Below are 56005 nucleotides of genomic sequence, written 5' to 3' on the forward strand. Positions count from 1 at the left end.
TCCGGGGAGCACGGCAAGTCCGCTCCCGACGGGGCCGGCACCACCGACGCGCACACCAAGCAGGCCGACGAGGGAGACCGCCAGTGATCCAGCAACGCGCCAACTTCGACTGGATGCTCAAGGAGCTCGCCGACGGCGTGCCCAACGTGCGCCAGGTCGTGGTGCTCTCCGCGGACGGTCTGCGCATCGCCCGGTACGGCGGCGACCCCGACGGCGCCGACCGGATCGCCGCCGCCTGCGCCGGACTCCAGTCCCTCGCCTCCGCCGTCGCCTCCGAGATCCCGGAGTCCAACGGCAAGATGAACATGGTCATCATCGAGGTCGACGGCGGCTTCTTCTATCTGATGGCCGCGGGCAAGGGCGCCTACCTCGCCGTCCTCGCCGATCCGTACGTCGACGCCGGTCTCGTCAGCCACCAGATGCGCGACCTCGTCATCCGCATCGGCGCCCACCTCACCAGCCCGCCCCGACGCAACGGGCAGACCGTATGAGTCCGCGCTCCCACGAGCCTGCCTTCAGCGACGAAGGAGCGCCGCCGCCCCGGCGCGAGCGCCGGTTCGCCAAGGACGGCGAGGGCCCCGCTCCGGAACAGCGGGACCCCAAAGCGCCCAAGGACCCCAGGGACCCCGAGCGGCTCTATGTGATCACCGGCGGCACCGACGGCACCGACCGTGCGACGCTCGACCTCGTCACCCTCATCGTCGCCCGCGCCGACCCTCCCGCCGCCGCGCCCCCCGAACAGACCGCCGTCCTGCGCATGTGCCGGACGCCGCTGTCCACGGCCGAGATCTCGGCCTACCTCAATCTGCCCTTCAGCGTGGTCACCGTGCTGCTCGGTGAGCTCCTCGCGGCCGAACTGGTCCACTCCCGCGCCCCGGTCATCCGGAGCAACGTCGCGGACCGTTCCCTCCTCGAAGCGGTGATGCATGGACTACAGAAGCTCTGACCCCGTCGGCGCCGCGGACCTGACCACCGGGGGGCTGCACATTCCCGGCCCGCGCGCCGAGGACCGGATGCCCGACACCGTCTCCTCCGCCGTGAAGATCGTCATCGTGGGCGGGTTCGGCGTCGGCAAGACCACCATGGTCGGCTCCGTCAGCGAGATCCGGCCGCTCACCACCGAAGAGACCATGACGCAGGCCGGGATCGGCGTCGACGACAACTATGGTTCCGACACGAAGACCGCCACCACCGTGGCCATGGACTTCGGCCGGATCAGCATCACCGAGGAGCTCGTCCTCTACCTCTTCGGCACCCCCGGCCAGGAACGCTTCTGGTTCCTGTGGAACGGGCTGTTCGAGGGCGCCCTCGGTGCCGTCGTCCTCATCGACACCCGGCGCCTCGAAGTCAGCTTCGACGTCATCGGGCGGCTCGAGGAGCGCGGCGTCCCCTTCGTCATCGCCAACAACGCCTTTCCCGACGGGCCCAGTTACCCCGTCGACGAACTGCGCGTCGCCCTCGATCTCGACCCCCAGGTGCCGATCGTCGAGTGCGACGCCCGGCGCCGCGCCTCCAGCCGCGACGTCCTTCTCACCCTCATGCGGTATCTGCACGAGATGGCGTTGCAGCACGTCTGAGGACCCCACCACGCAGTTCGGGGCCCCCGCAATCGGCTTTGCCTCCCACAACCGTTCGCCTCACCACCGGAGCGATCACCGTGACGCCTCCCCCCTCCTCGTCCTCCCAGGCCTTCGGGTTCGATCCGCTGCAGGATCCCCTGGGCGGGCCGCCACCAGGGTGTCCCGCCCACGCCCTCGGGCCCGACGGCGCCCGCCGGCTCTACGGGCCCGAGGCCGAGGCCGACCTCCCCGCCGTCTACGAGAAGCTCCGCGCCGAGCACGGCTCCGTCGCCCCCGCGCTCATCCACGACGACGTACGCGTCTGGGCCGTCCTCGGCCACGGCGAGAACCTCCACATGGTCCGCACCACCTCCCAGTACAACCGCGACGCCCGCGGCTGGACCGCCCTCAAGAACGGCACCGTCAAACCCACCCACCCCCTCGCCCCCGTCTTCAGCTGGCAGCCCATCTGCTCCATGGCCGAGGGCGCCGAACACCTCCGGCTGCGCGGCGCCGTCACCTACGCCCTCGAAGTCGTCGACCACCGCAGCCTGCGCCGCGCCGTCAACAAGGCCTGCCAGGAGATCATCAACCGGTTCTGCGAGCGCGGCTCCTGCGACATCGTCAGCGAGTACGCCGAACATCTGCCGATGATGACCCTGCTCGACGTCTTCGGTGCCTCCGAGGCCTACAGCGAGCGGTTCGTCCAAGCCGCCCGCGACATGATCAAAGGCACCGAGACGGCCATCGCCAGCAACGAATACATCATGGGCATCCTCATGGAGCTCACCGTCCGGCGCCGGGCCGCCCCCGAGGACGACTTCATCAGCCGCCTCGTCACCGCGCCCGCCGCTCTCAGCGACGACGAGGTCGGCCAGAACCTGCGGCTCGTCCTCATCGCCGCCTACGAGGCCACCGCCAACCTCATCGCCAACGTCCTGCGCACCGTCCTCACCGACCCGCGCTTCCGCGCCCAGCTCAACGGCGGGCAGATGACCGTCCCCGAAGCCGTCGAGCAGTCCCTCTGGGACGAGCCGCCCTTCAGCGCCATGGTCGCCTACTACGCCAAGGTCGACACCCGGCTCGGCGAGCAGCACGTCCGCGCCGGTGACGCCCTCATCTTCGGCATCGCGCCGGGCAACGTCGACCCCGCCGTGCGGCCCGATCCGACCCTGCACATGCAGGGCAACCGGTCCCACCTCGCCTTCGGGGGCGGGCCCCACGAATGCCCCGGGCAGGACATCGGGCGCGCCATCGCCGACATCGGGGTCGACGCGTTCCTCATGCGCCTGCCCGATGCCGAACTCTCCGTCGACGAGGAGCAGTTGCGGTGGCGGTCCACCATTCTGTCGCAGCATCTCGTCGCGCTGCCCGTGTCGTTCACGGCCCGCGCGCAGCAGGACGTCGTCGCCCGGCCGAGCATGGTGCCGCCGCCCCGGCCCGGGTGGCGGGTGTCCTCCGGTTCGAGCGAGGCCGCCGCTCCCGCCGAGGCCGTCTCCGAGCCCATCGTCGTCCCGCCGTCGCCGTCGGTGCCTCCGGCCGGTGGCGGGGCGCCCCCGGCCGGGGCCTGGCAGCGTCTCCTGCGGTGGTGGCGCGGCTACTGAGACCAGGTCTCGTACGACTCCCAGGCCTCCAGCTGCCGGTCGCTCACGAAACGGTGTTCCCGGTTCGTCACCGGGTCACTGAACTCCAGTGTGCGTGCCAGCAGTTGGAGCGGTCTGCGGTAGTCGTCCGGGGCGGTGGGCTCCGCGACGCGGGGGTAGAGCGGGTCGCCCAGGATCGGTGTGCCCAGGGAGTTCATATGGACGCGCAGTTGGTGGGTCCGGCCTGTACGGGGGGTCAGGTGGTACAGGCCCAGGGCGCCCTTGACGGCCTCCAGGTCGATTCCGGTCTCCGCGTTGGGGGCCGCGTCCGGGATTTCCTGTGCTGTCAGTACGCCCCTTTGTTTTTCGATTCTGCTGTGGATCGTCAGGGGGTAGGGCCTTGTGCTGCTTCTCGCTACCGCCTCGTAGGTCTTGGTGACCTTTCGGTCCCGGAACAGGGTTTGGTACTTCCCTCTGTCCTCCGGGCGTACCACGAAGAGCACCAGACCCGCGGTCAGGCGGTCCAGGCGGTGGGCCGGGCTCAGGGTTTCCATGCCTGTTTCCCTGCGCAGGCGGACCAGCGCCGTTTCCTTGATGTGGCTGCCGCGCGGTGTCGTCGCCAGGAAATGCGGCTTGTCCGCTACGAGGATGTGGGCGTCGCGGTACACGATGTTCAGCTCGAACGGGACCGCGGGTTCCGGGGTGACGTCCCTGTGGAACCAGACATGGGTGCCCGGGGTGTACGGCGTGGTGCGGGTGACCGGGGTGCCGGTCGCGTCCACGATCTGGCCCGTCTCGAGCATCGCGTCGATCCTGGCCGTGCCCGCGGGGGTCAGGCGGGCGATCAAGTGGTCCCTTGTCGTCGCCCAGGCGCCGTCCGCGGGCAGCCGTACGCGTACCGCGTCGATGCCGTCGCGTTGGGGGAGCGGGGAGGGTGGCGTGCGCCTGCGGTGTCTCATCTCGGGGTCAGCGTACGCAGGGAAGGGAGGGTGGCCGTCCGGGGTCCGGTCAGCGGCTTTCCGTCGTCTCCGACAGGTGTCGGAGCGGGCACGGTGCTGCTCGGGGCATGTCCGTGCTCGCCGTCTTGATGGCGTCGCCCGTTGCGTCGGGTCTGTCACCGCGCGCCGCTGTGCTGCGCGCGGACCTACCCCGGCCGGCCCTCCCTTCTCGTACGTGTCCGAACGCCGTCAGGGCCGCGGCGTCTCCTGCTCCGCCTCGACCTGGGCGTTCCAGTCGCGCTTCGACGCCTGCCAGCCGTCCTCGTTGTGGCCGAGCCGCCAGTAGCCGGAGATCGACAGGTCCTCGCGCGGGATCTGGCGGTCGATCCGCAGATGGCGGCGCAGCTCCTTCACGAAGCCCGCCTCGCCGTGCACGAAGGCTTGCGGCCTGCCCTCGGGGAAGTCCAGTTCGGTGACTGCCTTGATCAGGGCCTGGCCCACCGGGCGGCCCTGGCGGTGCAGCCAGGTGATCTCCGCCTGGGTGTCGATCTTCTGCTCTTCCTCGGGGCTCTCGATCTCCACGAAGACGTGGGCCTTCGCGCCCTGCGGCAGCGCCTCCAGGGCCGCCGCGACCGCGGGCAGCGCGCTCTCGTCGCCGACCAGGAGGTGCCAGTCCGCCTCGGCGTCCGGGGCGTAGGCGCCGCCCGGGCCCATGAAGTGGATCGTCTCGCCGGGCTTGACGTTCGCCGCCCAGGGGCCGGCCAGGCCCTCGTCGCCGTGGACCACGAAGTCGAGCGTCAGCTCGCGGGCGTGGGGGTTCCAGGCTCGTACCGTGTAGGTGCGGGTCACCGGCCACTGGTCGCGCGGCAGCTCTTCCCGGATGCGTTCCATGTCGAACGGCTCCGGGAGGGTCGCTCCCTTGGGCGCGAAGAGCAGCTTCACGTAGTGATCCGTGTATTCGAGCTCCGGGAGGTCCGCCAGTCCCTCGCCGCCCAATACCACTCGCTGCATGTGCGGCGTCAGTCGCTCGGTGCGCACGACCTGCGCCGAGCGGGCCTTACGGGGCTTGCGTGCGGGACGCTCGGCCATGTGTCGTCTCCCTCGATACTTAGTTAGGTAAGCCTAAGCTAGCATTTCAGGAGGAGAGAGTGGTGAGCAGGCGGTGCAAAGAACCGCCCAAGCCCCAGCGTGACCCCAAGTGGTCGAGGAGTTCGGGGTCGCGGGGTTGGCGGGGGAGCGCGGTGGTGGTCGTGGGGAGCTTCACGTCTGTTGCCACCTGTACCACCTTCGGGGCCACCTCCAGGTAGCCGTGTGCTTCTGTCAGGCGCTTGCGCTGGGCCGGTGTGAGTTTCGTGGCCGGGTCGTTCGCCGCCTCGATGATGCCGGTGAGCGTTCCGTACTGGGCCAGGAGCTTCGCCGCCGTCTTCTCGCCGATGCCGGGGACTCCGGGGAGGCCGTCGCTCGGGTCGCCGCGCAGCGTCGCCATGTCCGCGTAGCCCGAACCGTCCACCCCGTACTTCTCCCTCAGGAGCGCCTCGTCCGTGATCTGGAGGGTCCCTACCCCCTTGAGGGGGTACAGGACGCGGCGCTGCTTCGCGTCGTCCACCAGTTGGTAGAGGTCTCTGTCGCCCGTGACGATGTCGACCGGGGTGGTGGCCCGGGCGGTGTACGTGCCGATCACGTCGTCCGCCTCGTAGCCCTCCACGCCCACCCTCGCGATGCCCACCGCGTCCAGGACCGCCTCGATGATCGGCACCTGCGGCGAGAGCGTGTCCGGGATCTCCTCCGCGTCCGGGGTTCCGGCCGGCTTCTCCTCGGCCACCCGGTGGGCCTTGTAGGAGGGGATGAGGTCCACGCGCCACTGCGGGCGCCAGTCCGCGTCCATGCACGCCACCAGGTCCGTGGGGCGGTGGTCCTGGACGAGGCGGGCGATGAAATCGAGCAGCCCGCGCACCGCGTTCACCGGGGTGCCGTCCGGGGCCTTCACGGAGTCCGGGACTCCGAAGTACGCCCGGAAATACAGGGACGCGGTGTCTAGCAGCATCAGGCGCTGGGTTTTCTGGGTCACGCTCCGCATCATGCCGTACCGCACTGACAGTGACCGTGTGTGCCGTATCCGTGCGATTTCGATGACTGTGTGTGGGCTGGACCACTCTTTTGTTTGGTGTGCATAAGTTCGGGCAGGCGCCGCCACGGAGCGGACCCGGTCGCACGTTCAACTATTGAACGGTCGGCCGGACGACACGGGCAGACCCCGTACCGCACCACGGCCCGCCGGCGGGGGAGGCGGGCCGTCTTGGTTCGACCCGAGAGGTGTATGTGTCCAGGCTTGAAGCCGAAGACCTGTACAAGGTGTTCGGCAGACGACCCGATGAGGCGGTGGAGAAACTCCGCCGCGGAGCCGACCGTGAGGAACTGCGGGCCGACGGAACGACGGCGGCTGTGATCGACGCTTCCTTCACGGTCGAGCCCGGCCAGATCTTCGTCGTCATGGGTCTCTCGGGGTCCGGTAAGTCCACGCTTCTGCGGATGTTGAACGGGCTCCTCGAGCCTACGGCGGGACACGTCCGCTTCGACGGCGACGACCTCACCGAGCTGTCCCCGCGCGAGCTGCGCGAGGTCCGCTCCAAGAAGATCAGCATGGTCTTCCAGCACTTCGCCCTCTTCCCGCACCGCTCCGTCCTGGAGAACGCGGCCTACGGGCTCGAGGTGCAGGGCGTGGCGCGCGCCGAGCGCGAGAAGCGGGCCACCGAGGCCCTGCGTCTGGCGGGCCTCGAAGGGTGGGAGAAGTCCTTCCCCGACGAGCTGTCCGGTGGTATGCAGCAGCGTGTCGGTCTGGCGCGTGCGCTCGCGACCGATGCCGATCTGCTTCTGATGGACGAGTCGTTCAGCGCGCTCGACCCGCTGATCCGGCGCGACATGCAGGATCAGCTGCTCGATCTGCAGAAGACGCTCAAGAAGACGATCGTCTTCATCACGCATGACCTCAACGAGGCCATGCGGCTCGGTGATCGCATCGCCGTCATGCGCGATGGCCGTATCGTCCAGATCGGGGCCGCCGAGGACATTCTCGTCACTCCGGCCGACGACTACGTCGCCTCCTTCACGCAGGACGTCGACCGGTCGCGGGTGCTGACCGCGGGCGCCATCATGGGCACCCCCGCGGAGGGGTACCGGGCTTCCGACGCCCCGGCCGAGGTCGCCGAGGACACTCCGATCATCGAGCTGTTCACGCCCTGCTCCACCAGTGACATACCCGTCGCCGTCATAGGTGAGGACGGGAGTGTCGTCGGTGTCGTGCCGCGGGAGCGGTTGCTCGCCGTGCTCGGTGAGCCCATGAAGTCCGTCGAGAACAATCACCGCGAAGAGTCGCGGGACGCCGTTCCCGCCCCTCGCGGCGAAGGTGACGGTCCGGTCGAGAAGGTGAATGCCGGTGCCTAGGATTCCCTTCGGTGACTGGGTCAACGATGTGGTCGAGTGGCTGCTCAACCACATGGCCTGGCTCTTCGACTTCCTCAAGACCTGCTTCGACGGCGTCTACACGGGCATCAGCGATGTCCTGCAGGCGCCCGAGCCGCTGCTGCTCGTGGGCATCTTCGCCGTCATCGCCTTCTGGCTGCGCGGCACCCTGGCGGCCGTGCTGACCTTCGTCGGGCTGTGGTTCATCGACAACCTCGAGTTGTGGGACCACGCCATGCAGACCCTGTCGCTGGTCCTGGTCTCGACGCTCATCGCGCTCGTCATCGGCGTGCCGCTCGGTATCTGGGCCGCTCGGTCCAACCGGGTGAGCGGGGTGTTCCGGCCCGTTCTCGACCTCATGCAGACGCTGCCGGCGATGGTCTATCTGATCCCGGCCATCCTGTTCTTCGGCTCCGGCGCCCCCGCCGGCATCGTCGCCACCCTCATCTTCGCGGTGCCGCCGGGCGTCCGTATGACCGAGCTGGGCATCCGCCAGGTCGACAAGGAGCTGGTCGAGGCCGCCGACGCGTTCGGTACGAAGCCCAGCAACACCCTGCTGCGGGTGCAGCTGCCGCTCGCGCTGCCGACGATCATGGCCGGTGTCAACCAGGTCATCATGCTGGGCCTGTCCATGGCCGCCATCGCGGGCATGGTCGGCACCGAGGGTCTCGGTGCCGACGTCAACGAGGCCATCGGTCAGCTGAACGTCGGTCTGGGCGCCGAGTCCGGTATCGCCATCGTCATCCTGGCCATCTACCTCGACCGCATGACCAGCTCGCTCGGTCAGCAGGTCTCCCCGCTCGGCCGCCGCGCGCTCGCCAAGCTGCGCGCCGCGCACGGGCTGCAGATCTGGTCCTACCGGCCCCGGCCCGTGGTCGCCGTCGTGGGTGTGGTCGTGCTCGCGCTCGTCGCGGGCGGCATGGGGATCTTCGGTGGGTCCTCCACCTCGACCGCCTCCGACGACGGTACGAACGTCGGGCAGGGCAAGAAGCTCACCATCGGGTACATCCCCTGGGACGAGGGCGTCGCCTCCACCTACCTGTGGAAGGAGATCCTCGAGCAGCGCGGGTTCGAGGTCGAGGCCAAGCAGTTCGACGCCGGGCCGCTCTACACCTCGCTCGCCCAGGGCAGCGTCGACTTCGAGACCGACTCCTGGCTGCCGACCACGCACGCGCAGTACTGGAAGAAGTACGGCAAGGACCTCGAGGACCTCGGCGCCTGGTACGACGAGACGTCCCTGGAGCTGGCGGTGCCCGCCTACATGGACGGCATCGACTCCCTCGCCGACCTCAAGGGCAAGGGCGCCGAGTTCGGTGGCAAGATCACCGGCATCGAGGCCAGCGCCGGTGAGACCGGGCTGCTCAAGAGCAAGGTGCTCAAGGCGTACGGCCTCGACAAGGAGTACCGGGTCGTCGACAGCTCCACGCCGGCGATGCTGGCCGAGCTGAAGCGCGCGTACGCCAAGAAGAAGCCGATCGTCGTGCCGCTGTGGTCCCCGCACTGGGCGTACAACGACTACAAGCTGAAGAAGCTCGAGGACCCGAAGGGTGTCTGGGGCAAGGGCGACGGCGTGCACTCGCTGGCCCGCAAGGGCTTCGGCGGTGACAACCCCGAGGTCGCCAAGTGGCTCAAGGACTTCAAGATGAGCGAGAAGCAGCTCACGAGTCTCGAGGCCGAGATCAACAAGGCGGGCAAGGGCAAGCAGCAGGACGCCGTCAAGGCGTGGCTGAAGGCCAACCCGGGCGTCGTCGACAAGCTCGCCCCTGTCGAGAAGAAGGACAGCGGCAGCGACTCCAAGGACCCCGTGAACGTCGCCTGGTTCCCCTGGGACGAGGACGTCGCTGTCACGTACCTGTGGAAGAACGTCCTGGAGAGGCGCGGCTACAAGCTCAACCTGAAGCAGATGGACGTGGGCCCGGTCTACACCGGTCTCGCCAGCGGTGACCTCGACGTCAACTTCGACGCCTGGCTGCCGCACGCCCAGAGCAACTACTGGAACAAGAGCAAGGACAAGCTGGTCGACCTGGGCAGCTGGTACAGCCCGACCTCGCTCGAAGTAGCCGTCCCGTCGTACGTCAAGGGCGTCAAGTCCCTCGCGGACCTCAAGGGCAAGGCGGACACCTTCGACGGCCGGATCATCGGCATCGAGCCGGGCACCGGCGAGATGAACCTCCTGAAGAAGGACGTGCTCCCCGGCTATGGCCTCGACAAGGAGTACAAGGTCGTCGACGGCTCCACGCCCGCCATGCTGGCCGAGCTCAAGCGCGCCTACACCAAGAAGGAGCCGGTCGCCGTCGTGCTCTGGTCGCCGCACTGGGCGTACAGCGAGTACGAACTGACCAAGCTGGCCGACCCGAAGAAGAAGTTCGGCGAGGGCAACACGATCCGCACCATCGCCAACAAGGAGTTCCCCGGCGAGTACCCGCAGCTCACGAAGTGGTTCAAGAACTTCAAGATGAGCGAGGACGAGCTGGGCAGCCTCGAGGCCGAGATCAAGAAGCGCGGTCAGGGCCAGGAGGAGAAGGCCGTCTCCGCGTGGCTCGAGACGCACCAGGACGTCGAGAAGCGGATGACCGCTTCCTGACGGCCGGCACCCCTCGCGGGTGAACGGGTGAACGAAAGGGTGGGTTCCGCCGTAGCAGAGGCTGCGGGGGGACCCACCTTCCGTTCGTTCCGTGACCCGGGGCGTCCTGATCGTGACCCACCGCTTACCGCGCTCGCATGAAACCGCCGGACGAACATGCGTAGGGTGCATTCAAACGAGCAGAGCAATGCGGTGGGAGGGAGCGGACCCATGGACGAGCACAAGGAGACACTGCGCGTGGGCGCGGCTGTCCGGCGCCGGCGCCGGACGCTCGAACTGACCCTCTCCGCCGTCGCCGAGCGCAGCGGCCTGTCCGTGCCCTTCCTCAGCCAGGTGGAGAACGAGCGGGCCCGGCCCAGCCAGCGCTCCCTGGAGAAGGTCGCCGACGCCCTCGGCACCACCGCCGTCGAACTCCTCGCCGCCGCCGATCCCGCCCGCACCGTCGACCTCGTACGCGCCGACGACACGAGCGTCGAGGACGGCAAGGACCCCGTCGTACGGTCCCTCGTGCGCGGGCACCATCAGATGCACGCCCAGGAGTTCGTGGGGGACCATGATCCGGGGCGCGAGTTCCAGCTCCGCAATGACGTCCTCATGCATGTCAGCGAAGGCGCCGTCGAGGTCGAGGCCGAGGGGCGCGCCTACCGGCTCGTGCGCGGCGACACCTTGTACCTGACCGGTGGCGTACGGCACCGGTGGCGGGCGACCGTGGCCGAGGCGCGGGTCCTCGTGGTGGCGGTCGCCGAGCACATCGACGCGGTCGACGAGCCCGGTCCGAAGTAGCCGCCCGTCGTGCGGGTGGTGTCCCTGGTCCCGTCGCTGACCGAAGCCGTCGCGGTGTCTTCGCCGGGCGTCCTGGTGGGGGCCACCGACTGGTGCGGTCATCCCGCGGGGCTCGATGTCGCTCGTGTCGGTGGCACCAAGAATCCTGATGTGCCGGCCGTCCTTGCCCTCCGTCCCGATCTTGTCCTCGCCAACGAGGAGGAGAATCGGCGGCCGGATCTGGAGGCTCTGCGCGCCGCCGGGGTCGAGGTGCTTGTCACTGTCGTGCGTGAACTGGACGACGCCTGGGGGGAGTTGGAGCGCCTTCTGGTTGCCTGTGGGGTCCGTTCACGGCCGCGCTGGCTCGATGAGGCCGAGGGCGCGTGGTCGGCGGTTGTCCCCCGCGAGCCGCCGGTGCGGGGTGTCGTGCCCATCTGGCGGCGGCCCTGGATGGTGCTCGGGCGCGACACCTTCGCCGGTGATCTGCTCGCCCGGCTCGGCGTCGAGAACGTCTACGCCGGTCATGCCGAGCGGTATCCGCGAATCCCGCTCGATGAGCTGCGCGTTGTCGGGGCGGATGTCGTGGTGCTGCCCGATGAGCCGTACCGGTTCACCGCCGATGACGGGCCCGAGGCGTTCGGTGTTCCCGCCGCGCTCGTCAGCGGGCGCCATCTGACCTGGTACGGGCCCTCGCTGGGGGAGGCGGTGCGGGTGCTCTCCGCCGGCCTGCGCGCCGCGTACGGGCGGTGAGTCAGGCCCGTACCGGGGTGGGCGGTGCCGGCAGGCGGCCGTTCAGTACCCCTCGTGTCGTGTGCAGCGCCGCCACCGCCCAGGCCGCCACCAGGACCACGTAGAGCGCCACGGCGAGTACGTCGAAGACCGGCAGGCCCGTGTGGGCGGCCAGGCCCTCCGCGCCCGTCACGCAGGTGCCGACCGGGAACGTGAACGCCCACCACGTCATCGAGAAGCGCATGCCGCCGCGGAGCGCCCGCGCCACCATGGCCACGGCGAGGGCCAGCCACAGGAGGGCGAAGCCCGTCACGGGGACGCCGTAGAGGATCGCGAACGCCGTGAAGCCGTCGGCGTAGGAGGCGGGGAGGACGCCGGGCGCCGCGTCCGCGAACTTGTTCGCCGCCGTCGTCGACTGGCCCAGCGGGCCCAGGACCAGGAAGAGCGCCGGGGTCAGGGCCAGGGGGAGCGGGCCCGTCGTCACCAGGCGGGCGAAGATCAGCGGCAGCATGACGAGGGTCGCCAGCAGGCTCATGCCGAACATCGCGTAGCAGGCGAGGAGCAGGGTCTGCTGCCATGCGCCGGGGGGCAGGTGGGGCAGGAGCAGTGGGCCGAGCGCGGCGGACACCATGGGCGCCACGACCGGCAGCAACCATACGGGCGAGGCCTCGCCCGGCTCGATACGGTGCCTCGCCACCATCAGGTACGGGACCGCCACCGCCGCTGTCAGGCCGGTCAGCGTGCCGACTGTGAACAGCACCGTGTCGATCGCGAGTGCCGCTTCCGCGCCGATCCAGTCCTGCCCCACGAGCATCGTGCCGCCGCCGACCGCGAGGAGCGCCATCGGCAGGCAGCCGTAGAACGGGGCCGTCGCCGGGTCGAGCAGGTGTGCCCGTGCCTGGTCGCGGTGGTGGGTCCAGTGCAGGGCCCTCGCGGTGAGCACGGCCAGGAGTGCGGCGAAGGAGAGCGCCCAGATCGCCGCGCACGCCGTTCGCAGGCCGGGGAAGCTCAGCGGCAGGGTCGCGCCCGCGTTGGCGACGATGGCGGTGCCCATGACCGCGGCGTACCAGTTCGGGCCCAGGTGGCGGACGGTGGCCCAGCGGGCTGCCGAGACGGCGGTGGGGGCGGGCGCGGGGTGGGCGGCGGTGAGCATGTAGTCACCGTCGCGTGCGGGCACCGGGCCCACCAGGGACGTTGTCACTATGGGGGCATAAGCTGCCTTTATGAGCAGCAAGGAGCGCAGCGAGTCCACGGACCCGACGCAGCCGCCGCCGGGGATGCTCGCGCATCGCGTCCCGGACCTCGGCGCCCTCGAGCTCCTGCTGGCCGTGGCCCGGCTCGGGAGTCTCGGGGCCGCCGCGCGCGAGCTCGGCATCACGCAGCCCGCCGCCAGCAGCCGGATCCGGTCGATGGAGCGGCAGCTCGGCCTCGCCCTCGTCGACCGTTCGCCGCGCGGGTCCCGGCTCACCGCGACGGGCGCCCTGGTCACCGACTGGGCGCGGCGCGTCGTGGAGGCGGCCGAGGAGTTCGACGCCGGGGCGCAGGCGCTGCGCGACCGGCGGGACTCGCGGCTGCGGGTCGCCGCCAGCATGACGATCGCCGAGTATCTGCTGCCGCGCTGGCTGATCGCGCTGCGGGCGGCCCGGCCCGACACCGCGGTGTCGTTGCTCGCCGGCAACTCCGCGGCGGTCGCCGAGCGGTTGCTCGCGGGCGAGGCGGATCTGGGGTTCGTGGAGGGGCTCTCGGTTCCGGCGGGGCTCGACGCGACCGTCATCGCACATGATCATTTGATTGTCGTGGCCGCGCCCAGCCATCCCTGGGTCCGGCGGCGCCGGCCGCTCGCGGCGGAGGAGCTTGCCGCTACGCCGCTCATTCTGCGGGAGGAGGGGTCCGGGACCCGGCAGGTGCTCGACGCGGCGCTCGGTGGGCTTGCCCGGCCGCTCATCGAGTTGTCCTCGACCACCGCGGTCAAGGCGGCCGCGGTCAGTGGGGCCGGGCCCTCCGTGCTGAGTGAGCTGGCCGTGGGGGAGGAGCTGTCCGCGCGGCGGCTCGTCCGGATTCCGTTGGAGGGGGCGCCTCCGCTTGCGCGGGATCTGCGGGCGGTGTGGCCCTCGGGGCATCTTCCGGTGGGGCCGGCCAGGGATTTGCTGGGGCTTACGCGGTCCGCTTGAGCGGCATTCAGGTGGCGGGCATTTAGGTGGCGGGCATTTAGGTGGCGGGCATTCAGGTGGCGGGCGGGGTCCGGGGCTCGGGTCACGGGGCTCTGCCCCGGGCCCCGCTCCTCAATCGCCGGAGGGGCTTGGTTTGGGCGGGCGGGCTTGGTTTGGTTCGAGGGGGTTGTTCGGTCTCGGTCAGAAACCGTGCGGGGCCGACGCCGCCCGTACCAGGCCCTTCGTCACCCGTGCGTCCTCGCCCATTTCCGGGTGCCACTGCACGCCCATGACCCATGTCATGCCGGGCAGCTCCACCGCCTCGACCGTGCCGTCCGCCGCGTAGGCCGAGGCGACCAGGCCCCGGCCCAGGCGGTCGACCGCCTGGTGGTGGTAGGTCGGGACCTCCGACGGATCCGGCACCAGGTCGCCGTAGCGGGTGCCGGGGACCGGGGTCACGGTGTGGCGGCCGAACGTGCCGACCTCCTTCACATGGCCGTCCAGGTGCTGCGTCAGCGTCCCGCCGAGCGCCACGTTCAGGAGCTGCATGCCCCGGCAGACCCCGAGCAGCGGGGTGCCGGAAGTCATCGCGGCGCGGATCAGGGCCAGCTCCCAGGTGTCGCGCTCCGTCGCGGCCGGGCCCGTACGCGGGTCGCGCTCGGCGCCGTAGCGGTCGGGGTCCACGTCGGGGCCGCCCGCGACGATCACGCCGTCGAGCCGCGCCACCACCGACGGGGCCTGGGCGGCGGCGTCGGGCGGCAGCATGACGGCGATGCCGCCCGAGCTCTGTACCAGTTGCGGGTAGCCGGCCGGGAGCAGCGCCGCGGGCAGCTCCCACACGCCCCACCGGGTCTGCTTCTCCAGATAGGTGCTGATGCCTATCAGCGGCCTCACCATGGTGCCGTGCTCCCCAACCTCGGTCGTGCTTCGTGCGGTGCGGTCCTCTCCGGCCCGGCCGGCCTCGCAGCGTACGAGATCGTGGCTCCCCTTACAGCGGCGTTCAGCATGCGGGCACCCCGCCGGGCCGAGGGGCGAGTACCAATGGGACAGAGCCAGACCTTTGTCAGGTCAAGAAGCCGCGCAGCAGCGCCGCCGTGCCGCCGCAGTGCTCACGCGTCATCTCCCGCGCGCCGTCCGCGTCCCCGTCGAGCACCGCCTCCACCAGCGCGGTGTGCTGGCGCTGGGAGTGCTCCAGGTTCCGTACGAGCAGGGGGATGCAGTCGAGGAGGTCGTTGACCGTGGCGCGGACCGCCGCGTACCGGGCGGCGAGGGACGGGGAGCCGCACAGTCCGGCGAGGGTGAGGTGGAAAAGGGTGTCCTGGCGGCGGTAGTCCGCGAGCGGCGCGTCATGCGTGGCGGCGAGCGCCGTGCGCAGCCGCGCGGCCCCTTCGTCGTCGAGGGCGTGCGCCGCGCACAGCCCTGCCGCGCCCACCTCCAGGACCTCCCTGAAGCGCAGGACGTCCTCGATGTCGACGCCCTTGACGCGGCGCCGCAGCTCGTCCTCGCCGGCCGCGCCGGAGCGCCGTAGGACGAATGTGCCGCCGTAGCGTCCGCGCCGCGACTCCACCAGGCCCTGCTCCTGCAGGACCTTCAGGACCTCGCGCAAGGTGACCCGGCTGATGCCGAGGCGGTCCGCCAACTCCCGCTCCGACGGCAGCCGTTCGCCGCCCGGGACGAGCCCGAGCCGGACGACCTGGAGTATCTGCTCGAGCGCCTCCTCGAACCCGTTGCCCGCCCGGACCGGGCGCAGCACCGTCCCGAGGCCGCCCTCGCCGCCCGTGTGCGCCATACGGACCGGTCCCCTTCCCAAGCAATGGTCTGCCGCAATACCTTATGGCTCCCGGCCGACCCGGGGGACCCCCAAGGCCCCCGGGATCCAAGGAGGTTTCTTCCGTGGCAGACCGCACATCCCCGCTCGGCGTGGAAGAACTGCACGCCCTCGTCGCGGGCGGCGAGATCGACACCGTCGTGCTCGCCTTCCCCGACATGCAGGGGCGGCTCCAGGGCAAGCGGTTCGCCGCCCGCTTCTTCCTCGACGAAGTCCTGCACCACGGCACCGAGGGCTGCAACTACCTGCTCGCCGTCGACGCCGAGATGAACACCGTCGACGGCTACGCCATGTCGTCCTGGGACCGCGGCTACGGCGACTTCGCCATGCGCCCCGACCTCTCCACCCTGCGCCGCATCCCCTGGCACCCGGGCACCGCCCTGCTCATCGCCGACCTCGCCTGGGAGGACGGCTCGCCCGTCGTCGCCGCGCCCCGGCAGATCCTGCGCCGCCAGCTCGGCCGTCTCGCCGAGCACGGCCTGCGTGCCCAGGCCGGTACCGAGCTGGAGTTCATCGTCTTCAAGGACACCTACGAGCAGGCCTGGGACGCGAACTACCGCGGCCTGACCCCGGCCAACCAGTACAACATCGACTACTCCGTCCTCGGCACCGGCCGTATCGAGCCCCTCCTGCGCCGCATCCGCAACGAGATGGCGGGCGCGGGCCTCACCGTCGAGTCCGCCAAGGGCGAGTGCAACCCGGGCCAGCACGAGATCGCCTTCCGCTACGACGAGGCCCTCACCACCTGCGACCAGCACGCCATCTACAAGACGGGCGCCAAGGAGATCGCCGCGCAGGAAGGCGCCTCGCTCACCTTCATGGCCAAGTACAACGAGCGCGAGGGCAACTCCTGCCACATCCACCTCTCGCTCACCGACGAGGACGGTACGAGCGTGATGGCGGGCCCGGACGGGATGTCCGCGACCATGCGCCACTTCCTGGCCGGACAGCTCGCCGCCCTGCGCGACTTCTCCCTCCTCTACGCCCCGCACATCAACTCCTACAAGCGGTTCCAGCCGGGTTCGTTCGCCCCGACCGCCGTCGCCTGGGGCCACGACAACCGCACTTGCGCCCTGCGCGTCGTCGGCCACGGCCCCTCGCTCCGCTTCGAGAACCGGCTCCCCGGCGGCGACGTCAACCCGCACCTCGCCGTCGCGGGCCTCGTCGCGGCCGGTCTGTACGGCATCGAGCACAAGCTCGGCCTCCCCGAACCCTGCGCGGGCAACGCCTACGACGCCGGGTACGAGCACGTCCCCACCACCCTGCGCGAGGCCGCCGAGCTCTGGGAGAACAGCCCCATCGCCGTGGCCGCCTTCGGCGACGAGGTCGTCGCCCACTACCGCAACATGGCCCGGGTCGAGACCGATGCCTTCGACGCCGCGGTGACCGACTGGGAGCTGCGCCGCTCCTTCGAACGCATGTGAGGATCGCCCCGTTGTCACTCCCGTTGTCCCAGACAGCACTTGAGGTGCTCGACCCCGCGACCGAAGACCTCGTCGCGACCGTCCCCGCCGCCACCCCCGAGGACATCGACACCGCCGTCGCACGCGCCGCCCGCGCCCAGCGTTCCTGGGCGGCCACCGCCCCCGCCGACCGGGCCCGGCTCCTGCGCCGCTTCGCCGACATCGTCGACCGACACGTCGAGGAACTCGCCCGGTTGGAGGTCCGCGAGGCCGGGCACCTCATCGGCGACGCCCGCTGGGAAGCCGGCAACGTACGCGATCTGCTGCTCTACGCCGCAGGCGGCGCCGAGCGGCTCAACGGGGCGCAGATCCCCGTACCCGGCGGTTGGAACGTCACCTTCCACGAACCCCTCGGCGTCGTCGGCGTCATCGCCCCCTGGAACTTCCCCATGCCGATCGCCGCATGGGGCACGGCCCCCGCGCTCGCGGCAGGCAACGCCGTCGTCCTCAAGCCCGCCGAGACCACTCCGCTGACCGCGCTCCGCCTCGCCGAACTCGCCCTGGAGGCCGGTCTGCCCGAAGGGCTCTTCCAGGTCGTGCCCGGTCGCGGGAGCGTCGCGGGCCGCGCCCTCGTCGACCACCCGGACGTCGCCAAGATCGTCTTCACGGGGTCCACGCGCACCGGCCGCGAGGTCATGCAGCGGTGCGCCGCCCAGGTCAAGCCCGTCACCCTCGAACTGGGCGGCAAGAGCCCCAACATCGTCTTCGCCGACGCGGACCTCACGCCGGCCCTCGACCCGTTCTCCTTCCTCGACAACTCGGGGCAGGACTGCTGCGCCCGCACCCGCGTCCTCGTCCAGGAGTCGGTGTACGAGGAGTGCGCGGCGCTGCTCACGGAGGCGATCGGAGCCGTCGTCGTCGGCGCTCCGCTCGACGAGAAGACGCAGATGGGGCCGCTCATCTCGCGTCGACAGCTCGACCGCGTACGGGGCATGGTGCCCGACGCCGCCGACGGCATCCGGGGCAGCGCGCCCACCGGCCCCGGGTTCTGGTTCCCGCCGACCGTGCTGACCGGCGAGGCGGCCGGCTCCCCGGCGGCCACCGAGGAGATCTTCGGGCCCGTCGCCGTCCTGCTCCCGTTCACCGACGAGCAGGACGCGATCCGCCTCGCCAACGCCACCCCGTACGGGCTCGCCGGGTCGCTCTGGACCCGGGACCTGGGGCGCGCCCTGCGGGTGTCCGCCGCCGTCCGCGCCGGGAACCTGTCCGTGAACTCCCACTCGGCCGTCCGCTACTGGACCCCGTTCGGCGGCGTCAAACAGTCGGGGCTCGGGCGCGAGCTGGGGCCGGACGCGCTGACCGCCTTCACCGAGACCAAGAACGTCTTCATCAGCATGGAGGGCCCTTCCCAGTGACCGGATCGCAGTCGCAGGAGAACATCTGCCGCCGTCTCGTCGGCCGCACCGCCGTCGTCACCGGCGCCGGGAGCGGCATCGGCCTCGCCACCGCCCGCCGCCTCGCCTCCGAGGGCGCCCACGTCGTCTGCGGCGACATCGACGAGGCGACGGGCAAGAAGGCGGCCGAGGACGTCGGCGGCACCTTCGTGCGGGTCGACGTCGTCGACGCCGAGCAGGTGGAGGCGCTGTTCAAGGCCGCGTACGACACCTACGGCTCCGTCGACATCGCCTTCAACAACGCGGGCATCTCACCGCCCGACGACGACTCCATCCTCGACACGGGCCTGGAGGCGTGGAAGCGCGTCCAGGACGTGAACCTCACCTCCGTGTACCTGTGCTGCAAGGCGGCGATCCCGTACATGCGGCGCCAGGGCAGGGGCTCCATCATCAACACCGCGTCGTTCGTCGCGCGGATGGGCGCCGCCACCTCTCAGATCTCGTACACCGCCTCCAAGGGCGGCGTCCTCGCCATGTCGCGCGAGCTGGGCGTGCAGTTCGCGCGGGAGGGCATCCGGGTGAACGCCCTGTGCCCGGGCCCGGTGAACACCCCGCTCCTCCAGGAACTGTTCGCCAAGGACCCGGAGCGCGCCGCGCGCCGCCTCGTGCACATTCCGGTCGGGCGGTTCGCCGAGGCCGACGAGATCGCGGCCGCCGTCGCCTTCCTCGCCAGCGACGACGCGGCGTTCGTGAACGCCACCGACTTCCTTGTCGACGGCGGCATTTCGGGCGCGTACGTCACGCCTCTGTAGGGGACACGCCAGGTAGGTGTACGGTCCCCGAATGCGTAACAGAAATGTTGCCGCGTGGACCTCGGCCGTGGTCACCTCCCTGGTGGCCGCGGCTCTCGTCTCTCCTGCGGCCGCCGCCACGTCCGCGTCCCCCGCCACGCCCCGGGCCTGCCCGCAGCTGTCGAAGAAGCTGCCGTGGTACGGGCACAACCGCGCCAGGCTCCAGCGCATGATCGACGAACGGGGCACCTGCGACGGCCATCGCGGGCCGCGTCCGGTCGCCGCGTTCGACTGGGACAACACCGTCTCCAAGAACGACGTCACCGACGCGACCATCGCCTGGTCCCTCAAGCACGACAAGATCCTGCGCCCCGCGAGCTGGAAGAAGACCAGCAAGTGGCTGACGGACGACGCCGACAAGGCGCTCACCGCCGCCTGCGGCACCCGCGTCCCCGTCGGCTCCCCGCTGCCGACCTCCACCGACACCGACTGCACCGACGAGATCTTCAACATCCGCGAGTCCGGCAGGACGATGAGCGGCGCCGCCGCCTTCGCGGGCGACTGGAACCACCGCCGCACCGTCCCCCAGTATGCCTGGGTACCGCAGCTGTTCGCCGGGCACACCGTCCCCGAGCTGGAGTCCTACGCGGCCGCCGCCCGCAAGGAGGCCCTCGCCGCACCGGTCGGCGCCACCCAGAAGCTGGGCACGCACACCATCCCCGGCTACGCCCGCTACTACGAGCAGCAGCGCGACCTCATCCGTACGCTCCAGAAGGCCGGCTTCGACGTCTACATCGTCTCCGCAGGATCCGAGCCGGTGACCGAGGTCTGGTCGCGCGGCGTCGGCATCGACCGGAAGCACACCGTCGCGATCCGCTCCGTACTGGACCGCGAGGGCCGCATCACCACGTACAACGAGGGCTGCGGCGGGATCGGCAGGACCCAGGGCGAGGCCATCCCGTACATCGACGGCAAACGCTGCTGGATCAACCAGGAGATCTACGGTGTGAAGGGCAAGGCCGCCTGGAACAAGCAGAGTTCCGGCAAGCGCATCGCGCTCGGCGGCGGTGACGCCGACACCGACGTGACCTTCGTCGGCGACGCGACCGGCGCCCACCTCGTCCTCAACCGGAACAAGAACGAGATCATGTGCCGCGCCTACGACAACGCCGACGGACGCTGGGTCGCCAACCCCATGTTCATCGAGCCGCTGCCGCAGAAGCCGGGCACGTACCCCTGCTCGACCGCGGCCTACAACCTGCCGGAGGGCGGATTCGGCCCGCTGCACCGGGAGGACGGCTCGGTCGTGCCCGATCAGGTCGACTCGGTGCACTGACCCACGGGCCGGGCCCGTGCGCCCTACAGTGCCGGGATGAGCGTGACACCGCCGCCCGGCTGGTACCCGGACCCGCACGCCCCGGCCACCGAACGCTGGTGGGACGGGGCGGCGTGGACCGAGGCCCGCAGACGGCCGGTGCCGCCGGTGCCCGCCCCGGCCCCGGGCGGCGGCGGCCGTGCCAAGGTCGTCGCCGTCGCCGCGGCCGGGACCGTGCTGGTCACGGCCATCGTCGCGGGCGTCGTCGGGGTGCTCACGGATGACGGGGGCGGGGACGCGGGCGGGGCCGGGGCACGCAACGGGCCCACGGCGCGCCCCGCTTCGTCGTCCGCGCCCTCCGCGGCGCCGTCCCCGTCCTCGTCCTCGTCCCCGTCCTCGTCCTCGTCCGAGGACCCCTCCCGCGTCACCGACCAGCTCAACGGGGTGACCCTGCCCGTCGTCCCCGGCTGGCAGAAGGCCGAGAACGTCGCCGACGGCGACGTCCTCCTCACCACCCCGCGCACCTACACCTGCCCCTACGACGAGGGCCTGTGCCGCCGCGGCACCGTCGCCACGCGCACCGTGACCGGTGTGCCCGCCGGGGCCACCCTGAAGTCCCTGGCCGGGCAGGACGTCTCCGACACCGCCGACCTCGCGTACGACACCAACGCCGTCGGACAGCGGCCGTTCGGCGGGATCACCGCCCACAAGGTCGTCGCCGCGCGGCAGGTCGCGGTCGCCGGACGCGCGGGCTTCCTCGTCCGGTGGAGGGTCACGACCGCCGAGGGCCCCGGCGGCTACGTCCAGTCCGCCGTCTTCCCGTCCAGCGTCGGCTCCGAGTCGCTCGTCGCCGTGCGCTGCACCCTGGACGTGAGCGACGCGGCCCCGCCGCTCTCCGACCTCGACAGAATCGTCGAGGGCATCCGCCCGGCGGGCGCGGCGGGCGGCGGCGGGGGAGTGGGCAGCAGCCTGGGCCCGCCGCCGTCACCGTGACGCGTGACGGGGCCGGTCAGAGGAAGGTGTACCCCTCACCGCGGTACGTGGGCACGGTCTCGGCGACCGCGTCCCCCTCCACGAGGTGCAACGCCTCGAACCGCTCGCACAGTTCACCGGCCTTCGCGTGCCGGAACCACACCTTGTCACCGATGAGCAGATCGTCGGCGGCCGACCCGAGCAGCGGCGTCTGCACTTCGCCGGGCCCCTCCTGGGCGTCGTAGCGCAGCCCCTCCGGCAGATACGGCACCGGGAGCCGGTCCGGGCCCGCCGCGCCCGACGCCGGGTAGCCGCCGCCGAGCACCGTGACGACGCCGACACCGGGCCTGCGCACGACCGGCTGTGCGAACAGCGCGGCCGGACGCCCGCTGAAGGAGGTGTAGTTGTCGAAGAGACGCGGCACGTAGAGCCCCGAACCGGCGGCGATCTCGGTGACCGAGTCCTCGGCGGCGGTGTGCTGGACGCTGCCGGTCCCGCCGCCGTTCACGAACTCCAGGTCGGGCGCGACCGCGCGGACGGCCCGCACCACCTCGGCACGGCGCACGGCCAGCTCCTTGCGCGCCGCGGCCTGCATCACCCGGATCGCCCGCGACCGCAGCGGACGCCCCGCCAGCGCGTCGCCGACCCCGGCCACATGCCCCTCGTACGCCATGATGCCGACGAGCCGGAACCCGGGCCTGCGCCCCACCGACCGGGCCAGCTCGGCGAGTTGGGCCGGGGTACGCAGCGGCGAACGCAGGGCGCCGATCCGCACCCGCCCGCCGAGCACCTGCCACGAGGTGTCGAGCTCCAGACACACCCGGATCTCTTCACGCCCCCCGTCCCTGGCGCCGTCGATCAACTGCAACTGCGCCGGATCGTCGATCATCACGGTCACCGCGGCGGCCAGCTTGGGGTCGTGCGCCAGCTCGGCGTAGGCGGCCCGGTCGGCCGACGGATACGCGAGCAGTACGTCCTCGAACCCGGAGCGCGCCAGCCAGATCGACTCCGCGAGCGTGAACGACATGATCCCGGCGAACCCGTCCCGGGCGAGGACCCGCTCCAGCAGGGCCCGGCACCGTACGGACTTGCTGGCCACCCGGATCGGCTTCCCGGCGGCACGGCGCAGAAGATCGTCGGCGTTGGCGTCGAAGGCGTCCAGGTCCACGAGCGCCAGCGGGGCGTCGAGGTGTGCGGTGGCCCGGTCGAAGCGGGCCCGGTCGGCGGCGCGCGGTGTCATGGACGCAGCCTGCCAGACCCGATTACCGCAGGGTAGAGGGACGTTCCGGGCAGATCGGCCGCGCGCGCGGACTGTGTGACCCGGTCCATGGGCGGGCCCGTTAGAGTGACGCGCACGCAGGCTGAGGAAACGGGGAGGCATGAGCACGGAAGCCCGCAGCGTCCCGCCGCGCCCCTCGACCCCCCCACGCCCGGCCCAGCCCCCCGCGACGCCACCGATGCCGTCATCCCCACCCCCGCCGTCCCCGTCCTCCCGCCTCCCGGACACCCCGCCATCACCGTCGGCTGCCCACCCGGGAACCCGAGCGACACCCCTCTCACCCGAGACAGGCCCGGCCAGGGGCGCGGGGAACGGCGCGAGCAACCACGACGGCGCCGCACGGGCGAACAACACGACAGCCCCCCGGCCGATGCCCCTCCCGCCTGAGGCAGGCCCGGCCAGGGGCGCGGGGAACGGCGCGAGCAACCACGACGGCGCCGCACCCGCCACGAACACGACGTCCCCCCACGGCGCGTTCGCGCACCAGAACGAAACCACCACCCGCCTACGCCCGATCCCCCCGACCATGGCCCCGCCCCCGCCCCCGGCCCCACCGACAACCCCGCCGGCCCGGAGGCTTGTGGCCACAGTCGACCTCACCCCGAACCCGGACACGGCCGGCAGGCCCTTCGTACGGTTCGCCCGCCCCGAGCACTACGACGACAGCACCACCCGCCTCCGCCCCATCGGCACCCGCCTGCGCCCCCGCGCGGCCGCCGCCGCGGCCTGCCTCGTCCTCGGCCTGGGCCTGATCGGCGGCGCGGCCACCGGCACCCTTCTGACCGTGGACGACGGCGACGCCGCCGTCTCCGCGCAGAGCGCCTACCGCGACGCCGCCGAACTGTGGCACGCCATCCCCGTCGACCAGCTCTTCCCCCGCACCCTGAACGGCGAGGGCGCGGGCCCCGGCGGAGCCGACCGCACCTGGACCCGGATCGGCGTCGCCCCCGACAGCGACTGCAAGGACGCCTTCGACCCGCTGCTGAAGAAGGCGCTGCGCCCCGCGGGCTGCCTGCGCCTGCTGCGGGCGACTTACACGGACGCGACCCGGTCCAGCGTCACGACCGTAGGCCTGCTGTTCACGGGCGCCGACGCCGAGACGGCCAAGTCGCTGCGCACCCGGTTCACCGAGGAGGGCCTGGACCGCCGCACCGACCTGCTGCCCCGCCCGTACGCCGTCCCCGGCACCGACGCCGCCCATTTCGGCGACGCCCAGCGCGCGTCCTGGACGCTCAACGTCCTCACCGACGCCCCGGTCGTCGTCTACGCGGTGAGCGGCTTCGCCGACGGCCGCACCGTCGCCGACCCGCAGCCCGCCGCCGAGGCCATGAAGACGGACGCCACGACCGCCCCCGCCCAGGCGGGCCTCGGCCACGAGGCGCAGGGCGTCGCCGACCGGGTCGAACGCGGGCTGCGCAAGGCCGTCCAGAAGTCCACGGAGCAGACGTCATGAACCGCCTTCGCCGGATCGCCGCCCTCACCGGCGCCGCGGCCCTCGCCCTGCTCCCGGCCGCCGCCGCGCACGCCGACTCGGTCCGCGCCCAGCAGTGGGGCCTCAGCGCCCTGCACACCCAGGAGGCGTGGCGCACGACGAAGGGCGCGGGCGTCACCGTCGCGGTCCTGGACACCGGCGTCGACGACCAGCACCCCGACCTCGCGGGCAACGTCCTGGCGGGCAAGGACCTCATAGGCTTCGGCGCCGGACGGGGCGACGCCTCCTGGGCCCACCACGGCACCGCCATAGCGGGCATCATCGCGGGCCACGGGCACGGCGCGGGCAACGGCGACGGCGTCATCGGCATCGCCCCGGAAGCGAAGATCCTCCCCGTCCGCGTGATCCTGGAGGACGGCGACAGCTCCCGCGCGAAGGCCCGCGAGACCCGCGGCGACGCCCTCGCCGAAGGCATCCGCTGGGCCGCGGACAACGGCGCCGACGTCATCAACCTCTCCCTGGGCGACGACTCCCCGACCGCCCACGCCGAGGCGGGCGAGGACGAGGCCGTCCAGTACGCCCTGAAGAAAGGTGTCTCCGTCGTCGCCTCCGCGGGCAACGGCGGCAAGAAGGGCGACCACATCTCCTACCCGGCGGCCTACCCGGGCGTCATCTCCGCCACGGCCGTCGACTCGGGGGGCAGCCGCGCGGACTTCTCCACCCGCCGCTGGTACGCCAGCGTCGCCGCGCCCGGCCGCTCCATCGTCACCGCCGACCCCGACCGCAAGTACTACTCGGCGTGGGGCACCAGCGCCGCCTCCGCGTTCGTCTCGGGCGCCGTCGCCCTGGTCCGCGCCGCGCACCCGGGCCTGAGCCCCGCCCAGATCAAGCAGCTCATGGAGGACACGGCCGGGGACCCGCCGGCCGGGGGCCGCGACGACTCGCGCGGCTTCGGCATGGTCGACCCGGCCGCCGCGATCACCGCGGGCGCGAAGCTGAAACCGCAGAGCCTGACCTCGGCCTCGTACGGCGAGAAGTACTTCGGCCCGGGCCCTGACGACCCGGACGACACCGAACCGGCGGGCTGGGTCGCCCCCGTCGCCTACGTCCTGGGCGCCCTGCTCCTGGGAGCGGCGTTCCACCTGTGGCGCACCCACCGCCTCAGCCGCCGCCGCTGACCACCGCCTCAGCCGCAGCCTCAGCCTCAGTCGCTGTCGCTGTCGCTGTCGCCGACGACCTTCACCGCCGCCTTCGCCACGTCCTCCACCAGCGAGATCCCGTCGTCCTTGGTGGTGCTCCCGTCGGACACCACGGCGACCAGGTACCGCTTCCCGGCCACGCTGACCCGCCCCACGCTGTTGATGTCCCACAGCTCGGTGGTGGACCGCCGCAGCCAGCCGTTCTTCAGCTCGGTGGTGGTCCCGGCCGAGGCCGCCGCGGAGACGCCCCACGCCTGATCGGCCTCTACGCCGCCCATCAGCTCCTGCACGTACGCGCGCGACGCCGCGCTCAGCACCGAGTCGCCGACGCCGAACACCTGCCTGAGCAGGACGAGCTGATCGGCGGCCGTGGTCTGGGTGAGGCCCCACAGCGGTCCTTCGCCGCCTGTGGTGCCGGTCAGGCCGAGGCGCTCGTTGGCCGCGCCGAGGCCGTCCGCGCCGCCGATCGTGTTCCACAGGGCGGTCGTCGCGTCGTTGTCGCTGCGCTCGATCATCGCGGTGGCGTACGTCTTCTCCTGGGCGGTCAGCGCCCGGCCCTCGTCCTGCGCCATCAGCAGCAGCGCGGCGAGCACGTCCACCTTCACGATGCTCGCGGTGTCGTACGTCCCGTCGCCGGACGCGTACGAGGCGCTCGTCCCGCCGGCCACGTCGAGCACGGCCACGGACACCTCGCCGTCGTGCTCGCCGGTCACCGCGCGCACGGCCTCGGCGAGCTGGGTGTCCCGGTCCACGGAGCTCCTCTCGGGGGCGGCCTCCGAGGTCGTCGAGGTGGTCGAGACCTTGGAGACGAGCGCGGCCGCGTCGTGCGCCTGCGCCTTCACATAGACCGTAGTGCCGGCGGTGGCGGCGAGGAGCACCGCCGACGCGACGGCGGCATGGAGGGCAGGCCGCCTGCGACCGGTTCCGCGGGGTTCATGAGACGCGTGGGACATGAGGCCGATGCTGCGGCGCCGTCCTGTGCGGACCATGAGCCGCACCTCAGGGTCTGCTGAGAATGTGCCCCCGGCGGCTCGGTAGGGTCGGTGACCGTGGCGAACAAGAACATTCCCGACCCCGGCTTCTCCGACGACGACGGCACCGCGGACCCGCGCCTGGCCGAAGCCCTGACCGCCTGGGAGAAGGACCGCACGGCCCACGGCCCGGTCCTGGAGGCGCTGAAGGGGGCCCGCCTCCTGGTCCCCGTCGTCGCCGTCCTGGGAGAGGTGGAGGAGGACGAGAACGGCTTGCGCCGCGAGAAGACCAGCGACATGGCCGTCCCCACCCTCAAGGCGGGCAGCCGCACCGCGCTCCCCGCCTTCACCTCCACCCGCTCCCTGGCGCTGTGGGACCCCGAGGCCCGCCCGGTCGCCGTCCCGCTGCACCAGGCGCTCCAGGCCGCCGCCCACGAGAAGGCCGACACCGTCGTCCTCGACCTCGCGGGCCCGGTCCCGTACGAGATCACGGGCGCCGCGCTCTACGCCCTCGCCGAGGGCCGCACCACCGCCGACCCGCTGGCCGACCCCGCGGTCACCGGCGCCGTGCGCGCCGCGGTCGCCGCCGAGCCCGCCGTGCACCGCGCCCACCTGGGTCCAGGACCGGCGGACGGCGTTCTCGCCCTGGTCCTCGCGCCCGGCGCCGACCCGGCGACGACGGCCCGCGCCGTGGCCGGGCGCATCGCCGCCGACGAAACACTGAGGGCCCGCCTGGTGCGCGGCCTCGACCTGGCACTTCTGCCGGCCGAGGCGACGCCGCCGGGCGAGCCCCTCTTCGTACGGGAGAGCTGAGCGGGCTAGCCGTAGATGGCGCCCGTGTACTTCTCGCCCGGGCCCTGGCCGGGCTCGTCCGGGACGAGCGACGCCTCGCGGAACGCCAGCTGGAGCGACTTCAGGCCGTCGCGCAGCGGCGCCGCGTGGAACGAGCTGATCTCCGTGGCGCTGCCGTCGAGCAGGCCGGCCAGGGCGTGGATCAGCTTGCGGGCCTCGTCCAGGTCCTTGTGGGCGTCGCCCTCCTCGGTCAGGCCCAGCTTCACCGCGGCGGCGCTCATCAGGTTCACCGCGACCGTCACGATGACCTCGACGGCGGGCACCTCGGCGATGTCGCGGGTCAGCGCGTCGTAGTCGGGCGTCTCAGGGGCAGCGGACGAAGAGGCTGCGGGGGTGGGCTCACTCATGCCCCACACGATATGCCGCCCGCGCCGCACCGCCGTCCGCGCACCCGGTTGGGCCCATCCCCCAAGTGCTGCTAACCTTGTGTAACGACCGGCCGGACACCCACGTCCTCGCCCAGCGAGCGATCTGAGTACCCGGCCCACAAGTGGAGGCTCCGATCTCCCACCCGACCACCCTCACGGGCGGCGGGTCACCGGTCAGGCGGTCCCCATCGTTCCGTACGGACGATGGAGCCGTCCGAGTCTGCGCCCCGCGGTCCACCGTGGCGGTGCTCCGGTAGTTCTTGGAGCCCCGCATGTGTACCGTCCGGGGCATTTTTTGTGCGTCGGCGCGGTTGGTAGTCATCAGAAGATACGCGGCGGTCCGCCAGGCCGTCGCGTGGTGCTAACCGAGGAGGATCCATCAGCGCCGAGCCCCGCATCAACGACCGGATTCGCGTTCCCGAAGTGCGTCTTGTCGGTCCCAGCGGCGAGCAGGTCGGGATTGTTCCGCTTGCCAAGGCCCTTGAGCTCGCTCAGGAGTACGACCTCGACCTGGTCGAGGTGGCGGCGACAGCCCGTCCGCCCGTCTGCAAGCTCATGGACTACGGCAAGTTCAAGTACGAGTCGGCCATGAAGGCCCGTGAGGCGCGCAAGAACCAGGCGCACACGGTCATCAAGGAGATGAAGCTCCGGCCGAAGATCGACCCGCACGACTATGACACCAAGAAGGGTCACGTCGTCCGGTTCCTCAAGCAGGGCGACAAGGTCAAGATCACGATCATGTTCCGTGGTCGCGAGCAGTCCCGGCCGGAGCTCGGCTACCGACTGCTGCAGCGTCTCGCGAACGACGTCGAGGACCTCGGTTTCGTGGAGTCGAACCCGAAGCAGGACGGCCGAAACATGATCATGGTCCTCGGTCCGCACAAGAAGAAGACCGAGGCGATGGCCGAGGCCCGCGAGGCGCAGGCCGCCCGCAAGGCCGACGCGAAGGCCAACCCCGGCAAGTCGCAGAACGCGGCCGAGGGCGAAGCCGCCATCGAGGACGCCGAGGCGCCCGCCGAAACCCCCGCCGAGGCACCTGCCGAGGCATGATCCGACGGCGTACAGCCTGTGCGCCCCGGATACCCACTGACACAACTGACGTTCCCACACGGCCGGTCCGGGCCCGCGGCACGGACCGGCCGGGGACGCCACTGACGAGGAGAGAACGGCGCTATGCCGAAGAACAAGTCGCACAGCGGTGCCAGCAAGCGCTTCAAGATCACCGGCTCCGGCAAGGTGCTCCGTGAGCGCGCCGGCAAGCGCCACCTGCTCGAGCACAAGTCGTCCCGCGTGACGCGCCGCCTCACCGGCAACGCCGAGATGGCCCCGGGCGACGCCGCGAAGATCAAGAAGCTTCTCGGCAAGTGACCTGCCGGCGCTTCGGCGCCGCGCACGTCGGCTGAACCGGGACCTATTCGAATTCGGGCCGGGTGAGTACCACCCCGGCCCCGCTACAAGGAGTTAACAAGTGGCACGCGTCAAGCGCGCAGTCAACGCGCACAAGAAGCGTCGGGCGATCCTCGAGCAGGCCAGCGGCTACCGCGGTCAGCGTTCGCGTCTGTACCGCAAGGCCAAGGAGCAGGTCACCCACTCCCTGGTCTACAACTACAACGACCGCAAGAAGCGCAAGGGCGACTTCCGTCAGCTGTGGATCCAGCGCATCAACGCCGCTGCCCGCCAGAACGGCATGACGTACAACCGCCTCATCCAGGGTCTGAAGGCCGCCAACATCGAGGTGGACCGCAAGATCCTCGCGGAGCTGGCCGTCAACGACGCGAACGCCTTCGCGGCGCTCGTCGAGGTTGCGCAGAAGGCGCTGCCCGCGGATGTCAACGCGCCCAAGGCCGCGGCCTGACACTCCGCTGAGCCGGTGTAATCGGACCCGCAGGTCAGCTGGCCTGCGGGTCCGATGCGTTCGGCCTTCCGTCTGCCATCGTCTGTCGTGTGCCGTGCGCCGGTCGTACGTGGCTGGTCGCGCAGTTCCCCGCGCCCCTTCCGGGGCGCTCTCCTCCCAGGTGAGTTCTCATGGTTGCCGCTCCTGAACCGATCTCCCCCAAGTCGCCCCGGGTCTCCGCTGCCCGGCGGCTTGCCAAGCGGAACTTCCGGGGGAAGGAGCGGCTGTTCCTCGCCGAGGGGCCGCAGGCCGTGCGGGAGGCCGCCGCGCACGGGGCGCTGGTCGAGATGTTCGCCACCGCCGACGCCGCGGAGCGCTACGCCGGCATCGTCGCCGAGGCCCGCGCGATCGACGCCCGGGTGCACCTCGCCCACGAGGACGTCATCGCCGACATCTCCACGACCGTGACCCCGCAGGGGCTCGTCGGCATCTGCCGCTTCCTGGACACGCCGTTCGAGGAGATCCTCGCCGCCCGGCCCAGGCTCGTCGCCGTACTCGCCCACGTACGGGACCCCGGCAACGCCGGGACCGTGCTGCGGTGCGCCGACGCCGCGGGCGCCGAGGCCGTCGTGCTCACGGACGCCTCCGTCGACCTCTACAACCCCAAGGCCGTACGGGCGTCGGTCGGCTCCCTGTTCCATCTGCCGGTGGCCGTGGGCGTCCCCGTCGAGCAGGCCGTCGCCCGGCTCAAGGACGCGGGCGTACGCATCCTCGCCGCCGACGGAGCGGGCGAGGACGACCTCGACGACGAGCTGGACAAGGGCACCATGGGCACCCCGACGGCCTGGGTCTTCGGCAACGAGGCGTGGGGGCTGCCGGAGGAGACCCGCGCCCTTGCCGACGCCGTCGTCCGCGTCCCCATCCACGGCAAGGCCGAGAGCCTCAACCTCGCCACGGCCGCCGCCGTCTGCCTCTACGCCTCCGCGCGCGCCCAGCGCGCCCCCGGCGGGTGCCGGCACTGAGCCCCCGAGGCGTCCGCGGTGACTGGTAGTCGGTCACTCGTGACTAGTAGGGTGGCGAACTCGGGGCCCACTGCGCCGTTTCGAGAGGTGGGGTACGGGGAGATGACGGTCCGCACCAGCAGGACAGCAGGGGTGAGCACACCCCCTGGGGCCCTCACGCCCGGTCCCGCCGGAGCCGGCCTGACCCCCGACGACCTGCCCGACGGACTCGTCGTCGCCGACGAGAGCGGCCACGTCGTCTGCTTCAACCTCGCCGCCGAACGCATCACCGCCGTGCCCGCCGCCCGCGCCCTCGGAGCGCCCCTCGACCGCGCGCTGCCCCTGGAGGACCTGGAGGGGCGGCGCTGGTGGCAGCTGACCGACCCGTACGGCGGGCTCGCCACGCGCGTCGGGCAGCCCGAGCGGAATCTGCTTCTGCCGGGTGGGCGTGAGGTCTTGGTCAGCGCCCGTTACGTACGCACCCGGCCCACCGGGCCCGTCCGCCGCGTCGTCGTCTCGCTCCGCGACACCGAGGCCCGGCGCAGGACCGAGCGCAGCCACGCCGAGCTGATCGCCATCGTCGCCCACGAGCTGCGCTCCCCGCTGACCAGCGTCAAGGGGTTCACCGCGACGCTGCTCGCGAAGTGGGAGCGGTTCACCGACGAGCAGAAGCGGCTGATGCTGGAGACCGTCGACGCCGACGCCAACCGCGTCACGCGGCTGATCACCGAGCTGCTCGACATCTCCCGCATCGACTCGGGCCGCCTGGAGCTGCGCCGCCAGCCCGTCGACATCGGCGCCGCCGTCTCCCGGCACATCCAGGCCCATGTCGCCTCGGGCCAGAGCGCCGACCGGTTCCTGCTCCGCGTGCGCCAGCCGCTGCCCGATCTGTGGGCCGACCCGGACAAGGTCGACCAGGTGCTGAGCAACCTGCTGGAAAACGCGGTGCGGCACGGCGAGGGAACCGTCACCATTGACGTGGAGCCCTCCACGACGGCCAGGGAATCGACCTCGGTCACCGTCAGCGACGAGGGCCCGGGCATTCCGGAGGAGTCCATGAACCGCGTCTTCACCCGCTTCTGGCGGGGCAGCAAGCGCGGCGGCACCGGGCTCGGCCTCTACATCGTCAAGGGCATCGTCGAGGCCCACGGCGGCACCATCACCGTCGGCCGGGCGCCCGGTGGCGGCGCCCGCTTCCGATTTACGTTGCCCGTGGCGGCCCCGGCGTACCTCAGCGCCTGAGCATCGGCCCCCACGGGCGCATTCACACACGTCACCCCCGTTAGACTCGTCCTTTGGCACATTGCGTCTCCACGTCCGGACGAGTCATGGACCACGAGTCCTGGACGGGGCCATCCGCCAGCCAATCGGAAGTACGGGAAGAGATGTCGGCACCGAACAAGTCGTACGACCCTGTCGAGGTCGAGGCACTGAAACCGGAAGAGATCGAGCGCGTGCAAGGCGAGGCGCTCGCCGCCTTCGCCGCCGCGGACTCGCTCGAGGCGCTTCAGGAGGCCAAGGTCGCGCACACCGGCGGGACGTCGCCGCTGTCGCTCGCCAACCGCGAGATCGGCGCGCTGCCCCCGCAGGCCAAGGCCGCCGCGGGCAAGCTCGTGGGCCAGGCCCGCGCCGCCGTCGGCCGGGGCCTCGCCGCCCGCCAGGCCGAGCTGGAGGCCGAGCGCGACGCGCGCGTCCTGGTCGAGGAGGCCGTGGACGTCACGCTGCCCTACGACCGCACCCCGGCCGGCGCCCGCCACCCGCTGACGACCATGATGGAGCGCGTCGCCGACGTCTTCGTATCCATGGGGTACGAGGTCGCGGAGGGCCCCGAGGTCGAGGCGGAGTGGTTCAATTTCGACGCCCTGAACTTCACGCCGGACCACCCGGCGCGGCAGATGCAGGACACCTTCTTCGTCAAGGGCCCCGAGGGGACCGAGGGCGACGAGTCCGGTGTCGTACTCCGGACGCACACCTCTCCCGTGCAGGCCCGCACGCTGCTCGACCGTGAGCCGCCCGTCTACGTCGTCTGCCCGGGGCGTGTCTTCCGCACCGACGAGCTGGACGCCACGCACACCCCGGTCTTCCACCAGATCGAGCTGCTCGCGGTGGACGAGGGCCTGACCATGGCCGACCTGAAGGGCACCCTCGACCACATGGTCAAGGCGCTCTTCGGAGCCGACATGAAGACGCGCCTGCGCCCGAACTACTTCCCCTTCACCGAGCCGTCCGCCGAGATGGACATGGTCTGCTACGTGTGCCGTGGCGAGTCCGTGGGCAACCCGGACCGTCCGTGCCGCACCTGCGGCAGCGAGGGCTGGATCGAGCTGGGCGGCTGCGGCATGGTCAACCCGCGCGTGCTGACCGCGTGCGGCGTCGACCCCGAGAAGTACAGCGGATTCGCCTTCGGGTTCGGCATCGAACGGATGCTGATGTTCCGCCACAACGTCGAAGACATGCGAGACATGGTCGAGGGTGACGTCCGTTTCACCCGGCCGTTCGGGATGGAGATCTGATGCGGGTCCCGCTTTCCTGGCTGCGGGAGTACGTCGACCTCCCCGCCACCGAGACCGGCCGTGACGTGCAGGCCAAGCTGGTCGGCGTCGGCCTCGAGGTGGAGACCGTCGAGCAGCTCGGCGCCGACCTCAAGGGCCCCCTCGTCGTCGGCCAGGTGCTGACCATCGAGGAGCTTGAGGGCTTCAAGAAGCCGATCCGGTTCTGCACCGTCGACGTCGGCACCGCCAACGGCACGGGTGAGCCGCAGGAGATCGTCTGCGGCGCCCGGAACTTCCAGGTCGGCGACAAGGTCGTCGTCGTGCTGCCCGGCGCCGAGCTGCCCGGCGGCTTCGCGATCGCCGCGCGCAAGACGTACGGCAAGACCTCGCACGGCATGATCTGCTCCACCGACGAGCTGGGCATGGGCGACGACGGCACGCACGGCATCATCGTGCTGCCGCCGGAGCACGAGGCGGGCACCGACGCCATCGAGCTGCTCCAGCTCGTCGACGAGGTGCTCGACATCGCCGTCACCCCGGACCGCGGCTACTGCCTCTCCATGCGCGGCATCGCCCGCGAGACCGCCACCGCGTACGGGCTCGCGCTGCGCGACCCGGCGCTCCTGGACGTGCCCGCGCCGAACGCGCACGGCTACCCGGTCAAGGTCTCCGACCCGATGGCCTGCGACCGCTTCACCGCCCGCACGGTCACCGGGCTCAGCCCCGAGGCGCGCTCGCCGATCTGGCTCCAGCGCCGCCTGCAGAAGGCCGGCATGCGCCCGATCTCGCTCGCCGTCGACGTCACCAACTACGTGATGCTGGAGCTCGGCCAGCCGCTGCACGCCTACGACCGCTCGCTCATCCAGGGCGCGATCGGCGTACGCCGCGCGCAGCCCGGCGAGAAGCTCAAGACCCTCGACGGCGCCGAGCGCACCCTCGACGCCGAGGACCTCGTCATCACGGACGACCGGGGCCCGATCGGTCTCGCCGGTGTCATGGGCGGCGCGAACACCGAGATCGCGGACCATGAGGAGGGCGCCGGGACCACCGACGTCGTCATCGAGGCCGCGCACTTCGACGCGCTGACCATCGCCCGCGCCTCGCGCCGCCACAAGCTGTCCTCCGAGGCCGCCAAGCGCTTCGAGCGCGGCACCGACCCGCAGGCCACCGCCGCGGCGGCGCAGCGCGTCGTCGACCTGCTCGTGCTGCTCGCGGGCGGCACCGCCGAGCAGGGCGTCACCGAGGTCATCGCGCCCGGCGCCCCGCGCACCATCACCATCCCGGCCGACCACCCGGACAAGGTGGCGGGTGTCGCCTACGGCCGCGAGACCGTGGTGCGCCGCCTTCAGGAAGTCGGCTGCGACGTCTACGGGCAGGACGCCCTCACGGTCACCGTGCCGTCCTGGCGCCCCGACCTCACCGACCCGAACGACCTGGCCGAAGAGGTCATCCGCCTGGAGGGCTACGAGAACCTGCCCTCCACGCTGCCGAAGCCCCCGGCGGGCCGCGGTCTGACCGAGCGCCAGCGCACGCACCGCCGCGTGGGCCGCGTTCTGGCCGGCGCCGGTTACGTCGAGGCGCTGAGCTACCCGTTCATCGGCGCGTCCGTCTTCGACCAGCTCGGTCTGGAGAAGGACGACCCGAAGCGCCGCGTCGTCACCCTCGTCAACCCGCTCTCCGACGAGGAGCCCGCCCTCCGTACGACGCTGCTCCCGGGCCTCCTGGCCGCGCTGCGCCGCAACGACGGGCGCGGCAGCCACGACCTGGCGCTCTTCGAGACGGGCCTGGTCTTCCACCCGCAGGACGAGCTGCGCGTCGCCACGCGCCTGGGCGTGGACCGGCGGCCCACCGAGGACGAGATCGCGTCCCTCACGGCCGCGCTCCCGAACCAGCCCCGGCACGCCGCGGTCGCCCTCGCGGGCGCCCGTGAGCAGACCGGCTGGTGGGGCAAGGGCACCCCGGCGACCTGGGCCGACGCCGTCGAGGCGGCGCGCGTGGTCGCCCACGAGACGGGCACCGAACTGACCGTCGAGCAGGGCCAGTACGGGCCGTGGCACCCCGGCCGGTGCGCCGCCCTGTACGTCACGGTCGACGGTGCCAAGACGCTCGTCGGGCACGCCGGTGAGCTGCACCCGCGCGTCGTCAAGGCGCTCGGCCTGCCCGCCCGCACCAGCGCGATGGAGCTGAACCTCGACCTCGTCGAGGAGGCCGGCGCAGGTGTCGTGCGGGCGCCGCGGATCTCGACGTTCCCCGTCGCCACCCAGGACGTCGCGCTCGTCGTCGACAAGGACGTCCCGGCCACGACCGTCGAGGACGCGCTGCGCGCGGGCGCCGGTGAACTCCTGGAGTCGCTGCGCCTCTTCGACGTGTACGAGAACGCGGAGCAGCTCGGCGAGGGCAGGAAGTCCCTGGCCTACGCGCTGCGCTTCCGTGCCGCCGACCGCACCCTGACGGTCGACGAGGCCAGCGCGGCCCGTGACGCGGCGGTCGCGCAGGCGGCCGAGAGGACGGGCGCGGTGCTGCGCGGCGCGTAAGCGGTGCGTGCACGGCTCCAGTGAGGGGCGCATCCGGGACCACCGGATGTGCCCCTCACTCGTTCGGGTGAAGACCGCCCATGAGGCGACCGGTTCGAGGGCAGGCGTCGTGAGAACCGCCGCCGGGCCGTCCGGCGTGCGCGCTTGCACACAGGCCGAGGGGGCCGTCGGCATGATGATGCGGAGCAGGACCAGAGCGCCCACCCGGACCACCTTCCGTACCCGGTTACGGCGCGCGGCGCTGCTCGCTCTGCCCACGCTGTGGGGCGGCGGCGCCGTCACCTGGGAGCTGACCTGCCCGCTCGCGCAGCAGAACAGTCTGGGCGCGCGGATCGTCAGCAGCGCGGTGTTCTTCCTGGTCGGCAGCGGGCTGATCTTCCACGTACGGCAGGGCCTGCTGCGGGAACTGCGGGAGGTCAGGGCCGTCGCGGGCGCCGCTCAGTCCGTGCTCCTGCGGCCGCTGCCCGCGCGGCTCGACGGGTTCGCGCTCGCCGCGGGCCAGCTCTCCGCGGACCGCGCCGCCAGCATCGGCGGCGACCTGTACGACGTCGTCTCCACCGACCACGGCGTCCGGGTGGTCATGGGCGACGTCCGCGGCCACGGGCTCGGCGCGCTCGCCGGGGTCGGCGCCGTCCTCGGCAGCTTCCGCGAAGCCGCCCACGACGAGGCCGAACTCGCCGGTGTGCTGCGGCGGCTGGAGCGGGCCCACGGCCGCCATCTGCGCCGGCACGCGGGCGACGAACACCCGGCCGCCCCGGACGAGAAGCCCGACTGCGCCCTCGCCGAGGAGTTCGTGACCGTACTGCTCCTGGAGATCCGACGGGACGGCACCGTGTACGCCCTCAACTGCGGCCACCCCTGGCCGTACCTGCTGCGGCCGGGCGCCGTGCGCTGCGCCGAACCGCTGACCGGCGGCGAGCCGATGCCACCGGTCGGCATGTTCCCGCTGCCCGCCGATCTCGCCCCCGCCCGGTGCGGACGGATCGCGCCGGGGGAGGGGCTGCTCCTGCACACCGACGGCATCGAGGACGCCCGCGACGCTCATGGCCGGTTCTTCCCCCTTCAGGAGGAGCTCCGGGCCACGGTGCGCCGCCGCAGGACGATCGTGCCGGAGGCCGTCATCCGCGCCGTGTACGGCCGCCTGCTCGGCCACGCGGGCGGGCCCCCCGGTGACGACGCGGCCCTGGTCGTCCTGTGCAACGAGCGAAGGCGCGTCCCCGTCCAGCACACGGAGCCCGCCGGGCGCTGCGCGCAGCGGGTCCACTGAGGGTTCGTCGCCGGGCGCCTCGCCGGGCGCCGTCCGCCCGCCGCAGAGCTGTGGGCAGGCGAGCGGGCGGACGGCGCGTGATCGGACCGCCGTCTGGAACGAGGGGGAGCCGGCGGTCCGGTCGGCCTCTTGCGAGGCAGTTCAGTCAAGCGGGTGGGAACCGGCCGGAACAGAGGGCGGACGTCATGGAGTTGAGCATTCCGTTCACACCCCGTGTGAAGGCGCCGGGACTACGCTGGGCAGTACCGAGCCTACGGAGGGCATCCATGCAGCCCAACACCCTGCTCGACGCGATACTCGACGAGGCCGGGATCTCCCACGCGGGCCTCGCGGCCCACGTGAACCACGCGGGCCGCGCCCGTGGACTGGCGCTGCGCTACGAGCACACCGCCGTCGCCCGCTGGCTGAAGGGCCAGCGCCCGCGCGGCCAGGTCCCCGACCTGATCTGCGAAGTGCTCAGCGGGCGCCTCCAGCGCCACGTCACCCTCGACGACATCGGCCTCGGCATCCCCGGCGAACCGGCCGCCCCGCACGCCTCCTCGCTCTCCGGCTTCGTGGAGCGGGCCACCGCGGTCTGGCGCTCCGACGAACAGCAGCGCCGGCACATACTCGACGCCCCCGCGGTCACCGGCACCCCCGCCGTCATGCCCGTATGGGAGTGGGAGAACCCGCCGGAGGACACCGACGTCTCGCGCGGCGGACGCCATGTCGTCAGCCCCGCGGACATCGAGATGATGCGCTCCGCCCGCACCCACTACGAGCAGATGTACCGCAAGGCGGGCGGCATCGCGACACGGACCCGGATCGTCGGCTTCCTCAACGCCGAGGCGACACCGCTGCTGCGCGGCAGCTACACCGACGCCACCGGGCGCCAGCTGCACCGGGCCACCGGCGGGCTCGTCGCCATCGCGGGCATCTGCGCCTACGACTCCGACGCGCACGGTCTGGCCCAGCGCTACTTCCACCAGGCGCTGCGGCTCGCGAAAGCCAGTGGGGACAGGGGGCTCGGGGCCTACGTGATAGCGCTCCTGGTGAACCAGTCGCTGCACATGCGCGAGCACCGGCAGGCCGTCGCCTTCGCCGAGGCCGCGCTGCGCGCCGCCGGGCGGCACATCACCCCGGCGCTCGCCTCCGATCTGTATGCCATGCAGGCGAAGGCGTACGCCCACCTCGGCGACGGTACGAGCGCGCTGGAGTGCATCCGGCGTGCCGAGTCCGCGGCCGACCGCATCCGGCGGGGGCACGAACCGGACGAGACGGGTTACGTACAGCCAGGGTTCGTCAACGTACAGGTCGCGGAGGCGCTGTTGAGCCTCGGCGACTACGCGGGCGCCCGGGAGCACGCCACCGAGGCCGTGCACACCCCGGCGCACGACCGCGGCCGGGTGCACCGGCTCGCGGTGCTCAGCCAGATCCAGCTCAGACAGGGCAACACCGAACAGGCCGTCGCCACCGCCGTCGAGATGGCCGAGGCCGCGCGGGGGATGGAGTCTCAGCGCCTGCGCGACAGACTCCGGATGGTCCGCGAGCACCTGATGCGCAGCGGCTGCGCCGGCACGGCCGAGGCCGCCGAGTTGATCGACGGGGCGCTGCGCGTACCACTCTGAGCCCTCACCGGGGAGCCCGGGTCCGCCACTGCTGCGATATTGCCAGCAACTCGGCGGAAGGTGGCAGAACCGTGCAGTGGACGAAACAAAACGAACAAACTGTGTACGAAAACAGGTGGTTCACCGTCAACCTGGCGGACGTCGAACTACCGGACGGCCGACACCTCGACCACTTCCTCATCCGGCTGCGGCCGGTGGCGGTGGCCACCGTGGTGAACGAGGCCAACGAGGTGCTGCTGCTGTGGCGGCACCGCTTCATCACCGACAGCTGGGGGTGGGAACTGGCCGCGGGCGTCGTCGAGGACGGCGAGGACATCGCGGTCGCGGCCGCGAGGGAGTTGGAGGAGGAGACCGGCTGGCGACCGGGACCTCTGCGGCACCTGATGAGCGTCGAGCCGTCCAACGGCCTCACGGACGCCCGGCACCACATCTACTGGACCGACGAGGGAACATACCTCGGCCACCCCCAGGACGACTTCGAATCGGACCGCAGGGAATGGGTCCACCTCAAGCTCGTCCCCGACATGATCGCTCGTGGAGAGGTCCCGGCCGCCAATATGGCGGCCGCGCTACTGCTCCTGCACCATCTCCGGCTCGGCTAGCGCCTCCCGCGCGCTAATGCCCGACCGCCTGCCAGATCGCGATGGCCAGGGCCCCGATCGCCGTCAGCGCGGCGACTGCGGGCAAAGGCCATCGGGTGTGCTCCAACGCGCTGATCCGCGAGCTCAGATCGTCCTGATCCTTGACGGTCTGGTCGTCACGGTGAGCGAGAAGGGTGAGTTGGCCGTCGATCCGAGTCAGACCTACCTCGAAGACACGGCGTAACTCAGCGAGTTCCTCCGGGACCACGGAATACTCCGGGTCGGTGGTCACTGATCCGCTCCTTTCTGTAGTCGTCTCATCCCTGATGTACGCAACAAAAGTGAACTCGCCAGGTGGGCGCGGCGACAGCGTGTGCGAAAGGCATATGCGGGTCACCCTCGCACTCCCCGTGCGAACGCAGTGGGCCCGGTGCTCCGAAGAGCACCGGGCCCACTGACGAACACGGAGTGTGTTCGGGCTCGCCTGATCAGCTGTAGGTGTAGAACCCCGAACCGGTCTTGCGGCCGAGCCGCCCGGCGTCGACCATCCGCTGCAGCAGCGGCGGAGCGGCGTACAGCGGCTCCTTGTACTCCGCGTACATCGAGTCCGCGATCGAGGCGATGGTGTCGAGCCCGATGAGGTCCGACAGCTTGAGCGGGCCCATCGGGTGGGCGCAGCCCAGCTCCATGCCGTTGTCGATGTCCTCGCGGCTGGCGATCCCGGACTCGAACATCCGGATGGAGGAGAGCAGGTACGGCACGAGCAGCGCGTTCACCACGAACCCGGAGCGGTCCTGGGCGCGGATCGCGTGCTTGCCGAGGATCTTCTCCACCAGGACCTGGGCGCGGCTGATGGTGCCCTCGGACGTGGTGAGCGCCGGGATCAGCTCGACCAGCTTCTGCACGGGCGCCGGGTTGAAGAAGTGGATGCCGATGACGTGGTCGGGACGGGACGTCGCCACGGCCAGCTTCACCAGCGGGATGGACGAGGTGTTCGAGGCGAGAATCGCGTCGGGGCGCGTCACGACCTGGTCGAGGACCTGGAAGATCTCCGTCTTGACCTGCTCGTTCTCCACGACCGCCTCGATGACGAGGTCCCGGTCGGCGAACTCGCCGAGGTCCGTGGTGAAGGTGAGCCGCTCCTGTGTCTCCGCCAGCTCGGCCTCGGTGATCTTGCCGCGCTCGGCCGCCTTGGCGAGCGAGTTGAGCAGCCGGGTCCGCCCGATCTCCAGGGCCTCGCCGGTGGTCTCGGCCACCATCACGTCCAGGCCGCTGCGGGCGCACACCTCGGCGATGCCGGCCCCCATCTGGCCACAGCCCACCACGCCCACGCGTGTGATGTCAGTCAAGGCGTCCGTCACCTCGTGCCTTTCGCTGTTTCGTCCGGGGCCGCCGGCAGGCAGAATCCTCCCGGGCCTTGTCGGAGCTGCACGTTACCCCGTACCCCTGGGGCTGGTGGAGCCCGGGTTAACGCCTGTTCATCCAGGAACTACCGTGACACACGACATCGGGGGGAACCATGGGACGTATCTCACGCCGCGCCTTCGCTCTCGGCGCCGGGCTCGCACTGGCCGGCCTCACCGCCGGCGACGCCGTCGCGGGCGGCGGGCACCGGCACCACCGCCCCCGGCACGACATGCGCGGCATGTGGCTGGCGACCGTCGCCAACCGGGACTGGCCCTCGCGCCCCGGGCTCACCGCCGACCAGCAGCGCGCCGAGCTGCTCGCGCACCTGGACACGGCCGTACGCCGCAAGCTGAACGCGGTGATCTTCCAGGTGCGGCCCACCGCCGACGCCCTGTGGCCGTCCCCGCACGAGCCGTGGTCGCAGGTGCTCACCGGGGTCCAGGGCCAGGACCCGGGCTGGGACCCGCTCGGCACCGCCGTGCGCGAGGCCCATCGCCGCGGGCTCGGACTGCACGCCTGGTTCAACCCGTACCGCGTCGCCAACCACACCGACCCGAGCCGCCTGGTCGAGACGCACCCGGCGCGCGTCCACCCCGACTGGGTCGTCCCGTACGGCGGGAAGCTGTACTACAACCCCGGGCTCCCCGAGGTCAGGCGGTTCGTGCAGGAAGCCATGCTCGACGCGGTCGGGAAGTACGACATCGACGCCGTCCACTTCGACGACTACTTCTACCCGTATCCGGTCGCGGGCCAGACCTTCGACGACGACGCGGCGTACGCGAAGTACGGCGGCGGGTTCGCGGACCGGGCGGCCTGGCGGCGCGACAACATCGACCGCCTGGTGCACGAGATGGCGGGGCGGATCAAGCGGACCCGGCGCGGGACCCGGTTCGGGATCAGCCCCTTCGGAGTGTGGCGCAACCGGGCCACCGACCCGGAGGGCTCGGACACCACGGCCGGGGTGCAGACCTACGACGACCTGCACGCGGACACCCGCAAGTGGGTGCGCGAGGGCTGGATCGACCACGTCGTGCCGCAGGTGTACTGGAATCTCGGCTTCCCCGCCGCCGACTACGCGAAGCTCGTGCCCTGGTGGGCGGAGACCGTGCGCGGCACGGGCGTCGACCTGTACATCGGCGAGGCCCTCTACAAGGCGGGCGATCCGGCCCAGCCCGCCGCCTGGCAGGACCCCGCCGAACTGTCCCGGCACCTCACCTTCGCGGGACAGTTCCCCGAGACGCGCGGGCATGTCTACTTCTCCGCGAAGGAGGTCGCCCAGGACAGGATCGGCGCCATGGCACGGGCCGTCGCGGACCATTACGGCCGGTTCTAGGACGGGCTCGCCGGGCCCCGGAGGCCCCGGCTCACTCCTCGCGGCCGGTGACCGGCTGGACCACCGCGTCGGGGCCCGGGGACATGATGGCCTCGTGGCCGTCCTCGAAGCGGACGCGGAACGGGGGACCGCCGTCGGCGCCGAGCACTTCGATGATCTGCGCGACCCGGTCGTGCTGACCGACGATCCGGCCGTGCATGAGCAGCCGATCGCCCACGGTTGCGTGCATCAGGAGTGACCCCCTCGCCGTGCCCGTATGTTGCGGCAAGTCTACGGCGAGGCAGGGGAGTTGGGACCCCGGACGTTCGGTCAGCCGCGGGACCGCTGGGTGACCGCGATGCACACCAGGACCGCGACCGCGGTGAGCGGCGCCGCGACCGTCAGCGACTCGCCGAGCAGGAGCACCGACCACACGAGCGTCAACAGGGGCTGTGCGAGCTGGAGTTGACTGGCCTTCGGGATGCCGATCAGGCTCATGCCCTTGTACCAGACGACCAGGCCGAGGAACTGCGAGCCCGCCGCCACCCACAGCAGACCCGCGACCGCGTGCCCGGTCAGCCGCACCGGCTCGGACGCCAGCGCGATCGCCGTACCCGCCACGGCGAGCGGCAGGCACAGGACGAGCGCCCAGGCGATGACCTGCCAGCCCGGCATGGCCGAGGCGAGCCGGCCGCCCTCGGTGTAACCGGCCGCGCAGATCAGCAGCGCCCCGAACAGGTACAGATCGGCCCGGGTGAGGGCGCCCCCGCTCTGCTGCACCGTGAACGCGATCACCGCCGCCGCGCCCGCGCACGCCGCGATCCAGAAGGCGCGGGAGGGCCGGGCCCCGGTGCGCAGCGAGGAGAACACGGCCGTGGTCAGCGGCAGCAGGCCCACGACGACCGCCGAGTGCGCCGTCGTCGCCGACCGCAGGGCCAGCGTGGTCAGCATCGGGAAGCCCAGGACCACACCCGCGCCGACGACGGCGAGGCCCGCCCAGTGGCGCCGTGCCGGGACGGGAACGCGCAGTACGAGCAGGCTGCCGCCCGCGATGAGCGCCGCGAGCACGCTGCGGACGGCCACGAGCGACCAGGGGCCGAACCCCTCGAGGCCCCAGGCGGTGGCGGGAAAGGTGAGGGAGAAGGCGAGAACGCCGAGCGCGGCGAGCACCGTGCCGGACGCGGCGGCCCGCTGTCGTACCGGGGCGCCGGCTGCTTCCGGTTCTCCGGAGGCGGTGACTGCTGTCGGTTCTCCGGAGGTGGTGACTGCTATCGGGGGAGTGGTGGTAGCGCTATCCTGTGTCCTCATGCAAGAGCGTAGCAGCGTAGGTGAACTGGCGAAACGGTTGCGGCACGAGCTGAACCGCTACTCGGAAGGTGAGAAGCTGCCGTCGAGCCGGGCGCTCGTCGAGCGGTTCCGGGTCAGCCCGGTCACCGTCTCGCGCGCGCTCGCACAGCTCGCCGGCGAAGGGCTCGTGGTGACCCGCCCGGGGGCCGGTGCCTTCAAGGCCGCCCCGCGCGCCGCCGCCCCCGTAGGCGACACGTCCTGGCAGGAAGTGGCCCTCAGCGCCGACTCCGCCACCGAGACGGTGCCGCGCTCGGTGGACGCCTCGGGGGTGCTCGTCACGCTGGCCGCGGCGCAGCCCGGCGTCATCGAGTTCAACGGCGGCTACCTGCACGAGGTGCTGCAACCGGTCGGCGCGATGTCCGCCGCGCTCGCCCGTGCGGGGCGCCGCCCCGGCGCCTGGAACCGGCCGCCCGTCGACGGCGTGCCCGAGCTGCGCGACTGGTTCGCGCGCGGCATCGGCGGCGCCATCACCGGCGCCGAGGTCCTGGTCACCTCAGGCGGCCAGTCCGCCCTGGCCACCGCGTTGCGGGCGCTCGCCCCGCCCGGCGCCCCCGTCCTGGTCGAGTCGCCCACCTACCCCGGCATGCTGGCGCTCGCGCGGGCGGCGGGACTGCGCCCCGTACCCGTCCCCGTCGACCGGGACGGCGTCCGCCCCGAGCTGCTCGCGCAGGCGTTCCGGGCCAGCGGGGCCCGCCTTTTCGTGTGCCAGCCGCTGTTCCAGAACCCGACCGGCGCGGTGCTCAGCGCCGAACGCCGCCCCGAGGTGCTGCGCATCGCGCGCGAGGCCGGGGCCTTCGTCGTCGAGGACGACTTCGTGCGCCGCCTCGTGCACGAGGACTCGGGGCCGCTGCCGCCCCCGCTCGCGAGCGACGACCCGGACGGTGTCGTCGTGCATGTCTGCTCGCTCACCAAGGCGACCTCGCCGAGCCTGCGCATCGGCTGCCTCGCCGCCCGCGGCCCCGTCCTGGAACGGCTGCGCGCCATCCAGGTCGTCGACCACTTCTTCGTCCCGCGCCCCTTGCAGGAGGCCACGCTCGAACTCGTCGGCGCACCGGCCTGGCCGCGCCATCTGCGCACCGTGGCACGGGAGTTGCGGGCCCGCAGGGACGCGCTGGCAGCCGCGCTCGCCGCCCGCCTGCCCGAGCTGGCCGTGGACCACGTCCCGGCCGGCGGCTACCACCTGTGGGCGCGCCTTCCCGACGGCACCGACGAGCGCGGGCTCGCCGCGGGCGCCCTGCGGGCGGGCGTCGCCGTGGCCCCGGGGCGCGCGTACTTCGCGGCCGAGCCCCCGGCCCCGTACCTGCGGCTGAGCTTCGTGGCGGTGGCCGGCGCGGGCGAGATCACCGAGGGCGTGCGGCGGCTGGCGGCAGCCTTCGGTAGTCCGTGCTGAGGACGAGGTCCTTCGCCGGCCCCCGCACCCGCCACACCGTCCGCCAGCTGTCGGCGCCGTACACCTCGAACTCGCCCCGGTAGAGATCCGCCGAGCAGGGGTGGTCGGCGATGTGACGGCCGCTACGCAGGTCGAGGCCGTGGAAGAAGCGGCCGTCCGGGAAGTGGACGGCCGCGGTGCCGGGCGTCTCGCCCGGCAGGTAGCGCAGGGTCCGCTCGGCGGGGCGGGTGACGCCGCGCCACTCGAAGGCGCCGGACTCGAAGTGCAGCAGCCCGCCGCCGTCCTCCGCCGTGAACGCCGTGGTCCCGGTGAACGTACCGGTCGCGTCCTCGGCGAGATCGCGCACGGTCCGCTGCGCGCGCCAGCTTCCGGTCAGGAACGCCAACGCGTCGGAAACCGGCCAGAGTCCGCCCGTCACACCCATCACTCCCGTACACCTTTGCGCGAACCGTTGACGCGCGTACCGCCGCTTCCTATCTTGCCGTTCGCAGTTTAGGACGTCGTACGAAATCTCGAACCGAACCGCCCGTGATCAGGCTACGGACAAGGGGTGCACGCATGACGCGAGGACGACGACGCACACGCTGGAGGACCGGGCTCGGCGCCGCGGTCGGCTTCCTGCTCGCCGGGACCGCCGTACTGCCGCCGACAGCGGCCGCCGACGGGGCCGAGGCGGGCGGGGTGACCGACTACACCGTCACCGTCGACCCGACCCGCACGGGCGCGGCCATCGACGACACCATGTACGGCGTCTTCTTCGAGGACATCAACCGGGCCGCCGACGGCGGGCTCTACGCCGAGCTGGTCCAGAACCGCTCCTTCGAGTACTCGACCGCCGATAACGCCGCGTACACCCCGCTCACCGCCTGGACCACCAGCGGCGCGGCCCGCACCGTCGACGACGACGGCCGCCTGAACGCCCGCAACCGCACCTACCTGGACCTCGGCGCCGGAGCCTCCGTCACCAACTCCGGGTACGGCACCGGCATCACCGTCCGCAAGGGCGCCCGCTACGACTTCTCGGTCTGGGCCCGCGCCGACTCCGCGCTCACCGTCACCCTCGCCGACGCGGACGGCGCCCTGGCCGCGCCCAGGCGTGTGACGACGCGGGGCGGCTGGGCCAGGTACACGGCGACGTTCACCGCCACGCGCGCGAGCACGACGGGTCGCCTCTCCGTCGCCACCGGCCGGGCCGCCGCGCTCGACATGGTGTCGCTCTTCCCTCGTGATACGTACAACGGCCGCACGAACGGCCTGCGCAAGGACCTCGCCGAGAAGATCGCCGCCCTGAAGCCCGGTTTCGTACGCTTCCCCGGCGGCTGCCTCGTCAACACCGGCTCCATGGAGGGCTACGACGCGGCCTCCGGCTATCAGCGCAAGCGCGCGTACCAGTGGAAGGACACGATCGGCCCGGTCGAGCAGCGCGCCACCAACGCCAACTTCTGGGGCTACAACCAGAGCTACGGCCTCGGCTACTACGAGTACTTCCAGTTCAGCGAGGACATCGGCGCGATGCCGCTGCCCGTCGTGCCCGCCCTTGTCACCGGCTGCGGCCAGAACAGGGCCACCGACGACGAGGCGCTGCTCGAGCGGCACATCCAGGACACGCTCGACCTCATCGAGTTCGCCAACGGGCCGGTCACGAGCGAGTGGGGCAGGAAGCGCGCCCGGATGGGCCACCCGAAACCCTTCCACCTCACGCACCTCGAAGTCGGCAACGAGGAGAACCTGCCCGAGCAGTTCTTCGCCCGTTTCAAGGAGTTCCGCGCGGCTGTGGAGGCGCGCCACCCCGACGTCACCGTCATCTCCAACTCCGGGCCCGACGACAGCGGCACCACCTTCGACACGGCGTGGAAGCTCAACAAGGACGCCGACGTCGCCATGGTCGACGAGCACTACTACAACAGCCCGCAGTGGTTCCTCCAGAACAACGACCGCTACGACTCCTACGACCGCGGCGGCCCCGAGGTCTTCCTCGGCGAGTACGCCTCCGGCGGCGACACCTTCGCCAACGCCCTGGCGGAAGGCGCGTACATGACGGGCCTGGAGCGCAACGCCGACATCGTCAAGCTGGCCTCCTACGCCCCGCTGCTCGCCCGTGAGGACACCGTCCAGTGGCGGCCCGACATGATCTGGTTCGACGACCAGAAGGCGTGGGGCTCCGCCTCCTACGAGGTGCAGAAGCTGTTCATGCGCAACGTCGGCGACCGGGTCGTCCCGTCCACCGCCACGGCCACGCCCGCCACGACCGCGCCCATCAGCGGCGCCGTCGGCCTGTCGACCTGGGCGACCAGCGCCGCCTACGACGACGTGCGCGTCACCGGCGCCGACGGCGCGGGCCTGCTGGCCGACGACTTCAGCGGCGACGCCTCGCAGTGGACGACCTCCGGAAGCGGCAGCTGGAGCGTCCAGGACGGCCAGTACGTACAGAGCGACGAAGCCGCCGAGAACACCATGGTCACCGCGGGCGACCCGGCCTGGCACGACTACGACCTGCACGTGAAGGCCACGAAGAAGGCCGGCAAGGAGGGCTTCCTCGTCGCGTTCGGCGTCCAGGACACCGGCAATTACTACTGGTGGAACCTGGGCGGCTGGAACAACACCCAGACCGCAGTCGAGCAGGCCGTGAACGGCGGCAAGTCGACCCTCGTCGCCAAGCCGGGCTCGATCGAGACCGGCCGCGCCTACGACATCGACATCAAGGTGCGCGGCCACCAGGTCACCCTGTACCTCGACGGCCAGGAATGGGCCTCGTTCGAGGACGACAAGCCCGCCGAGCCGTTCCGCCAGGTCGTCACGCGCGACAAGAAGACCGGCGACCTGATCGTCAAGGTCGTGAACGCGCAGGATGCCCAGGCCCGTACGCGGGTGGACCTCGGCGGTGCGAACGTCGCGAGGTCCGCGGCCGTGACCACGCTCGCCGCGGCGCCCAACGCCACGAACACCGCGACCGAGACGCCGGTGGCCCCTGTGACCTCCACGTTCGCGGGGGTCGCCGACACCTTCACGTATACGTTCCCGGCGAACTCGGTGACGTTCCTGCGCATCGAACAGCGCTGAGCAGGTACGCGTAGGGCCGCCCCTTCTCCTCGATGGTCCACTTGATTGCATAAACGTGCACCACGACGTATAGTCATGCCATCGAGGAGGAGGGTTCCATGGCGGTACGCGCTGCGGTTGCGGGAGCGAGTGGGTACGCGGGCGGCGAAGTGCTGCGCCTGCTGCTCGCCCACCCCGAGGTGGAGATCGGCGCCCTGACGGGCAACTCGAACGCGGGGCAGCGGCTCGGCGCGCTGCAGCCACACCTGCGCCCGCTCGCCGGCCGCGTCCTCCAGGAAACCACCCCCGAGGTACTCGCCGGGCACGATGTCGTCTTCCTCGCGCTGCCGCACGGGCAGTCCGCGGCCGTCGCCGAACAGCTCGGCCCGGACGTCCTCGTCGTCGACATGGGCGCCGACTTCCGGCTGAAGGACGCGGCGGACTGGGAGAAGTTCTACGGCAGCCCGCACGCCGGGACCTGGCCCTACGGGCTGCCCGAGCTACCGGGCGGCCGCGCCGCGCTGGAGGGGACCAAGCGCATCGCGGTCCCCGGCTGCTACCCCACCGCCGTCTCCCTCGCCCTCTTCCCCGCCTACGGGGCGGGGCTCGTGGAGAGCGAGGCCGTCGTCGTCGCCGCGTCCGGCACCTCCGGCGCGGGCAAGGCGGCCAAGCCCCACCTCCTCGGCAGCGAGGTCATGGGGAACATGACGCCCTACGGCGTCGGCGGCGGGCACCGGCACACCCCCGAGATGATCCAGAACCTCAGCGCGGCCGCCGGGGAGCGGGTCTCCGTCTCCTTCACGCCGACGCTCGCGCCGATGCCGCGCGGCATCCTCGCCACGTGCAGCGCCAAGGCCGCCCCGGGCGTCACCGCCGAGACCGTACGCGCCGCGTACGAGAAGGCGTACGCCGACGAGCCGTTCGTGGAGCTGCTGCCCGAGGGGCAGTGGCCCGCCACGGCCGCCGTGTACGGGTCGAACGCCGTGCAGATCCAGATCGCGTACGACGAGGCGGCCGGCCGCGTCATCGTCATCAGCGCCATCGACAACCTCACCAAGGGCACCGCCGGCGGCGCCCTGCAGTCCATGAACATCGCCCTGGGTCTGGATGAGACCACGGGGCTCTCGACGATCGGAGTCGCGCCGTGAGTGTGACGGCAGCCAAGGGGTTCCAGGCCGCGGGCATCGCCGCCGGGATCAAGGAGAGCGGGAACCCGGACCTGGCCCTCGTGGTCAACCGCGGCCCCCGCCTGGCCGCCGCGGGCGTCTTCACCTCCAACCGCGTCAAGGCCGCCCCCGTCCTCTGGTCCGAGCAGGTCCTCAAGGGCGGCCTCGTCTCGGCCGTCGTCCTCAACTCCGGCGGCGCCAACGCCTGTACGGGGCCGAAGGGCTTCCAGGACACGCACGCCACCGCGGAGAAGGCCGCCGAGGTCCTCGGCCTGAACGCGGGGGAGGTGGCCGTCGCCTCCACCGGCCTCATCGGCGTCCTGCTCCCCATGGACAGACTGCTCCCCGGGATCGACATCGCCGCGGGCAAGCTCTCCGAGCACGGCGGCGAGAAGGCCGCCATCGCCATCAAGACCACCGACACCGTGCACAAGACCGCCGTGTACGAGGGGGCCGGCTGGACCGTCGGCGGCATGGCCAAGGGCGCGGGCATGCTCGCCCCCGGCCTCGCCACGATGCTCGTCGTCCTCACCACCGACGCCGACCTCGACAGCGAGACCCTGGACAAGGCGCTGCGCGACGCCACCCGCCTCACCTTCGACCGGGTCGACTCCGACGGCTGCATGTCCACCAACGACACGGTGCTGCTGCTCGCCTCCGGTGCCGCCGGAGTGACGCCCGAGTACGCCGAGTTCGCCGAAGCCGTCCGCACCGTCTGCGACGACCTCGGCCGCCAGCTCATCGGCGACGCCGAGGGCGCCAGCAAGGACATCAAGGTCGAGGTCGTCAACGCGGCGAGCGAGGAGGACGCCGTGGAGGTGGGCCGCTCCATCGCCCGCAACAACCTCCTCAAGTGCGCCATCCACGGCGAGGACCCCAACTGGGGCCGCGTCCTGTCCGCCATCGGCACCACGAAGGCCGCCTTCGAACCGGACCGGTTGAACGTCGCGATCAACGGCGTATGGGTCTGCAAGAACGGCGGCGTCGGCGAGGACCGCGACAAGGTCGACATGCGCTTCCGCGAGGTCACCGTCACCGCCGACCTCGCCGCCGGCACCGAGACGGCCACCATCTGGACGAACGACCTGACCGCCGACTACGTCCACGAGAACAGCGCGTACTCGTCATGAGCGGGACCCAGGCCCAGAAGGGGTCTCAGGAGCAGCCCACCGCGCGGAAGCACACCGCGCTGCCCAAGGCCCGCACCCTCATCGAGGCGCTGCCCTGGCTGACCCGCCACCACGGCAAGACCGTCGTCATCAAGTTCGGCGGGAACGCGATGGTGGACGAGGAGCTGAAAGCCGCCTTCGCGCAGGACGTCGTCTTCCTGCACCACGCCGGGCTCAAGCCCGTCGTCGTGCACGGCGGCGGCCCGCAGATCAGCAAGGCGCTCGACCGGCACGGCATCGTCAGCGAGTTCAAGGCGGGCCTGCGCGTCACCACCGAGGACGCCATGGACGTCGTACGGATGGTGCTCGCCGGACAGGTCCAGCGCGAGCTCGTCGGCCTGCTCAACCAGCACGGCCCGCTCGCCGTCGGCCTCACCGGCGAGGACGCGCACACCATCACCGCCACCAAGCACCAGCCCCGCATCGAGGGCGAGCTGGTCGACATCGGCCGCGTCGGCGAGATCACCGAGATCGACACCGGCGCCATCGAGGCCCTGCTCGCCGACGGCCGCATCCCGGTCGTCTCCTCGATCGCCCGCTCCCAGGACGACCACCATGTCTACAACGTCAATGCTGATACGGCGGCTGCGGCACTCGCTGCTGCGCTGGACGCCGAGACGCTGATGGTCCTGACCGACGTCGAGGGCCTCTACGAGGACTGGCCCCACTCCGACGAGGTCATCAGCCGGCTCACCGCCACCGAACTCGAGAAGCTGCTCCCCGACCTGGCGAGCGGCATGGTGCCGAAGATGGAGGGCTGCCTGTACGCCGTGCGCAACGGCGTGCACACCGCCCGCGTCATCGACGGCCGGGTCCAGCACTCGATCCTGCTGGAGATTTTCACGGACGAAGGCATCGGCACGATGGTCGTGCCGGACGCGGAGGGGGAGACCGAGGTATGAGCGAGCACGCCAAGAACGCAGCTCTGACGTCACGCTGGCAGGGCGCCCTGATGAACAACTACGGCACCCCCCGGCTGCCCCTGGCCAAGGGCGCCGGCGCCAAGGTCTGGGACGCCGACGGCAAGGAGTACCTGGACTTCGTCGGCGGCATCGCGGTCAACGCGCTCGGCCACGCCCACCCGGCGGTCGTCGAAGCGGTCTCCACCCAGATCGCCTCCCTCGGCCACGTCTCGAACCTCTTCGTCGCCGAGCCGCCCGTCGCCCTCGCCGAGCGGCTGCTCCAGCTCTTCGGCCGGGACGGCGCCGTCTTCTTCTGCAACTCGGGCGCCGAGGCCAACGAGGGCGCGTTCAAGATCGGCCGGCTCACCGGCCGCCGCCACATGGTCGCCACGACCGGCGGCTTCCACGGCCGCACCATGGGCGCCCTCGCCCTCACCGGCCAGCCCGGCAAGCAGGACGGCTTCACCCCGCTGCCCGGCGACGTCACCCATGTCCCGTACGGGGACGTGGACGCACTCCGGGCGGCCGTCACCGAAGAGACCGCCTTCGTCATCATCGAGCCCATCCAGGGCGAGAACGGCGTCGTGATGCCGGGCGACGGCTACCTCAAGGCGGCCCGGGAGATCACCCGCGCCACCGGCACCCTGCTCGTCCTCGACGAGGTGCAGACCGGCGTCGGCCGGACCGGCCACTGGTTCGCGTACCAGGCCGAGGAAGGCATCGACCCGGACGTCGTCACCCTCGCCAAGGGGCTCGGCGGCGGACTGCCGCTCGGCGCGACCATCGCCTTCGGCGAAGCGGCGAAGCTGCTGAAGCCCGGCCAGCACGGCACGACGTTCGGCGGCAACCCTGTCGTCTGCGCCGCCGGGCTCGCCGTCCTCGACACCATCGCCGCCGAGGACCTGCTCGCCAACACCAAGCGCGTGAGCGAGAGGCTCAAGGCCGGAATCGAATCGCTCGGCCACCCGCTGGTCAGCCATGTCAGGGGCGCGGGCCTCCTGCTGGGTATCGTGCTCACCGGGCCGCGCGCACCGAAGGTGCAGCAGGCGGCCCAGGACGCGGGCCTCCTGGTCAACGCGCCCGCACCCGACGTCATCAGGCTCATGCCGCCGCTGAACCTGACCGACGCCGAAGCGGACGCGTTCCTCGCGGCGCTGCCCGCCGTCCTGGACACGGCCGCGGCCGACGGGGAAGCAGGAACCTGAGGAATGGGACGACGACGATGAGCAGCAAAGCGGAGCGGGCAGCGAACGACGAGCGGGCCGCGATCAACGCCGCACTGGCGCAGACGCCCCATGGCCCCGCCGTGCCGCAGACGCGCACCGCGCGTCACCGCCGGATCGTGGACATCCTCAACCGGCAGCCGGTGCGCTCCCAGAGCCAGTTGGCGAAGCTGCTCGCCGACGACGGGCTCAACGTCACCCAGGCCACGCTCTCCCGTGACCTGGACGAACTGGGCGCGGTCAAGATCCGCAACACCGGCGGCGAGCTGATCTACGCCGTGCCCAGTGAGGGCGGCTTCCGCACCCCGCAGGCGCCGCTCGGCGAGTCGGCCAAGGAGGAGCGGATGCGCCGCCTCGCCGGTGAGCTGCTCATCTCGGCGGAGGCGTCGGCGAACCTGGTGGTGCTCCGCACACCGCCGGGCGCCGCCCAGTTCCTCGCCTCCGCGATCGACCAGGCCGAACTCCACGTCATCCTCGGCACGATCGCGGGCGACGACACGCTGATGCTGATCAGCAGGGACCCGGAGGGCGGCCAGTCCCTGGCGGAACATCTGCTGCGCCTGGCACAGAACGACCACTGAATCCGGCCTCTCCAGCTGTGATCAGCGCCGGTCCGGCACATGAAGCCCTTCCGGCGGCTGAGGAGCGGGGCCCGGGGCAGAGCCCCGTGGCCTCAGCCCCGGCGGCGAGTCAGCCCTGCTCGGAGACGTCGGAACGCCGGGCCCGATATGACATCCACGCCGCGACAAGCGCCCCGGACACGTTGTGCCACACGGAGAACACCGCGGCGGGCAGCGCGGCCAGCGGGCTGAAGTGGGCCGTGGCCAGGGAGGCGGCGAGCCCGGAGTTCTGCATGCCGACCTCGAACGCCATCGCGCGCGACGCGGGCGGCCCGAGCCGGGCGACCTTGCCGGCGCCGTAGCCGAGTGCGAGCCCGAGCCCGTTGTGCAGGACCACGGCGACGAGCACCAGGGCCGCGGCCGACTTGATGGTCTCGGCGCTGCCCGCCACCACCACCGCCACGATCACGGCGATGGTCAGCGCGGAGAGCCACGGCAGCACCTTCAGGACCCGGTCCACGTAGCGGCTGAGCAGCAACCGCACGACCAGGCCCGCGAGGACCGGGAGCAACACGGTCTTCAGGATGTCCGTCATCATCGACCCGGCGTCCACCGGCAGGTACGCGCCCGCGAGCAGCAGCGTCAGCGGCGGCGTGATCAGCGGCGCGAGCACGGTGGAGACGGTGGCGACGGAGACCGACAGGGCGACGTCACCGCGCGCCAGGTAGGTCACGACGTTGGACGCGGTGCCGCTCGGCGCGCAGCCGACGAGGATGACGCCGGCCGCGAGCTGCGGCGAGAGGCCGAGCGCGTGGGCGATGACCCAGCCGAGCCCCGGCATGATCACGTAGTGCGCGACGAGCCCGAGCCCCACGGCCCACGGGCGCTGGGCGACGCCCTTGAAGTCGCCCATCGTCATGGTGAGGCCCATGCAGAACATCACGACGCCGAGGAGGTAGGGCACGTTCGTGCCCCATCCGGCGAAGGTGTCCGGGGTGGCGAGCCCCAGCGCGCCCGCGACGAGGACGAGTACGGGGAAGACGGTGACCGCGAGCCGGGCCGCCCGGTCGGCGGACCCGCTCGCTCCGGACGGCGTCCCGGTCTCGGGGGAGGTGGGGGTCGTGTGTTCGGTTTCGCTGTGCACAGGGCGATGCAACGCCGTGGACCTGCGCGGACGCAATCGCGTCTCGATATGTGGTCGCTACATCCGTATTGCCCGGCCGTGGTGCCGTATTGCCCGGCCGTGGTGCAGGCGCCTCAGTACCGGGTCAGCGCCGTCGCCCCGCCCGTCGTCCCGATCGCGATGTGCGGCGCCCTGCCCGGCCGTACCCACCGCAGGATCCGCCGCATGTCGGCCCTGGGCACGGAGACGCAGCCCGCCGTCGCCGCCCGCCCGTTGACGTGCAGGAAGATCCCGGCGCCCCGGCCGCGCACCGGGCGCCGGTAGTTGAAGCCGGTGACCAGGGCGTGCGCGTACTGGGCCGGGTAGGACGCGAGCCGCTCGGACTCGGCGGCGCGGCAGTCGCGCGGGCGCGGATCGGTCCACCGGTTGTAGGAGCGCGAGCGGTTGTCCTCGCACCACCAGGAGGTGGAGCGCACCCGGCGGTACGAGACCGAGGTGCCTGCCGGGGCCGCCGCGTTGCCGAACGCGAACGGCAGCGTGTAGAGCCCGGTCGGCGTCGTGTTCGTGCCCTGCTTGCGCCGGACCCCCTCGACGAGCCCCTTCGCGCCGAACCGCGCCCGCGCGGAACCGGCCTTCACCCAGCGACCGTCCGACAGCCGGTTCCACCAGGTGACGGTGCCACTCGTCGACGACGTCCGCGGCGCCTCCGCGGTGATCAGCTGGCTGCCGCCGCCCGTGTCCGCCATGCGGGCGGGCAGCGGGGCGGCGGCGGGCGAGGCGGAGGGCGCGGCGCCGAGCACGACGCAGACGGCCACGGCGCTCGCGATACCTGCTCGTGAGGGACGCATGGCTCAGAACGTAGCGGGCGGCAGCGGCAACGGCAGCCCCGGTAGTCCGTCCAGGCTGGACTCGACGTGATCCTTCTTCTTGAAGTACGCGTCGAGTGAGGCGTCGTCCTCGCGCGCGAACCGCTTGCCGTGCAGATCGCGGTCCTCGTCGTACGTCATGAACGGCACCGCGTACCCGCAGGTGTCCCGGATCAGTTCGGCCCGTACGAGGATGACGGCGCGCAGGCCGTGCGGCGTCGGGTCGATGCCGGGGAAGTGGGCCAGGAGTCCGGTGAAGCGCGGGTCGTCGCGGAAGACGGGCTCGCCGCGCCCGTGCACCCGGACGATGTTGGGCGGGCCCTGGAAGGCGCACCACATGAGCGTGATCCGGCCGTTCTCGCGGAGGTGGGCGATGGTCTCCGCGTTGGAACCGGCGAAGTCCAGGTAGGCGACGGTCACTTCGTCGACCACGGCGAAGGAGCCCGTGAGGCCCTTGGGGGAGAGGTTGACCGTGCCGTCGCCGTCGAGCGGCGCCGTGGCGGTGAAGAAGACCGGCTGGGACTCGATGAAGGTGCGCAGGCGACCGTCTATGCGTTCGTAGCTTTTACCCATGCCGGGATTATGGCCCCTGCCGCCGGTCGCGTTGACGATTCATACGGAACCTTGCATAATCATGCACAGCGACACTGGACCGCTACCGGACCGGCTTGAGGAGCAGCACGTGAGCAGCAACACCGGCGATGTCCGCCTCTGGGGCGGCCGGTTCGCCGACGGCCCCGCCGAGGCCCTGGCGAAACTCTCCGCCTCCGTCCACTTCGACTGGCGCCTCGCCCCGTACGACATCGCGGGCTCCCGCGCCCACGCGCGCGTGCTGCACAAGGCGGAGCTGCTCACCCAGGACGAGCTGACCCGCATGATCGGGGGTCTCGACCAGCTCGAGGCCGATGTCGCGGACGGCTCCTTCGTCGGCACCATCGCCGACGAGGACGTGCACACCGCCCTGGAGCGCGGCCTCCTGGAGCGCCTCGGACCGGACCTCGGCGGCAAGCTGCGCGCGGGCCGCTCGCGCAACGACCAGGTGGCGACGCTCTTCCGGATGTACCTGCGCGACCACGCCCGGATCATCGGCGGCCTGATCGCCGATCTCCAGGAGGCGCTGGTCGGTCTCGCCGAGGCGCACCCGGACACCGCCATGCCGGGGCGTACCCACCTCCAGCACGCCCAGCCGGTGCTCTTCGCCCACCACGTCCTGGCCCACGTCCAGTCCCTGTCCCGGGACGCCGAGAGGCTGCGCCAGTGGGACGAGCGCACGGCGGTCTCCCCGTACGGCTCGGGCGCGCTCGCGGGCTCCTCGCTCGGCCTCGACCCGGAGGCGGTCGCGGCGGACCTCGGCTTCGAGCACGGCTCCGCCGCCAACTCCATCGACGGGACGGCCTCGCGGGACTTCGTCGCCGAGTTCGCGTTCATCACGGCGATGATCGGCGTCAACCTCTCCCGCATCGCGGAGGAGGTCATCATCTGGAACACGAAGGAGTTCTCCTTCGTCACCCTGCACGACGCCTTCTCCACCGGTTCCTCGATCATGCCGCAGAAGAAGAACCCGGACATCGCCGAGCTGGCGCGCGGCAAGTCCGGCCGCCTCGTGGGCAACCTCAC

At 71.6% G+C, this 56005-nt stretch carries 54 protein-coding genes (2 of these 54 only partly in view); 37 read left to right on the forward strand and 17 right to left on the reverse strand.

Annotated features, from left to right (window positions below; genetic code table 11):
- From ACH4RC_RS22655 to ACH4RC_RS22675, 5 genes are all read left to right on the forward strand, one after another.
- On the forward strand, positions 1–87 hold the 3' portion of the coding sequence (locus ACH4RC_RS22655) for an ATP-binding protein (RefSeq protein WP_398203723.1). 1647 nt of this gene lie to the left of the window's left edge; only the last 87 of its 1734 coding nucleotides appear in the window; its start codon lies off the left edge, out of view; its stop codon occupies positions 85–87.
- Positions 84–491 carry a roadblock/LC7 domain-containing protein gene (locus ACH4RC_RS22660; protein ID WP_394435407.1) on the forward strand — a complete coding sequence of 136 codons (408 nt, stop codon included), beginning with the start codon at positions 84–86 and terminating at the stop codon, positions 489–491. The genes ACH4RC_RS22655 and ACH4RC_RS22660 overlap by 4 nt, the downstream gene beginning before the upstream one ends.
- Positions 488–946: a DUF742 domain-containing protein gene (locus ACH4RC_RS22665; protein ID WP_398203726.1), complete on the forward strand. Its 459-nt coding sequence runs from the start codon at positions 488–490 to the stop codon at positions 944–946. Before ACH4RC_RS22660 ends, ACH4RC_RS22665 begins: the two co-directional genes overlap by 4 nt.
- Positions 927–1577, forward strand: a complete 651-nt coding sequence (locus tag ACH4RC_RS22670; protein ID WP_398203729.1) for a GTP-binding protein — start codon at positions 927–929, stop codon at positions 1575–1577. Before ACH4RC_RS22665 ends, ACH4RC_RS22670 begins: the two co-directional genes overlap by 20 nt.
- Positions 1578–1657: 80 nt before the next feature.
- A complete protein-coding gene (locus tag ACH4RC_RS22675) occupies positions 1658–3163 on the forward strand; it encodes a cytochrome P450 (protein ID WP_398203731.1) in 1506 nt (501 codons plus the stop codon).
- On the opposite strand, the gene ACH4RC_RS22680 is transcribed toward ACH4RC_RS22675, so the two are convergent.
- The 3 genes from ACH4RC_RS22680 to ACH4RC_RS22690 form a co-directional block, all read right to left on the reverse strand.
- Entirely contained in the window at positions 3157–4101 is a 945-nt protein-coding gene (locus tag ACH4RC_RS22680) for a pseudouridine synthase (RefSeq protein WP_398203734.1), read from the reverse strand. The genes ACH4RC_RS22675 and ACH4RC_RS22680 overlap by 7 nt on opposite strands.
- Before the next feature lie 228 nt (positions 4102–4329).
- Positions 4330–5169, reverse strand: coding sequence for a siderophore-interacting protein (locus tag ACH4RC_RS22685; RefSeq protein ID WP_398203737.1), 840 nt, complete (start codon positions 5167–5169; stop codon positions 4330–4332).
- A gap of 46 nt (positions 5170–5215) precedes the next feature.
- Positions 5216–6157: a 5'-3' exonuclease H3TH domain-containing protein gene (locus tag ACH4RC_RS22690; RefSeq protein ID WP_398204179.1), complete on the reverse strand. Its 942-nt coding sequence runs from the start codon at positions 6155–6157 to the stop codon at positions 5216–5218.
- A gap of 242 nt (positions 6158–6399) precedes the next feature.
- Here ACH4RC_RS22690 and ACH4RC_RS22695 point away from each other — a divergent pair, with 242 nt between their 5' ends.
- The 4 genes from ACH4RC_RS22695 to ACH4RC_RS22710 all read left to right on the forward strand — a co-directional run bounded on the left by ACH4RC_RS22695 (position 6400) and on the right by ACH4RC_RS22710 (position 11635).
- Positions 6400–7521 (forward strand): glycine betaine/L-proline ABC transporter ATP-binding protein, encoded by a 1122-nt coding sequence (locus ACH4RC_RS22695; protein WP_398203739.1) that lies wholly within the window; start codon positions 6400–6402, stop codon positions 7519–7521.
- Positions 7514–10123: an ABC transporter permease/substrate binding protein gene (locus tag ACH4RC_RS22700; protein ID WP_398203742.1), complete on the forward strand. Its 2610-nt coding sequence runs from the start codon at positions 7514–7516 to the stop codon at positions 10121–10123. The genes ACH4RC_RS22695 and ACH4RC_RS22700 overlap by 8 nt, the downstream gene beginning before the upstream one ends.
- Positions 10124–10333: 210 nt before the next feature.
- Positions 10334–10906 (forward strand): helix-turn-helix domain-containing protein, encoded by a 573-nt coding sequence (locus ACH4RC_RS22705; protein ID WP_398203745.1) that lies wholly within the window; start codon positions 10334–10336, stop codon positions 10904–10906.
- A gap of 9 nt (positions 10907–10915) precedes the next feature.
- Positions 10916–11635 (forward strand): helical backbone metal receptor, encoded by a 720-nt coding sequence (locus tag ACH4RC_RS22710; RefSeq protein ID WP_398203748.1) that lies wholly within the window; start codon positions 10916–10918, stop codon positions 11633–11635.
- Position 11636: 1 nt separating this feature from the next.
- Here the strand turns inward: ACH4RC_RS22710 and ACH4RC_RS22715 are convergent, their stop codons facing one another.
- Positions 11637–12767 (reverse strand): TDT family transporter, encoded by a 1131-nt coding sequence (locus ACH4RC_RS22715; RefSeq protein WP_398204182.1) that lies wholly within the window; start codon positions 12765–12767, stop codon positions 11637–11639.
- Between the two features lie 70 nt (positions 12768–12837).
- Between ACH4RC_RS22715 and ACH4RC_RS22720 the strand changes: the two genes are divergently transcribed.
- Entirely contained in the window at positions 12838–13785 is a 948-nt protein-coding gene (locus tag ACH4RC_RS22720) for a LysR family transcriptional regulator (RefSeq protein ID WP_398203751.1), read from the forward strand.
- A 180-nt stretch (positions 13786–13965) separates the two neighbouring features.
- Here the strand turns inward: ACH4RC_RS22720 and ACH4RC_RS22725 are convergent, their stop codons facing one another.
- Positions 13966–14661, reverse strand: a complete 696-nt coding sequence (locus ACH4RC_RS22725) for a gamma-glutamyl-gamma-aminobutyrate hydrolase family protein (RefSeq protein WP_398203754.1) — start codon at positions 14659–14661, stop codon at positions 13966–13968.
- Between the two features lie 166 nt (positions 14662–14827).
- Positions 14828–15553, reverse strand: a complete 726-nt coding sequence (locus ACH4RC_RS22730; RefSeq protein ID WP_398203758.1) for a FadR/GntR family transcriptional regulator — start codon at positions 15551–15553, stop codon at positions 14828–14830.
- 104 nt (positions 15554–15657) lie between these two features.
- Between ACH4RC_RS22730 and ACH4RC_RS22735 the strand changes: the two genes are divergently transcribed.
- From ACH4RC_RS22735 to ACH4RC_RS22755, 5 genes are read left to right on the forward strand one after another with little or no spacing between them, the layout of a single operon-like run.
- Positions 15658–17016, forward strand: coding sequence for a glutamine synthetase family protein (locus tag ACH4RC_RS22735; RefSeq protein WP_398203761.1), 1359 nt, complete (start codon positions 15658–15660; stop codon positions 17014–17016).
- Positions 17017–17039: 23 nt separating this feature from the next.
- Positions 17040–18410 carry an aldehyde dehydrogenase family protein gene (locus ACH4RC_RS22740; RefSeq protein WP_398203764.1) on the forward strand — a complete coding sequence of 457 codons (1371 nt, stop codon included), beginning with the start codon at positions 17040–17042 and terminating at the stop codon, positions 18408–18410.
- Positions 18407–19201 carry a 3-oxoacyl-ACP reductase gene (locus ACH4RC_RS22745; RefSeq protein ID WP_398203767.1) on the forward strand — a complete coding sequence of 265 codons (795 nt, stop codon included), beginning with the start codon at positions 18407–18409 and terminating at the stop codon, positions 19199–19201. Before ACH4RC_RS22740 ends, ACH4RC_RS22745 begins: the two co-directional genes overlap by 4 nt.
- A 31-nt stretch (positions 19202–19232) precedes the next feature.
- The gene (locus ACH4RC_RS22750) at positions 19233–20516 is read left to right on the forward strand and encodes a haloacid dehalogenase-like hydrolase (RefSeq protein WP_398203769.1); all 1284 of its coding nucleotides are present in this window, start codon (positions 19233–19235) and stop codon (positions 20514–20516) included.
- 36 nt (positions 20517–20552) lie between these two features.
- The gene (locus ACH4RC_RS22755) at positions 20553–21488 is read left to right on the forward strand and encodes a DUF2510 domain-containing protein (protein WP_398203771.1); all 936 of its coding nucleotides are present in this window, start codon (positions 20553–20555) and stop codon (positions 21486–21488) included.
- 16 nt (positions 21489–21504) lie between these two features.
- Here the strand turns inward: ACH4RC_RS22755 and ACH4RC_RS22760 are convergent, their stop codons facing one another.
- On the reverse strand, positions 21505–22707 hold the full coding sequence (locus tag ACH4RC_RS22760; RefSeq protein WP_398203774.1) for an amino acid deaminase/aldolase: 1203 nt from the start codon (positions 22705–22707) through the stop codon (positions 21505–21507).
- 619 nt (positions 22708–23326) lie between these two features.
- On the opposite strand from ACH4RC_RS22760, the gene ACH4RC_RS22765 reads away from it, so the two are divergent.
- Positions 23327–24199, forward strand: coding sequence for a hypothetical protein (locus ACH4RC_RS22765; protein ID WP_398203776.1), 873 nt, complete (start codon positions 23327–23329; stop codon positions 24197–24199).
- On the forward strand, positions 24196–25356 hold the full coding sequence (mycP, locus tag ACH4RC_RS22770) for a type VII secretion-associated serine protease mycosin (RefSeq protein WP_398203779.1): 1161 nt from the start codon (positions 24196–24198) through the stop codon (positions 25354–25356). The genes ACH4RC_RS22765 and mycP overlap by 4 nt, the downstream gene beginning before the upstream one ends.
- Before the next feature lie 26 nt (positions 25357–25382).
- On the opposite strand, the gene ACH4RC_RS22775 is transcribed toward mycP, so the two are convergent.
- Positions 25383–26330, reverse strand: a complete 948-nt coding sequence (locus ACH4RC_RS22775) for a serine hydrolase (protein ID WP_398203782.1) — start codon at positions 26328–26330, stop codon at positions 25383–25385.
- A 96-nt stretch (positions 26331–26426) separates the two neighbouring features.
- On the opposite strand from ACH4RC_RS22775, the gene ACH4RC_RS22780 reads away from it, so the two are divergent.
- Positions 26427–27161, forward strand: a complete 735-nt coding sequence (locus tag ACH4RC_RS22780) for an SseB family protein (protein ID WP_398203784.1) — start codon at positions 26427–26429, stop codon at positions 27159–27161.
- Positions 27162–27166: 5 nt separating this feature from the next.
- On the opposite strand, the gene ACH4RC_RS22785 is transcribed toward ACH4RC_RS22780, so the two are convergent.
- Positions 27167–27547, reverse strand: coding sequence for a DUF1844 domain-containing protein (locus tag ACH4RC_RS22785; RefSeq protein WP_398203786.1), 381 nt, complete (start codon positions 27545–27547; stop codon positions 27167–27169).
- Between the two features lie 399 nt (positions 27548–27946).
- Between ACH4RC_RS22785 and infC the strand changes: the two genes are divergently transcribed.
- The 10 genes from infC to ACH4RC_RS22835 all read left to right on the forward strand — a co-directional run bounded on the left by infC (position 27947) and on the right by ACH4RC_RS22835 (position 38905).
- Entirely contained in the window at positions 27947–28618 is a 672-nt protein-coding gene (gene infC, locus ACH4RC_RS22790) for a translation initiation factor IF-3 (protein WP_398204184.1), read from the forward strand.
- 123 nt (positions 28619–28741) lie between these two features.
- The gene (gene rpmI / locus ACH4RC_RS22795; protein ID WP_003977225.1) at positions 28742–28936 is read left to right on the forward strand and encodes a 50S ribosomal protein L35; all 195 of its coding nucleotides are present in this window, start codon (positions 28742–28744) and stop codon (positions 28934–28936) included.
- Between the two features lie 100 nt (positions 28937–29036).
- Entirely contained in the window at positions 29037–29423 is a 387-nt protein-coding gene (rplT, locus tag ACH4RC_RS22800) for a 50S ribosomal protein L20 (RefSeq protein WP_006350245.1), read from the forward strand.
- Between the two features lie 170 nt (positions 29424–29593).
- Complete coding sequence (locus ACH4RC_RS22805) at positions 29594–30424, forward strand: TrmH family RNA methyltransferase (protein ID WP_398203789.1); 831 nt, start codon at positions 29594–29596, stop codon at positions 30422–30424.
- 102 nt (positions 30425–30526) lie between these two features.
- Complete coding sequence (locus tag ACH4RC_RS22810; RefSeq protein ID WP_398203792.1) at positions 30527–31645, forward strand: ATP-binding protein; 1119 nt, start codon at positions 30527–30529, stop codon at positions 31643–31645.
- A gap of 143 nt (positions 31646–31788) precedes the next feature.
- Positions 31789–32916, forward strand: coding sequence for a phenylalanine--tRNA ligase subunit alpha (pheS, locus tag ACH4RC_RS22815; RefSeq protein ID WP_398203794.1), 1128 nt, complete (start codon positions 31789–31791; stop codon positions 32914–32916).
- Complete coding sequence (gene pheT, locus ACH4RC_RS22820) at positions 32916–35429, forward strand: phenylalanine--tRNA ligase subunit beta (RefSeq protein WP_398203797.1); 2514 nt, start codon at positions 32916–32918, stop codon at positions 35427–35429. Before pheS ends, pheT begins: the two co-directional genes overlap by 1 nt.
- 175 nt (positions 35430–35604) lie before the next feature.
- On the forward strand, positions 35605–36696 hold the full coding sequence (locus ACH4RC_RS22825) for a PP2C family protein-serine/threonine phosphatase (RefSeq protein ID WP_398204186.1): 1092 nt from the start codon (positions 35605–35607) through the stop codon (positions 36694–36696).
- Positions 36697–36962: 266 nt separating this feature from the next.
- Positions 36963–38303 (forward strand): tetratricopeptide repeat protein, encoded by a 1341-nt coding sequence (locus ACH4RC_RS22830; RefSeq protein ID WP_398203800.1) that lies wholly within the window; start codon positions 36963–36965, stop codon positions 38301–38303.
- A gap of 71 nt (positions 38304–38374) precedes the next feature.
- Positions 38375–38905 (forward strand): NUDIX hydrolase, encoded by a 531-nt coding sequence (locus ACH4RC_RS22835; protein WP_398203802.1) that lies wholly within the window; start codon positions 38375–38377, stop codon positions 38903–38905.
- A 13-nt stretch (positions 38906–38918) separates the two neighbouring features.
- On the opposite strand, the gene ACH4RC_RS22840 is transcribed toward ACH4RC_RS22835, so the two are convergent.
- Together ACH4RC_RS22840 and ACH4RC_RS22845 are read right to left on the reverse strand one after the other, a co-directional pair.
- Complete coding sequence (locus ACH4RC_RS22840; RefSeq protein ID WP_394435435.1) at positions 38919–39176, reverse strand: hypothetical protein; 258 nt, start codon at positions 39174–39176, stop codon at positions 38919–38921.
- Between the two features lie 196 nt (positions 39177–39372).
- Positions 39373–40233 (reverse strand): 3-hydroxybutyryl-CoA dehydrogenase, encoded by an 861-nt coding sequence (locus ACH4RC_RS22845; protein WP_398203806.1) that lies wholly within the window; start codon positions 40231–40233, stop codon positions 39373–39375.
- 170 nt (positions 40234–40403) lie between these two features.
- On the opposite strand from ACH4RC_RS22845, the gene ACH4RC_RS22850 reads away from it, so the two are divergent.
- Positions 40404–41624, forward strand: a complete 1221-nt coding sequence (locus ACH4RC_RS22850; protein WP_398203808.1) for a glycoside hydrolase family 10 protein — start codon at positions 40404–40406, stop codon at positions 41622–41624.
- Between the two features lie 31 nt (positions 41625–41655).
- Here ACH4RC_RS22850 and ACH4RC_RS22855 read toward each other — a convergent pair whose 3' ends face one another.
- Both ACH4RC_RS22855 and ACH4RC_RS22860 read right to left on the reverse strand, forming a co-directional pair.
- The gene (locus tag ACH4RC_RS22855; protein WP_398203811.1) at positions 41656–41853 is read right to left on the reverse strand and encodes a DUF1918 domain-containing protein; all 198 of its coding nucleotides are present in this window, start codon (positions 41851–41853) and stop codon (positions 41656–41658) included.
- Between the two features lie 80 nt (positions 41854–41933).
- Positions 41934–42773 carry a DMT family transporter gene (locus ACH4RC_RS22860; RefSeq protein ID WP_398203812.1) on the reverse strand — a complete coding sequence of 280 codons (840 nt, stop codon included), beginning with the start codon at positions 42771–42773 and terminating at the stop codon, positions 41934–41936.
- On the opposite strand from ACH4RC_RS22860, the gene ACH4RC_RS22865 reads away from it, so the two are divergent.
- Positions 42655–44340, forward strand: a complete 1686-nt coding sequence (locus ACH4RC_RS22865) for a PLP-dependent aminotransferase family protein (protein WP_398203815.1) — start codon at positions 42655–42657, stop codon at positions 44338–44340. The two genes, ACH4RC_RS22860 and ACH4RC_RS22865, sit on opposite strands and share 119 nt — an antisense overlap.
- On the opposite strand, the gene ACH4RC_RS22870 is transcribed toward ACH4RC_RS22865, so the two are convergent.
- On the reverse strand, positions 44291–44758 hold the full coding sequence (locus ACH4RC_RS22870) for a DUF6314 family protein (protein WP_398203818.1): 468 nt from the start codon (positions 44756–44758) through the stop codon (positions 44291–44293). The two genes, ACH4RC_RS22865 and ACH4RC_RS22870, sit on opposite strands and share 50 nt — an antisense overlap.
- 140 nt (positions 44759–44898) lie before the next feature.
- Here ACH4RC_RS22870 and ACH4RC_RS22875 point away from each other — a divergent pair, with 140 nt between their 5' ends.
- The 6 genes from ACH4RC_RS22875 (at position 44899) to ACH4RC_RS22900 (ending at position 52420) form a co-directional block, all read left to right on the forward strand.
- Positions 44899–47400 (forward strand): alpha-L-arabinofuranosidase C-terminal domain-containing protein, encoded by a 2502-nt coding sequence (locus ACH4RC_RS22875; RefSeq protein ID WP_398203821.1) that lies wholly within the window; start codon positions 44899–44901, stop codon positions 47398–47400.
- Positions 47401–47498: 98 nt separating this feature from the next.
- Positions 47499–48527, forward strand: coding sequence for an N-acetyl-gamma-glutamyl-phosphate reductase (argC, locus tag ACH4RC_RS22880; RefSeq protein WP_398203824.1), 1029 nt, complete (start codon positions 47499–47501; stop codon positions 48525–48527).
- Complete coding sequence (gene argJ / locus ACH4RC_RS22885) at positions 48524–49675, forward strand: bifunctional glutamate N-acetyltransferase/amino-acid acetyltransferase ArgJ (protein ID WP_398203827.1); 1152 nt, start codon at positions 48524–48526, stop codon at positions 49673–49675. The genes argC and argJ overlap by 4 nt, the downstream gene beginning before the upstream one ends.
- On the forward strand, positions 49672–50616 hold the full coding sequence (gene argB / locus ACH4RC_RS22890) for an acetylglutamate kinase (RefSeq protein WP_398203830.1): 945 nt from the start codon (positions 49672–49674) through the stop codon (positions 50614–50616). Before argJ ends, argB begins: the two co-directional genes overlap by 4 nt.
- Positions 50613–51821 carry an acetylornithine transaminase gene (locus tag ACH4RC_RS22895; RefSeq protein ID WP_398203833.1) on the forward strand — a complete coding sequence of 403 codons (1209 nt, stop codon included), beginning with the start codon at positions 50613–50615 and terminating at the stop codon, positions 51819–51821. The genes argB and ACH4RC_RS22895 overlap by 4 nt, the downstream gene beginning before the upstream one ends.
- Positions 51822–51838: 17 nt before the next feature.
- Positions 51839–52420, forward strand: a complete 582-nt coding sequence (locus ACH4RC_RS22900) for an arginine repressor (RefSeq protein ID WP_398203835.1) — start codon at positions 51839–51841, stop codon at positions 52418–52420.
- Between the two features lie 109 nt (positions 52421–52529).
- On the opposite strand, the gene ACH4RC_RS22905 is transcribed toward ACH4RC_RS22900, so the two are convergent.
- From ACH4RC_RS22905 to ACH4RC_RS22915, 3 genes are all read right to left on the reverse strand, one after another.
- A complete protein-coding gene (locus ACH4RC_RS22905) occupies positions 52530–53543 on the reverse strand; it encodes a bile acid:sodium symporter family protein (RefSeq protein ID WP_398203838.1) in 1014 nt (337 codons plus the stop codon).
- 113 nt (positions 53544–53656) lie between these two features.
- Positions 53657–54370, reverse strand: coding sequence for a L,D-transpeptidase (locus tag ACH4RC_RS22910; RefSeq protein ID WP_398203841.1), 714 nt, complete (start codon positions 54368–54370; stop codon positions 53657–53659).
- A 3-nt stretch (positions 54371–54373) separates the two neighbouring features.
- Complete coding sequence (locus tag ACH4RC_RS22915; protein WP_398203843.1) at positions 54374–54961, reverse strand: pyridoxamine 5'-phosphate oxidase family protein; 588 nt, start codon at positions 54959–54961, stop codon at positions 54374–54376.
- A gap of 109 nt (positions 54962–55070) precedes the next feature.
- Between ACH4RC_RS22915 and argH the strand changes: the two genes are divergently transcribed.
- A protein-coding gene (argH, locus tag ACH4RC_RS22920) for an argininosuccinate lyase (protein WP_398203846.1) crosses the window boundary here: on the forward strand, positions 55071–56005 show its 5' portion. It continues 499 nt past the right edge of the window; 935 of the gene's 1434 nt are visible here — the first part of the coding sequence; it begins with the start codon at positions 55071–55073; its stop codon lies beyond the right edge, outside the window.

This window comes from Streptomyces sp. NPDC016845 (assembly GCF_044332585.1).
GTDB lineage: Bacteria > Actinomycetota > Actinomycetes > Streptomycetales > Streptomycetaceae > Streptomyces.

Coding starts and splice junctions, on each gene's coding strand:
- argB (WP_398203830.1), top strand. CDS start 49,672: ATGAGCGGGACCCAGGCCCAGAAGGGGTCTCAGGAGCAGCCCACCGCG.
- ACH4RC_RS22900 (WP_398203835.1), top strand. CDS start 51,839: ATGAGCAGCAAAGCGGAGCGGGCAGCGAACGACGAGCGGGCCGCGATC.
- ACH4RC_RS22720 (WP_398203751.1), top strand. CDS start 12,838: ATGAGCAGCAAGGAGCGCAGCGAGTCCACGGACCCGACGCAGCCGCCG.
- ACH4RC_RS22830 (WP_398203800.1), top strand. CDS start 36,963: ATGCAGCCCAACACCCTGCTCGACGCGATACTCGACGAGGCCGGGATC.
- ACH4RC_RS22875 (WP_398203821.1), top strand. CDS start 44,899: ATGACGCGAGGACGACGACGCACACGCTGGAGGACCGGGCTCGGCGCC.
- ACH4RC_RS22725 (WP_398203754.1), bottom strand. CDS start 14,661: ATGGTGAGGCCGCTGATAGGCATCAGCACCTATCTGGAGAAGCAGACC.
- ACH4RC_RS22825 (WP_398204186.1), top strand. CDS start 35,605: ATGATGCGGAGCAGGACCAGAGCGCCCACCCGGACCACCTTCCGTACC.
- ACH4RC_RS22915 (WP_398203843.1), bottom strand. CDS start 54,961: ATGGGTAAAAGCTACGAACGCATAGACGGTCGCCTGCGCACCTTCATC.
- ACH4RC_RS22775 (WP_398203782.1), bottom strand. CDS start 26,330: ATGTCCCACGCGTCTCATGAACCCCGCGGAACCGGTCGCAGGCGGCCT.
- ACH4RC_RS22680 (WP_398203734.1), bottom strand. CDS start 4,101: ATGAGACACCGCAGGCGCACGCCACCCTCCCCGCTCCCCCAACGCGAC.
- pheS (WP_398203794.1), top strand. CDS start 31,789: ATGTCGGCACCGAACAAGTCGTACGACCCTGTCGAGGTCGAGGCACTG.
- ACH4RC_RS22855 (WP_398203811.1), bottom strand. CDS start 41,853: ATGCACGCAACCGTGGGCGATCGGCTGCTCATGCACGGCCGGATCGTC.
- ACH4RC_RS22730 (WP_398203758.1), bottom strand. CDS start 15,553: ATGGCGCACACGGGCGGCGAGGGCGGCCTCGGGACGGTGCTGCGCCCG.
- ACH4RC_RS22690 (WP_398204179.1), bottom strand. CDS start 6,157: ATGCGGAGCGTGACCCAGAAAACCCAGCGCCTGATGCTGCTAGACACC.
- ACH4RC_RS22910 (WP_398203841.1), bottom strand. CDS start 54,370: ATGCGTCCCTCACGAGCAGGTATCGCGAGCGCCGTGGCCGTCTGCGTC.
- ACH4RC_RS22750 (WP_398203769.1), top strand. CDS start 19,233: ATGCGTAACAGAAATGTTGCCGCGTGGACCTCGGCCGTGGTCACCTCC.
- ACH4RC_RS22895 (WP_398203833.1), top strand. CDS start 50,613: ATGAGCGAGCACGCCAAGAACGCAGCTCTGACGTCACGCTGGCAGGGC.
- rpmI (WP_003977225.1), top strand. CDS start 28,742: ATGCCGAAGAACAAGTCGCACAGCGGTGCCAGCAAGCGCTTCAAGATC.
- ACH4RC_RS22715 (WP_398204182.1), bottom strand. CDS start 12,767: ATGCTCACCGCCGCCCACCCCGCGCCCGCCCCCACCGCCGTCTCGGCA.
- ACH4RC_RS22785 (WP_398203786.1), bottom strand. CDS start 27,547: ATGAGTGAGCCCACCCCCGCAGCCTCTTCGTCCGCTGCCCCTGAGACG.
- argC (WP_398203824.1), top strand. CDS start 47,499: ATGGCGGTACGCGCTGCGGTTGCGGGAGCGAGTGGGTACGCGGGCGGC.
- ACH4RC_RS22670 (WP_398203729.1), top strand. CDS start 927: ATGGACTACAGAAGCTCTGACCCCGTCGGCGCCGCGGACCTGACCACC.
- ACH4RC_RS22850 (WP_398203808.1), top strand. CDS start 40,404: ATGGGACGTATCTCACGCCGCGCCTTCGCTCTCGGCGCCGGGCTCGCA.
- ACH4RC_RS22705 (WP_398203745.1), top strand. CDS start 10,334: ATGGACGAGCACAAGGAGACACTGCGCGTGGGCGCGGCTGTCCGGCGC.
- mycP (WP_398203779.1), top strand. CDS start 24,196: ATGAACCGCCTTCGCCGGATCGCCGCCCTCACCGGCGCCGCGGCCCTC.
- ACH4RC_RS22685 (WP_398203737.1), bottom strand. CDS start 5,169: ATGGCCGAGCGTCCCGCACGCAAGCCCCGTAAGGCCCGCTCGGCGCAG.
- ACH4RC_RS22810 (WP_398203792.1), top strand. CDS start 30,527: ATGACGGTCCGCACCAGCAGGACAGCAGGGGTGAGCACACCCCCTGGG.
- ACH4RC_RS22755 (WP_398203771.1), top strand. CDS start 20,553: ATGAGCGTGACACCGCCGCCCGGCTGGTACCCGGACCCGCACGCCCCG.
- ACH4RC_RS22665 (WP_398203726.1), top strand. CDS start 488: ATGAGTCCGCGCTCCCACGAGCCTGCCTTCAGCGACGAAGGAGCGCCG.
- ACH4RC_RS22760 (WP_398203774.1), bottom strand. CDS start 22,707: ATGACACCGCGCGCCGCCGACCGGGCCCGCTTCGACCGGGCCACCGCA.
- pheT (WP_398203797.1), top strand. CDS start 32,916: ATGCGGGTCCCGCTTTCCTGGCTGCGGGAGTACGTCGACCTCCCCGCC.
- ACH4RC_RS22805 (WP_398203789.1), top strand. CDS start 29,594: ATGGTTGCCGCTCCTGAACCGATCTCCCCCAAGTCGCCCCGGGTCTCC.
- ACH4RC_RS22865 (WP_398203815.1), top strand. CDS start 42,655: ATGAGCGCCGCGAGCACGCTGCGGACGGCCACGAGCGACCAGGGGCCG.